General features: G+C 48.0%; 51 protein-coding genes and 1 riboswitch (2 of these 52 cut by a window edge). Of the genes, 25 read left to right on the top strand and 26 right to left on the bottom strand.

The features are described 5' to 3' along the window. The 4 genes from BLV62_RS19140 to BLV62_RS19125 form a co-directional block, all read right to left on the bottom strand. Nucleotides 1–508, bottom strand: the 5' portion of a protein-coding gene (locus BLV62_RS19140) for a tRNA1(Val) (adenine(37)-N6)-methyltransferase (protein ID WP_089763578.1). It extends 215 nt beyond the left edge of the window; the window shows 508 of its 723 coding nt (coding positions 1–508); its start codon is at nt 506–508; the stop codon falls past the left edge of the window. A 3-nt stretch (nt 509–511) separates the two neighbouring features. Beyond that, nucleotides 512–2,647, bottom strand: a complete 2,136-nt coding sequence (locus BLV62_RS19135) for an alpha-L-fucosidase (RefSeq protein ID WP_089763577.1) — start codon at nt 2,645–2,647, stop codon at nt 512–514. Nucleotides 2,648–2,756: 109 nt separating this feature from the next. Next, nucleotides 2,757–3,776, bottom strand: a complete 1,020-nt coding sequence (tsaD, locus tag BLV62_RS19130) for a tRNA (adenosine(37)-N6)-threonylcarbamoyltransferase complex transferase subunit TsaD (RefSeq protein ID WP_089763576.1) — start codon at nt 3,774–3,776, stop codon at nt 2,757–2,759. A 73-nt stretch (nt 3,777–3,849) separates the two neighbouring features. After that, complete coding sequence (locus BLV62_RS19125) at nt 3,850–5,103, bottom strand: ABC transporter permease (protein ID WP_089763575.1); 1,254 nt, start codon at nt 5,101–5,103, stop codon at nt 3,850–3,852. Between the two features lie 102 nt (nt 5,104–5,205). Between BLV62_RS19125 and BLV62_RS19120 the strand changes: the two genes are divergently transcribed. Next, nucleotides 5,206–6,789, top strand: a complete 1,584-nt coding sequence (locus BLV62_RS19120) for a peptide chain release factor 3 (protein ID WP_089763574.1) — start codon at nt 5,206–5,208, stop codon at nt 6,787–6,789. Between the two features lie 187 nt (nt 6,790–6,976). Here the strand turns inward: BLV62_RS19120 and BLV62_RS19115 are convergent, their stop codons facing one another. From BLV62_RS19115 to porG, 4 genes are all read right to left on the bottom strand, one after another. Then, entirely contained in the window at nt 6,977–7,465 is a 489-nt protein-coding gene (locus BLV62_RS19115) for a DUF6265 family protein (RefSeq protein ID WP_089763573.1), read from the bottom strand. Further along, nucleotides 7,437–9,356, bottom strand: a complete 1,920-nt coding sequence (locus BLV62_RS19110) for a menaquinone biosynthesis decarboxylase (protein ID WP_089763572.1) — start codon at nt 9,354–9,356, stop codon at nt 7,437–7,439. The genes BLV62_RS19115 and BLV62_RS19110 overlap by 29 nt, the downstream gene beginning before the upstream one ends. A gap of 137 nt (nt 9,357–9,493) precedes the next feature. Next, nucleotides 9,494–9,820 (bottom strand): hypothetical protein, encoded by a 327-nt coding sequence (locus BLV62_RS28155; protein WP_139170283.1) that lies wholly within the window; start codon nt 9,818–9,820, stop codon nt 9,494–9,496. A gap of 622 nt (nt 9,821–10,442) precedes the next feature. After that, nucleotides 10,443–11,312: a type IX secretion system protein PorG gene (gene porG, locus BLV62_RS19100; RefSeq protein WP_168927911.1), complete on the bottom strand. Its 870-nt coding sequence runs from the start codon at nt 11,310–11,312 to the stop codon at nt 10,443–10,445. A gap of 318 nt (nt 11,313–11,630) precedes the next feature. Between porG and BLV62_RS19090 the strand changes: the two genes are divergently transcribed. Then, nucleotides 11,631–12,761, top strand: a complete 1,131-nt coding sequence (locus tag BLV62_RS19090; RefSeq protein WP_168927910.1) for an AI-2E family transporter — start codon at nt 11,631–11,633, stop codon at nt 12,759–12,761. Between the two features lie 54 nt (nt 12,762–12,815). Here the strand turns inward: BLV62_RS19090 and BLV62_RS19085 are convergent, their stop codons facing one another. The 5 genes from BLV62_RS19085 to BLV62_RS19065 all read right to left on the bottom strand — a co-directional run bounded on the left by BLV62_RS19085 (nt 12,816) and on the right by BLV62_RS19065 (nt 20,483). Beyond that, on the bottom strand, nt 12,816–15,950 hold the full coding sequence (locus BLV62_RS19085; RefSeq protein ID WP_089763567.1) for an efflux RND transporter permease subunit: 3,135 nt from the start codon (nt 15,948–15,950) through the stop codon (nt 12,816–12,818). A gap of 16 nt (nt 15,951–15,966) precedes the next feature. Beyond that, nucleotides 15,967–17,067, bottom strand: coding sequence for an efflux RND transporter periplasmic adaptor subunit (locus BLV62_RS19080; RefSeq protein ID WP_089763566.1), 1,101 nt, complete (start codon nt 17,065–17,067; stop codon nt 15,967–15,969). 14 nt (nt 17,068–17,081) lie between these two features. Further along, complete coding sequence (locus tag BLV62_RS19075) at nt 17,082–18,362, bottom strand: TolC family protein (protein ID WP_089763565.1); 1,281 nt, start codon at nt 18,360–18,362, stop codon at nt 17,082–17,084. A 70-nt stretch (nt 18,363–18,432) separates the two neighbouring features. Further along, nucleotides 18,433–19,803: a sensor histidine kinase gene (locus tag BLV62_RS19070; protein ID WP_089763564.1), complete on the bottom strand. Its 1,371-nt coding sequence runs from the start codon at nt 19,801–19,803 to the stop codon at nt 18,433–18,435. Then, nucleotides 19,800–20,483, bottom strand: coding sequence for a response regulator transcription factor (locus BLV62_RS19065; RefSeq protein WP_089763563.1), 684 nt, complete (start codon nt 20,481–20,483; stop codon nt 19,800–19,802). The genes BLV62_RS19070 and BLV62_RS19065 overlap by 4 nt, the downstream gene beginning before the upstream one ends. A 134-nt stretch (nt 20,484–20,617) precedes the next feature. Here BLV62_RS19065 and BLV62_RS19060 point away from each other — a divergent pair, with 134 nt between their 5' ends. The 3 genes from BLV62_RS19060 to BLV62_RS19050 are packed head-to-tail and all read left to right on the top strand — an operon-like array spanning nt 20,618 to nt 22,096. Further along, a complete protein-coding gene (locus BLV62_RS19060) occupies nt 20,618–21,172 on the top strand; it encodes a GNAT family N-acetyltransferase (RefSeq protein WP_089763562.1) in 555 nt (184 codons plus the stop codon). 13 nt (nt 21,173–21,185) lie between these two features. Then, nucleotides 21,186–21,677 carry a GNAT family N-acetyltransferase gene (locus BLV62_RS19055; RefSeq protein ID WP_089763561.1) on the top strand — a complete coding sequence of 164 codons (492 nt, stop codon included), beginning with the start codon at nt 21,186–21,188 and terminating at the stop codon, nt 21,675–21,677. A gap of 2 nt (nt 21,678–21,679) precedes the next feature. Continuing rightward, nucleotides 21,680–22,096, top strand: a complete 417-nt coding sequence (locus tag BLV62_RS19050; protein ID WP_089763560.1) for an EamA family transporter — start codon at nt 21,680–21,682, stop codon at nt 22,094–22,096. A gap of 5 nt (nt 22,097–22,101) precedes the next feature. On the opposite strand, the gene BLV62_RS19045 is transcribed toward BLV62_RS19050, so the two are convergent. Next, nucleotides 22,102–22,743, bottom strand: a complete 642-nt coding sequence (locus BLV62_RS19045; RefSeq protein ID WP_089763559.1) for a helix-turn-helix transcriptional regulator — start codon at nt 22,741–22,743, stop codon at nt 22,102–22,104. A 141-nt stretch (nt 22,744–22,884) separates the two neighbouring features. On the opposite strand from BLV62_RS19045, the gene BLV62_RS19040 reads away from it, so the two are divergent. The 15 genes from BLV62_RS19040 to BLV62_RS18970 all read left to right on the top strand — a co-directional run bounded on the left by BLV62_RS19040 (nt 22,885) and on the right by BLV62_RS18970 (nt 41,482). Further along, nucleotides 22,885–23,460: an NADPH-dependent FMN reductase gene (locus BLV62_RS19040; RefSeq protein WP_089763558.1), complete on the top strand. Its 576-nt coding sequence runs from the start codon at nt 22,885–22,887 to the stop codon at nt 23,458–23,460. Between the two features lie 26 nt (nt 23,461–23,486). Continuing rightward, entirely contained in the window at nt 23,487–23,813 is a 327-nt protein-coding gene (locus BLV62_RS19035; RefSeq protein ID WP_089763557.1) for a HesB/IscA family protein, read from the top strand. 39 nt (nt 23,814–23,852) lie between these two features. Further along, on the top strand, nt 23,853–25,298 hold the full coding sequence (gene sufB, locus BLV62_RS19030; protein ID WP_089763556.1) for a Fe-S cluster assembly protein SufB: 1,446 nt from the start codon (nt 23,853–23,855) through the stop codon (nt 25,296–25,298). 42 nt (nt 25,299–25,340) lie between these two features. Continuing rightward, the gene (gene sufC, locus BLV62_RS19025) at nt 25,341–26,105 is read left to right on the top strand and encodes a Fe-S cluster assembly ATPase SufC (RefSeq protein WP_089763555.1); all 765 of its coding nucleotides are present in this window, start codon (nt 25,341–25,343) and stop codon (nt 26,103–26,105) included. A gap of 44 nt (nt 26,106–26,149) precedes the next feature. Next, nucleotides 26,150–27,466, top strand: a complete 1,317-nt coding sequence (gene sufD / locus BLV62_RS19020) for a Fe-S cluster assembly protein SufD (protein ID WP_089763554.1) — start codon at nt 26,150–26,152, stop codon at nt 27,464–27,466. A 6-nt stretch (nt 27,467–27,472) separates the two neighbouring features. Beyond that, a complete protein-coding gene (locus BLV62_RS19015) occupies nt 27,473–28,717 on the top strand; it encodes an aminotransferase class V-fold PLP-dependent enzyme (RefSeq protein ID WP_089763553.1) in 1,245 nt (414 codons plus the stop codon). 11 nt (nt 28,718–28,728) lie between these two features. Beyond that, complete coding sequence (locus BLV62_RS19010) at nt 28,729–29,157, top strand: SufE family protein (protein WP_089763552.1); 429 nt, start codon at nt 28,729–28,731, stop codon at nt 29,155–29,157. Continuing rightward, entirely contained in the window at nt 29,154–29,465 is a 312-nt protein-coding gene (locus BLV62_RS19005) for a DUF59 domain-containing protein (RefSeq protein ID WP_089763551.1), read from the top strand. The genes BLV62_RS19010 and BLV62_RS19005 overlap by 4 nt, the downstream gene beginning before the upstream one ends. A gap of 217 nt (nt 29,466–29,682) precedes the next feature. After that, entirely contained in the window at nt 29,683–30,987 is a 1,305-nt protein-coding gene (locus BLV62_RS19000; protein WP_089763550.1) for an SWIM zinc finger family protein, read from the top strand. Then, a complete protein-coding gene (locus BLV62_RS18995; protein WP_089763549.1) occupies nt 30,987–32,444 on the top strand; it encodes a DUF5691 domain-containing protein in 1,458 nt (485 codons plus the stop codon). Before BLV62_RS19000 ends, BLV62_RS18995 begins: the two co-directional genes overlap by 1 nt. Before the next feature lie 16 nt (nt 32,445–32,460). Then, entirely contained in the window at nt 32,461–33,540 is a 1,080-nt protein-coding gene (locus tag BLV62_RS18990; protein ID WP_089763548.1) for an ATP-binding protein, read from the top strand. A 21-nt stretch (nt 33,541–33,561) separates the two neighbouring features. Then, nucleotides 33,562–35,862, top strand: coding sequence for a DUF5682 family protein (locus BLV62_RS18985; protein ID WP_089763547.1), 2,301 nt, complete (start codon nt 33,562–33,564; stop codon nt 35,860–35,862). A 1-nt stretch (nt 35,863) separates the two neighbouring features. Then, on the top strand, nt 35,864–37,003 hold the full coding sequence (locus BLV62_RS18980) for a VWA domain-containing protein (protein WP_089763546.1): 1,140 nt from the start codon (nt 35,864–35,866) through the stop codon (nt 37,001–37,003). 24 nt (nt 37,004–37,027) lie between these two features. Beyond that, nucleotides 37,028–39,862, top strand: a complete 2,835-nt coding sequence (locus BLV62_RS18975) for a DUF4132 domain-containing protein (RefSeq protein ID WP_089763545.1) — start codon at nt 37,028–37,030, stop codon at nt 39,860–39,862. 63 nt (nt 39,863–39,925) lie between these two features. Next, complete coding sequence (locus BLV62_RS18970; RefSeq protein ID WP_089763544.1) at nt 39,926–41,482, top strand: beta-N-acetylhexosaminidase; 1,557 nt, start codon at nt 39,926–39,928, stop codon at nt 41,480–41,482. Between the two features lie 156 nt (nt 41,483–41,638). On the opposite strand, the gene BLV62_RS18965 is transcribed toward BLV62_RS18970, so the two are convergent. Next, nucleotides 41,639–41,899 carry a hypothetical protein gene (locus tag BLV62_RS18965; protein WP_139170282.1) on the bottom strand — a complete coding sequence of 87 codons (261 nt, stop codon included), beginning with the start codon at nt 41,897–41,899 and terminating at the stop codon, nt 41,639–41,641. A 291-nt stretch (nt 41,900–42,190) separates the two neighbouring features. Between BLV62_RS18965 and BLV62_RS28375 the strand changes: the two genes are divergently transcribed. Then, nucleotides 42,191–42,361: a hypothetical protein gene (locus tag BLV62_RS28375; RefSeq protein ID WP_168927909.1), complete on the top strand. Its 171-nt coding sequence runs from the start codon at nt 42,191–42,193 to the stop codon at nt 42,359–42,361. Nucleotides 42,362–42,643: 282 nt separating this feature from the next. Here the strand turns inward: BLV62_RS28375 and BLV62_RS18960 are convergent, their stop codons facing one another. Then, on the bottom strand, nt 42,644–43,507 hold the full coding sequence (locus tag BLV62_RS18960) for a pirin family protein (protein WP_089763542.1): 864 nt from the start codon (nt 43,505–43,507) through the stop codon (nt 42,644–42,646). A gap of 6 nt (nt 43,508–43,513) precedes the next feature. After that, the gene (locus BLV62_RS18955; RefSeq protein ID WP_089763541.1) at nt 43,514–44,800 is read right to left on the bottom strand and encodes a hemolysin family protein; all 1,287 of its coding nucleotides are present in this window, start codon (nt 44,798–44,800) and stop codon (nt 43,514–43,516) included. 188 nt (nt 44,801–44,988) lie between these two features. Here BLV62_RS18955 and BLV62_RS18950 point away from each other — a divergent pair, with 188 nt between their 5' ends. Continuing rightward, nucleotides 44,989–45,966, top strand: a complete 978-nt coding sequence (locus BLV62_RS18950) for a sulfite exporter TauE/SafE family protein (protein WP_089763540.1) — start codon at nt 44,989–44,991, stop codon at nt 45,964–45,966. A 12-nt stretch (nt 45,967–45,978) separates the two neighbouring features. On the opposite strand, the gene BLV62_RS18945 is transcribed toward BLV62_RS18950, so the two are convergent. Then, entirely contained in the window at nt 45,979–46,302 is a 324-nt protein-coding gene (locus BLV62_RS18945) for a NirD/YgiW/YdeI family stress tolerance protein (protein WP_089763539.1), read from the bottom strand. Between the two features lie 115 nt (nt 46,303–46,417). Between BLV62_RS18945 and BLV62_RS18940 the strand changes: the two genes are divergently transcribed. After that, complete coding sequence (locus BLV62_RS18940) at nt 46,418–47,656, top strand: dicarboxylate/amino acid:cation symporter (RefSeq protein ID WP_089763538.1); 1,239 nt, start codon at nt 46,418–46,420, stop codon at nt 47,654–47,656. 31 nt (nt 47,657–47,687) lie between these two features. Here the strand turns inward: BLV62_RS18940 and BLV62_RS18935 are convergent, their stop codons facing one another. The 3 genes from BLV62_RS18935 to BLV62_RS18925 form a co-directional block, all read right to left on the bottom strand. Continuing rightward, on the bottom strand, nt 47,688–48,881 hold the full coding sequence (locus BLV62_RS18935) for a trans-sulfuration enzyme family protein (RefSeq protein ID WP_089763590.1): 1,194 nt from the start codon (nt 48,879–48,881) through the stop codon (nt 47,688–47,690). Nucleotides 48,882–49,033: 152 nt separating this feature from the next. Further along, nucleotides 49,034–49,140: riboswitch (SAM riboswitch) on the bottom strand. 74 nt (nt 49,141–49,214) lie between these two features. Next, nucleotides 49,215–50,153, bottom strand: coding sequence for an NAD-dependent epimerase/dehydratase family protein (locus BLV62_RS18930; RefSeq protein WP_089763537.1), 939 nt, complete (start codon nt 50,151–50,153; stop codon nt 49,215–49,217). Between the two features lie 51 nt (nt 50,154–50,204). After that, a complete protein-coding gene (locus tag BLV62_RS18925) occupies nt 50,205–51,398 on the bottom strand; it encodes a YdcF family protein (protein ID WP_168927908.1) in 1,194 nt (397 codons plus the stop codon). 228 nt (nt 51,399–51,626) lie between these two features. Between BLV62_RS18925 and BLV62_RS18920 the strand changes: the two genes are divergently transcribed. Beyond that, a complete protein-coding gene (locus tag BLV62_RS18920) occupies nt 51,627–53,735 on the top strand; it encodes an ATP-binding protein (protein WP_089763535.1) in 2,109 nt (702 codons plus the stop codon). Then, nucleotides 53,735–54,436: a uracil-DNA glycosylase family protein gene (locus BLV62_RS18915; RefSeq protein WP_225889637.1), complete on the top strand. Its 702-nt coding sequence runs from the start codon at nt 53,735–53,737 to the stop codon at nt 54,434–54,436. Before BLV62_RS18920 ends, BLV62_RS18915 begins: the two co-directional genes overlap by 1 nt. Nucleotides 54,437–54,438: 2 nt before the next feature. Here BLV62_RS18915 and BLV62_RS18910 read toward each other — a convergent pair whose 3' ends face one another. The 5 genes from BLV62_RS18910 to BLV62_RS18890 form a co-directional block, all read right to left on the bottom strand. Further along, nucleotides 54,439–54,669: a hypothetical protein gene (locus BLV62_RS18910; RefSeq protein WP_089763533.1), complete on the bottom strand. Its 231-nt coding sequence runs from the start codon at nt 54,667–54,669 to the stop codon at nt 54,439–54,441. Between the two features lie 48 nt (nt 54,670–54,717). Next, nucleotides 54,718–55,020: a hypothetical protein gene (locus BLV62_RS18905; RefSeq protein WP_139170280.1), complete on the bottom strand. Its 303-nt coding sequence runs from the start codon at nt 55,018–55,020 to the stop codon at nt 54,718–54,720. A gap of 128 nt (nt 55,021–55,148) precedes the next feature. Then, nucleotides 55,149–55,949, bottom strand: coding sequence for a Rossmann-fold NAD(P)-binding domain-containing protein (locus tag BLV62_RS18900; protein ID WP_089763531.1), 801 nt, complete (start codon nt 55,947–55,949; stop codon nt 55,149–55,151). Nucleotides 55,950–55,958: 9 nt separating this feature from the next. Continuing rightward, entirely contained in the window at nt 55,959–56,894 is a 936-nt protein-coding gene (gene cbiB, locus BLV62_RS18895) for an adenosylcobinamide-phosphate synthase CbiB (protein WP_225889636.1), read from the bottom strand. Beyond that, nucleotides 56,891–57,671, bottom strand: partial view of a pyridoxal phosphate-dependent aminotransferase gene (locus tag BLV62_RS18890; RefSeq protein WP_089763529.1) — the 3' portion only. The gene runs 242 nt beyond the window's last position; 781 of the gene's 1,023 nt are visible here — the last part of the coding sequence; its start codon lies off the right edge, out of view; the stop codon is at nt 56,891–56,893. Before BLV62_RS18890 ends, cbiB begins: the two co-directional genes overlap by 4 nt.

Raw genomic sequence — 57,671 nt, 5'->3', positions numbered from 1 at the left:
TAAATGACGGGTAAGGCAACAACACAGAAACCTCTCCACTGGCCGATAGCAGCCTGTCTATCGCTTTAAGCAGATCCGCATACCCCAGGTTTGTGGCATGCATTGCCTGGTCTTTCTGCGCATGCCCACTCCGGAGCGCCGATTCGTAAAAAGGGGGATTGGTAATGATAAAATCGAAAGGCGGGTTAACTGACCACGTTCGTATATCCGTCTGTATTAGTTGCAAACGCCCGGCCCAGAGAGACGCGTTGAAATTCTGCTTTGCCTGCAAAGCCGCCTTGGCGTCCAGTTCCACAGCGGTGATCGCAGAAGCCGTTTGCTGGGCCAGCATCAGGCTCAGCAACCCCGTACCGGCGCCAATATCCAGTATAGCCGGCGCCGTTAGTTGGTTATCTTTGAAGTAACGACCGGTATATGCGCCCTGTACACAGGCATCTGTGCAAACCTTCATGGCGCACAGATCCTGGTGTACGGTAAACTGTTTAAACTTGAAAAAGGTATTAGCCATTGTCTATTTCGAATCTATCAACACTGCCAGGTTAGGCATTCTCAAGTTCCGGTGAGGCGAAACCGGCCTGGCTTCCCTCAACTCGGCCTTCACCGGCTGTGCCGGCAAATTTACTGATAATGGCTGTGTATACATCACTTGCGGTATATTACGGTTAATACCTACTACAGGCGCTTTTGCAAAACGGTTATAGTACTTGACCACCAACTGGTTTTTGCCGGCCTTCAGGGGCAATAACAGCACTTCCCGCTGTGTTTCGCCTCTTTCAGGATTATTATGTACGATCTGCTCTTCGCCGTTTAAAAATACCGCGATCCCATCTCCGCTGGTAAAGCCTACCAGGTAGTCGCCTGCCTCAGGGGCGGTGATTTCCTGGAGGATATAGAGGGCGCTTGTTCTGTCGTCGCTTAATGGAATAAGCGCGTCATTTTTCCAGTCATCGTGCCGGGTCCATGTACTGCCGCCGGCATCGGGCCAGGGGCGTGAAGGATCTATATTATGCAGATCGCCGTGCGCGCCGTCGATACCCGACCAATAAGGACCGGAACTATACATAGGCCCCCAGGCCAGGGACTCGGGATGATTGTCGAGGGTGCTGACCTTCCCGTTATTCAACGCAATTTCATGGGATTGCCCATTCAGCGAAAGACGTATTGTTTTCCCCTTCTCTTCTTCACTATATCTTAACTGCAAATCAGCAGAACCGGCAGCTGTAAAAGTCCAGGAATTGCCTACCTGGCTGCGGTAATAGCTTTCATAATCAGACCCCGAGAAGCTATAGAGCGGCACTGCATTAAAGCGGTTCAATACAGCGGCGTTCCTGATCAGGTGCAATGGAGTGATCTGCACTCCCTGGTTGAACGATAACGCCACTACAGGGATCTCCTTATCTGCCGGGTTAAAATCAACCGGCAACTGGACGATGGTGTTATTACCCTGTTTGCTGGTTTTTATTTTGATAGCCTTACTGCCGCCCAACACAGCGGCCTTAGACACAGTGCTTGTTAAACCGGGCAGTATTATCCGGTTATTTCCTGGTTTGGATAATAAATGAAGATATAATTTGCCGGGCTTCGCGGTCACTTCTCCCCAGCTGAAGGTAGTATCAAATGGATTGGCGGTAGTACCGTAAATAGCTTCACCATTCTGTTGCAGCCATTGCCCGTTCGCCAGCAGCACATCTCTTTCAAAATCCACTACCGAACCATCGCCACGCGGCCCTATATTCAGCAGGTAGTTCCCCCCGCGGCTCACTACTTTTATCAGTCCTATTAGTTTTTCATGCGCTTTGTCTGCTACCGGTCCATGTTTCTGCCAGCTCCTGTATCCCCAGGTTTCGTCGTAGACCGATGCAGGCGTTTGCCATGGCGATGCGATTTTATAATCAGGATACTGGTTATCTCCCATTACGCAAAAATCACCGGCATCATTACCTAACCTGCCGCTTACCATACAACCCGGTTGCAGGCGATGCACAATGTCTGCCAGGTCGCGGCTTTGTTGTTCCGTTAATGAACCCATATCAAACCAGATCTCTGAAACCGGGCCATAGTTCGTCATCAGCTCTGTTACCTGTTTTTTATTGAATTCGTGGTGTTCGGGCGTAATAGGATCGCTGTTGCTGCTGCTGATAGGATAGGCTTGCGGAAAGTGCCAGTCGATCAGGGAAAAGTACATCCCGAATTTAAGACCATGGCGGCGACAAGCCTCCGATAACTCTTTCAATACATCTCTTTTAAATGGAGTAGCATCTACGACGTTGTAGTCGGTATAGGCAGAATGGAACATGCAGAATCCATCGTGATGCTTTGAAGTCATGACAACAGACTTCATACCTGCCGCTTTCGCCAGTAATACAATTGAATCGGCATTCCAGTTGGCCGGGTTGAAACGTTTGGCAACCGCCGCGTAAACATCGCTGTAAATACCGGCATGCGACTGTATCTGTTCACTATAACCTCTTGTCACCGGTTTTCCTTCCCAGACTCCACCCAGGGTAGAATAAATTGCGCCCCAGTGAATAAACATGGAATACTTCTGGTCCTGCCATTCTGTTTTGGCCGTTGGCGCCTGCGCCAGCGCGCCATTCAGCAGTAAAACCAACGATAATAATATAACAATTGTCCTTTTCCTGTTCACTGAGCGACTGTTTTATTTTTAAAAAGAAGAGATTAAAAAATAAAAGAAACAAAAAAAGAAGATATCAGCAACTAATATCTTCTCCCTCTCTTGTAGTATCTTATCTTCTTTACCCTCTCTGCAAGCCAAATTCGGCCCGGGCTGTAGGCACTGCATCCAAAGATGCAAAATCGCCGGCCAGGTACTTATAATAGGCGGTAATAGCGATCATGCCTGCATTGTCTGTACAATATTCAAATTTCGGGATGAAAGTACGCCAGCCGTGTTGCTGACCGTATTCCTGCAAGGCCGCCCTGAGACCACTGTTGGCGCTTACCCCACCGGCAATGGCAACGTCTTTAACCCCTGTTTCCCGGGTTGCTTTCACAACTTTATTAAGGAGGATGCTGATAATGCGTTGTTGAATAGAGGCGCAGATATCTGCCAGGTTATGTTGAATGAACTCAGGATCCTGCTGTTGATTTTCCTGGAGGAAATAAAGAATAGCTGTTTTCAGGCCACTGAAGCTGAAATCCAGCCCGGGGATCTTAGGTTCGGGGAATTTGAACCTGTCCGGATCTCCTGTCTGTGCATATTTATCGATCAGCGGACCTCCGGGATAAGGCAGGCCAAGGATCTTCGCCGTTTTATCGAACGCTTCTCCCGCCGCATCATCCAGGGTTTCGCCTATCACCCGCATCGACAGGGGGCTTTCGCATAATACTATCTGCGTATGCCCGCCCGATACTGTCAGGCATAAGAAGGGGAAATCAGGTTTTGGATCGTCGATGAAATTGGCCAGTACATGCGCCTGCATGTGATGTACCCCGATCAATGGTATGTCTAAAGCCAGGGCCATAGATTTGGCGAAACAGCTGCCTACCAGCAAAGAGCCTATTAAACCGGGCGATTGGGTAAATGCAATGGCACTTAGTTCTTCGGGCTTCACTCCCGCCGTTTTCAGCGCGATGTCCACTACCGGCACTATATTTTCCTGGTGAGCGCGGGAAGCCAGCTCCGGCACTACCCCCCCGTATTGTTCATGTACTTTCTGGTTCGCGATCTTGTTGGATAAGATCTTACCATCTACCAGCACTGCGGCGCCGGTATCATCACAAGACGATTCGATTGCAAGTATTTTAACAGACATAATCCGCAAAAATAATCAAAAAAGGCGTCCCTGCATCAGCGGAGACGCCTTTCAGCTTTATAATGACTATTGATCAATTGCTTCGGATAGCCACCACAGGGTCTAACCTGCTGGCCAGGTAGGCAGGAATAAAGCCGGCCAGCATTCCTACGCCAATGGATACCGACAAACCAAAAAGGATAGTGCCCGGCGACAGCACCATTTCAAAGGTACTGACAGCCCCGATCACGATGGTAAGGATATAGATCAGCAACATCCCGATAATTCCGCCAAAGAGGGAAAGACTGACAGATTCCAGGAGAAATTCCATCAATATTACCTGTCGTTTCGCTCCTATGGCCTTTTTCAGCCCGATGATATTTGTTCGCTCCTTCACTGTTACGAACATGATATTGGCAATCCCGAAAGAACCTACCAGCAGGGAAAAGAACGCAATAAAACCTCCTGTGAGGTTAATGGTAGCGAACATGGTGTTCAGGCTGTCGTTGGCCGAACTGATCTCGTTCAGGGCGAAGTCGTCTTCCTCTGTCGGTTTTAACCGGTGCTGCGCCCTCATCACCGCCCTGAGCTCATCTTTCAGTTGCTCCAAAGAGGCTTTGGAATTGGCTTTTACCAAAATATACGGATCCCCGTTCTTTCGTTCATCCACGATAGTACGGGCAAATTTATAAGGCATTATGATGGCGTTATCGTAACCGATCCCTCCTATCATACTCTCTCCTTTCTTTTTAAGTACGCCAATCACTTTTACATCTCTTCCCAATACTTTTACAATCTTACCGAGTGCGGCTTCCGGCGAGGAGAAGAGACCATCCCAGATCGAATACCCGAGAATTGCCACGTTTGCGCCGTTATTGCTTTCGCTGGCGGCAAAGTAGCGGCCATCGGCAATCTGGAGGGTCTGGATCTGGCTGAAGTCGTGCGTTACGGCCATCATATTCACTCCATCCATATAATCGTTTCCATACTCCACTTTTTTACCGCCCGATTCGAAATTGAAAGAGGCAAAACTGGCGCTATGTACTTTATCCTGGATAATTTTAAGCTCTTTATATTCAGGTTCCGGACGGTTCATGTATTTCCACCAGGGATATTCGCCTCCCCCGCCCCAGGGCCATTTCTGAACGTAGATCACATCGTCGCCGAGGTCGGCAAGGTCTTTACGGATATTATACTCGAGGCTGCCGGTAAGGGTTAATACACCAATGATACAGAATATACCTATCGTGATGCCAAACAGGGAAAGGAATGTTCGCAGCTTATTAACCCGCAGTTCCTGCATGGCCATTTTGAAGCTATTCCATAAAATCTTGAGAGTGGAGATCATATTTCAAATTTAACGGATTTATGCACACTGGCAACACCGGCAAACACTAAATTAAGCCTCACAAAAAAATTAGTTACCTTTGCAGCCATTTTTTGGATATATATGAAGTACGCTAACGAAATCAATAAGAGAAAATCCTTTGCTATTATCGCCCACCCGGATGCCGGTAAAACCACGCTGACGGAGAAATTCCTCCTGTTCGGAGGCGCTATTCAGACTGCCGGCGCCGTAAAATCCAACAAGATCAAGAAGCACACCACTTCCGACTTCATGGAAATAGAAAGGCAAAGAGGTATCTCCGTAGCCACTTCCGTGATGACCTTCGAATATCGCGATATCCTTGTTAACCTCCTGGATACCCCGGGCCACAAAGACTTTGCGGAAGATACCTACCGCACCCTCACGGCTGTTGACAGCGTGGTACTGGTGATCGACTGTGTGAAAGGGGTAGAAGAACAAACGGAAAGATTGATGGAAGTATGCCGCATGCGCGATACCCCGGTGATCATCTTCGTTAATAAAATGGACCGGGATGGTAAAAATCCGTTCGACCTGCTGGATGAGCTGGAAGAAAAACTGAATATCAGGGTACGCCCGCTTAGCTGGCCTATCAATATGGGGAGCGATTTTAAAGGCGTATACAACCTGTATGATAAAAGCCTGGTAGCATTCCAGCCCAATAAGAAAGCGACAGATGAAGACGTTGTGCCGTTGGAAGATCTCAGTAGCAGCTATATAGATGAACATTTCAACGAAAAGGATGCAGCCCAGCTGCGTGGCGACGTGGAACTGATAGAAGGCGTTTATGATACTTTCGACAAGGAAGAATACCTGCAGGGCAAACTGGCGCCGGTTTTCTTCGGCAGCGCCGTCAACAACTTCGGGGTAAAAGACCTGTTGGATACCTTCGTGGAAATTGCGCCTAACCCGCGCAACCGCACCGCTTCCACCAGAGAGATCGATGTGCATGAAGACAAATTCAGCGGCTTCATCTTCAAGATACACGCAAACCTGGATCCACGGCACCGCGACCGTATTGCATTCCTTCGCGTTTGCTCAGGAAAATTCGAACGTAATAAATTCTATCACCACGTAAGGCTGGATAAGGACGTGCGTTTCAGCAATCCTTACAGCTTCCTTGCCCGTGAAAAGAACGTGGTTGACGACGCCTTCCCTGGCGACGTAGTCGGCCTGTTCGATACCGGCAACTTCAAAATCGGCGACACCCTTACAGAGGGCGAAAACTTCTACTTCACAGGGATTCCAAGCTTCTCTCCTGAACTGTTCAAGGAGCTGGTGAACAAAGACCCGATGAAAACCAAGCAGCTTGAAAAAGGAATCCGCCAGCTCACAGATGAAGGCGTTGCGCAGTTGTTCACGCAACACGGCGGCAACAGGAAGATCATTGGTTGTGTGGGAGATCTCCAGTTCGAGGTAATTCAATACCGCCTTTTACAGGAATACGGGGCTGCCTGCCAGTTCAATACCCTTCCATTCTATAAAGCCTGCTGGTTAACAGGGCCGAAGAATAAGATAGAAGACTTTATCCGTTTCAAATCATCCAACATCGTAGAAGATAAGGACGGACACCTGGTTTACCTCGCCCAATCAGAATGGTACCTGAACACCGAGCGCACCAACAACCCGGACATCCAATTTAACTTCTCGTCCGAGATCCATAAATAGTTCCACGGGGAGTTTCACGCAAAGGGGCAAAGGAGCAAAGAAGCAAAGGAATTTTGACTGAAGCGAATTTTAAGAAAGCAAAGGGAGCGGAGATTGTATGATAACATAATCTCCGCTCCCTTTGCTTTCTTTTTATTCTTAAAAAAATATCTTATGCTTCTTTGCTCCTTTGCCCCTTTGCGTGAAACTACTGTTTTTGGTAGTTGAAGATGTACTCCTGGATAGTGCCGTCCCGCGCGCCTTCCACCCTGGCGTCCAGGTGGCGGTCGTCTTTGAACCGGTAAGTGATCTTCTTGGGGAAGTCGTTGGCCAGGTCTTCAGCCACGAAGCCGATCGGCTTCAGTACGCGCAGTTTAAGCCTGGCGGGATGACCGGGATCTCCTTCGTATTCAGGTATAAAAAAGAGTTCTTCACCTCTTTTAACCAGCATTACGGATTGTTGTAGGGTACTGTCATTTTTTACTACCCGCCAGGTTTTGCCTGTCCAGGTAGAGTCGTTTTGCTGCGTCCAGGTTTCGATGATAGTGCTGCGGCGGGTAGACATCACCCATGTGCCGTTAAGCTTATTCAGCATATAGGCGTCGGCAGCCCTGGCCTGGCTATAGGCGGGCAGGCTGTAACTTAATGAAAGTAACAATAGCACCAGGCTACTGTTGAACCACCGCTTCTTCTCCATAGATCTGGTGTTTGTATTTCAGTGAAGGTGAAGGTAAGAATTCACCCAGGCCTAAAGCAGACCATTTTTCATCTACCTTTTTAATTGTATCGTCGGCTGCGACGATGATATTAGGCCAGTCCCTTTCGAAGTTATCCAATACCTTGTTCTTCAGGGTACCGTCCATTCCAATTCCGCCGAGGTATTTCCCTTCGCTGGTGGGCTGGCGAACGACAAAGCTGTCGCGTTTCGGATCAAGGTTATTGCAGAAACGCCAAAGCGCAGATGCCAGGTCGTTTACGTCTACGGTATGCTCTACATACAGGATCATTTTCACTCCTGCCACTGCCGGCAGCGTGTATAGCTGTTCGTTCAGTTCCCTGATATGAAAAGGCCTGTTCTTCTCTACTGCTACCAGGATGCAGGAAATATCCTGCTGCAGCAGTCTGGCGTTTATTCCTTTAATTTCCGGGAACTGCTGCATGATAGCTGCGGTATCCAGGGTTGCAGGAGAAGGAACGGATTGGAACACTGTATCCAGTTCCTCTTCATATTTGCGGGTACCATCTATGCACATCTTCCCTCCGAAGCCCATTTTGGAACAGGAGTGATCCAGCACGTCCATAGGCCCCTGGCTCAGGTAAATATCTGTTGCCGGGTTGAGGTTTTTGAATACGTATTGGGCGAGCTGCAGGTAGTTGTTGATCTTCACTCCATCGTCTGTCACTACCAGTATCTTATTGAACATCATCTGGCCGGCGCCCCACATGGCGTTCATTACCTTCTGCGCCTGGCCGGGATAATCTTTCCTGATCTGCGAAATCACCAGGTTATGGAATACGCCTTCCACCGGCATTTCCATATCCACTATTTCAGGCACCAGGGTCATTTTTATTGGCGCCAGGAAGATCCTTTCTGTAGCTTTTCCGATCCACGCATCTTCCTGCGGCGGGATACCCACGATAGTAGACGGGTAAACGGCGTCTTTACGGTGGGTGATAGCAGTTACGTGGAAGCGCGGGTACCAGTCGGCCAGGCTGTAATACCCTGTATGATCACCGAATGGTCCTTCCCAGATAAGGTCTTCCACCGGGTCTACATATCCTTCTATAACAAAATCTGCATCTGCCGGCACTTCAATTTCCGGTTGGGTGATACATTTCACCAGTTCAACTTTCTTTTTGCGCAGGAAGCCTGCGAGCATGTATTCGTCCACGTTTTCAGGAAGCGGGGCGGTTGCGGAGTAAGTGTAAACCGGGTCGCCGCCTAAAACAACGGCTACCGGCATTTTTTTATTCAGCTTTTTGTATTCAGAAAAATGCTTGGCAGAAACTTTATGTTTATGCCAGTGCATCCCGGTCATATCTTTTTCGAATACCTGCATCCGGTACATGCCTACGTTCCTTGTGCCGGTGAGGGGATCTTTGGTATGGATGACAGGGAGCGTAATGAACGGACCTCCGTCTTTAGGCCAGCAGGTGAGTACCGGCAGCTTTGTGAGATCGGGATTGGTCATCACCACTTCCTGGCAGGCTCCTTTGCCGCCTGTTACTTTAGGCATCCAGGAAGCAAACTGGCCTAATTTAGGCAGCATCGACAGTTTATCGAGGATGCTCTCTTTGGGTTTAGAGAGCATTTTAAAGAGCGCTTCAATTTCACCGGCAATATCGTCCAGTTCCCGGACGCCCAGGGCCAGGCACATACGGCGGTAACTGCCCATGGAGTTGATCAGAACAGGAAAATCGGTTCCTGTGTTCTCAAAAAGCAATGCTTTACCTCCGTCGGGCGATTTGCTTATCCTATCTGTAATTTCAGCGATTTCCAGTTTCGGGTCCACGTATGTTTTGATGCGAACCAGTTCTCCTGCCTGTTCCAGCGTTTCTATGAAATGCCTGAGATTTTTATATGCCATGTTTGAATCTTGTTACCAGTCAACAAAAGTAATAGAATTTACAGAGAGGAGAAAAGATATAGGTTGGAACGGCAGGAAATACAATAAAAAAGGAGGTTTTGCAACCTCCTGGTGTTTTAATAAAGTTTCGTGGATGTTTAGTTGGCGATAGTAACCCCTGCATTGAACACCACTCTGGGCCTGGACGGGTAGTAATGTACCGGAACTGGCGGTGGTGGCGGAACAGGAACTGGTACGGCTACAACTGCCGGAGCAGGGTAATAATATCTCGGACGTGGGTAGTAAACCACTCTTGCAGGCGGGCGGCAATCCCGGTATCCTCTTTCATAATAAACTACACGTCTGCCGCGATCATCGTCGCATCTGTCGTGTCCGCGGCCCCAGCCACGTCCATGACCTCTCTGTGCGGAAGCTGTGAGAGCTAAACCGCCCATTAGCAGCATCATTAAGAACCCCTTTTTCATGTTAATTTGGTTTTTTAGTTCAAGATTGGTTGGCAATAAAAGTTGTGGTGTGTGAAGTTATGCGACTTTGTATAATACGTTGGCAGCATAATTCGTGTATTCGGCTCCTGGCAATCCAACATAAGTATATCTATGCTGGTAACGAGGACGATGTTTTTTGTAATGAGTTCTCCGATGATGTGGCCTGGCCGGATGTGGTGGTAGAGCAGGTCGCGATAAATGCGGAGGTTTTGGTGGGCGAGGCGCCCTTGGTGGCCGCGGCGGCAGCGGAGGTTTCGGAAAATGACCCGGCGCCGGAGGCGGTGGCGGTAAAGGAGGTGCAGGCGGCCTTTGTTGGGCGTGCAGGCTGCAACTTCCCGCTATGATGATTGCTGATGCCAATAATATCGCTTTCATGGCACAAAATTTAAGTCTGAGATTACAGGTTTTACGCACACCAACTTTTTGAATGCGGCTGTTGTTTCATTACTCTCTCCGCGATTTGTGATACTTATCCGCCCTAAGTTGGTGGCGGTTTGTATTACCTGTTTAACCATATAAATTCAACAACTATGCCAATAAAAAAATCCTGGTTCCGCAACCAGGATTTCATATAGTATAAGATGTTATTGTAAATGAATTGTTAAGGCCGGAACACAGGACAGCGGAGGTTTTTCTGCTTGCCCCATCCACTTCCGCCACCCAGGCGGTAAGTGATCGTAAAGCCGGAGAAAACATACCAGTCTTTGTTTTTAGCGGTACCGCGACTGGTTCCATCAGCCGGGTAAGTGCCAGGAGGAACCAATTTGCTGTTCACTTCATCTCCCCTGTAAGCCATATCCACGGCCTTTTGTCCCCTGTAAGCCAGCAAAGTGTTCTGGTCTACATACGTGGTGCTTACATCATCCAGGTAATCGGTAAGCGTAGGACGGGCGCCAATTTCAAAGCCCAGGGTCCATACGTCGCTTAAAATAGCCTTTACACCTGCTCCCAGGGGGAAAGAGAACGAAAAGAGATCATAAGGCAAACGGGTAGGATACTGCGGCAATCCCTGTCCTTCCGTTCCCAACGGACGTAAACGTACCCAGTTTCCCGACTGGTCTTTAGCCATAGGGTCAAAACCAAAACCGGCAACACCGGCGAAAATGTATGGCGTAAATCCTTTTTCGTCTATATCCAGGAAATTGAACTCTCCTATCAGCGCGCCTTCGAAAACATTAGACCTGAAACTCAGGTTTCTTGCTATCAGTTCTTTCGATGAATTGGTACTATCTGCACCCGCTACTATTCCCCAGGTAAAAGACCCTCTTACCGTCAGGTACCGGTTTATATCACGTCTTACCAATATTCCAAGCGCCGGGCGTGTATACTTAAAGTCAACCCTTTTCTCGGTGAGATCTCCACTGTAATTACTGATACCAGCAAATGCCCCGACATGCCAGTCCTGGGCAAATGTGAGAATGGGTACTGCTATCAAAAGGAAAAGGATTCCGGTTGATTTTGCGAATTTCAAAGTAGTTAATTTTAAGAGGTTAGTCCTGAATCGTGTATACATTAAACGTTACATTGCAATTTTTATTTGGTGACAGGCGATCAATTTTTTCCAAAACGATGCCGGCCCCGAGAGTTAATGAGATGTAAAAATAAACTAATAAATCAATTAACTTATAAACAATTAAATTAACGTTGGGTTTCCTCGCGGCTTTCCCGTTGCCTCCCCCTTGCCCGGGAACAGAAAACAGCATCTTTTCATGCTTTTTATTCTCATACATTACCAATGGGAAACATGATCCAAATTGATTTAATATCTTTGACAAAAGTGCTAATCACTATGAATGAGCTTAAACTCCCCTTTAACGCAAGACTCACGTTCACCCTCTTCTCCATTATCCTTGTTATTTATATTGCCCACACCGGTAGCGGTATCATTGTTCCCATGACCTTTGCGACCCTGATAGCCATCATGTTGTTGCCGGTAGTATCCAGGCTGGAAAAATGGAAACTTCCCAGGGGAATAGCCGCTTTCCTGGCCGTATTGCTCTTTATCATAGGGATCAGCCTTGTAGCCCTGTTGCTGGGCCGCCAAATGGCCGCATTCATTTCGGATTTCCCCCAACTCGAACAAAAGCTTCTGGCATTTCTCAGCTCTACCCAGGAATGGGTGAACCTGAACTTTCATGTGGACTCCAGCACCCAGCTAAGCTACATTGAAAAAGCGCTGATGGGCACTTTGGGAACCGCCACCAGCTTCATCAGCCAGACATTCGTATCTGTATCTTCCCTGCTGATCTTTATCGTATTCATGTTCCTGTACGCTTTCTTCATCCTCTACTACCGCCGCCTGCTGGTCGCTTTCCTGGTGGCTATTTTTAAAGAGAAGCACAGGGAGAAACTCCTGAACGTAATTGCCAGCACCCGGAGTGTGATCAAAAGTTATCTGGGAGGATTGGTCATTGAAATGGTGATCGTAGCGGTACTTAACACGGTTACCTTCCTGATCCTGGGAATTAAATACGCTATTTTGCTGGGCGTAATGTCTGCTATCTTCAATATCATTCCATATGTAGGCATATTAACAGCCGCCATACTCAGCATCCTCGTAACCCTCGCTACAGGCGCGCCTATACAGGCTTTGCAGGCAGGCATCACCTTATTTCTTGTTCACCTGCTCGACAGCAACATCTTATTCCCAAGCATAGTTGGTTCCAAAGTACGCATCAACGCTCTTGTCACCATTATCGGCGTGGTATTGGGAAATATGCTGTGGGGCATTCCAGGCATGTTCCTCGCTATTCCTATCATCGCCATTATCAAGATAATATGCGTGAATATCCCTGAAGTACAGCCATGGGCGCTGTTGCTGGGCGATGAGGATTCGCATCACCGCGTTTATTCCAAAAAAGAAGTAGTGGCCGCACCACCGCCACCGCCGATCGATGAAAACCAGGAAAAAAAGATCTGACATAACAAAGGGCGGCTCCGCCATGCAGAACCGCCCTTTGTTATTCAACCCGTCTTATGCCTTCGCCGGGTCGCCGTTATCTCTTCTTGTGACGCTATGATAAGCCCAATAAAAAACAATAGGAAAAATAAACAGGTTAAAGAAGGTATCCGTAATTAACCCGCCTATCACCACCCTGGCTAAAGGCCGGGCGGTTTCTGAACCAATTCCTACGCTGGTTGCCGCCGGCAGCAACCCGATCGCCGCCATCATAGCCGTCATGATCACCGGGCGGATACGCGCCCCTACTCCATCCAATATAGCATGCGACAAACTGAAATTGGAATTATGCGTCATCGTTCGCATATTCGTCTTGAACTTCGATAACAGGATCACTCCATTCTGCACACAGATCCCAAACAGCGCAATAAACCCTATCCCTGCAGAAATACTGAAGTTCGTATGCGTCAACATCAGTGAGAAAATGCCTCCTATGATGGCGAACGGCACATTGTTCAGCACAAGCAGCGCATCTTTCACTTTGCCGAAAAGGATGAACAGGATAAGGAATATCAACAACAAGCTGATAGGCACTACCTGCATCAATCGTTTGGTTGCCCGCTCTTGGTTCTCGAAATCGCCCGCCCATTCAAGGTTATAGCCTTTGGGTAAAGTGATGGCCTTACCCACTTTATGCTGCGCCTCTGCAATGGTACTACCCAGATCCCTTCCCCGCACAGAGAATTTAATAGCTCCATACCGCATATGCTTGTCGCGGTAGATCATGCTGGGACCAACGATATACTGGATATCAGCAATCTCTTTCAACGGGATCTTATTGCCCCGCAATGTGGGAATAGACAGGTTGCCGATAGCGCTCTCGTTTTCCCTGAAGTTTTCAGGATACCTGATCCGCAGGTCAAAACTCTTCTCTCCTTCGTATATCCTTGTCACCGCCTTTCCTCCTATCGCCATTTCCACTACCGAGTTGGCATCTTCTGTCGTCACCCCATACAAGGCCATCTTCTGCTGATCCAGGTTAATGCGCAGCTCCGGCTGGCCCAGGTTGCGCAGGATACCCAGGTCTTCTATCCCATGCACTGTTTTCAATATCTTCTCTATCTCTTCTTCCTTCTCTTCTATCAGTTTAAAATCATCTCCAAACAACTTCACGACTATAGATCCTTTTACCCCCGATACCGCTTCTTCCACGTTATCCATAATAGGTTGGGAAAAGTTAAGCGTGATGCCCGGGATGCCTTCCAGCTTCTCATTCATTTTCTCGATCAGCCGGGCCTTCGACAACCGGCTTTTCCATTGCTTCTCGGGGTAAATATCTACATGGAATTCTACATTATAAAAGCCTGTAGCATCCGTACCGTCGTTAGGCCGGCCGGTTTGCGACAACACCTGTTTCACCTCGGGAAAGGTGAGCAGCTTCTTCCTGATATCATTGGCTATTTTCACCGATTCTTCCAGCGAAGTACTTAACGGGCCCGTAGCACGGATATAGATAGCCCCTTCGTTCAGCTGGGGAAGGAATTCTGTTCCCAGGAACTTAAAGCAGTAAAGACCTATCGCCAGCGCCACCATAGAAAGACTGAACACCAGCCTCCTGTGCCTGAAACAGTAATTGAAAATGCGCAACGTGGTACGCTGTATAAATTCCAGGAATGGATTGTGTTTTTCCCTGACATTCTTTCTCAACATTACGCTGGCCAGCGCCGGCACCAGTGTGAAGGTCAGTATCAGGGCCCCCAGGAGCGCAAATCCTAATGTCCAGGCCAGCGGCGAGAACATCTTTCCTTCTACCTTTTCAAAAGTGAAGATGGGTAATAAACCGGTGATGATGATCAATTTTGCAAAGAAGATGCCTTTGCCGTTTTCCATGCAGGCTTTGCGGATCATGCCCAGTTTACTGAGCTTATTGAACCGCTCCATCCCCACCTGGTGCGCCTTCCGGTCGAGCACCACGAAGATGCCCTCCATCATCACTACCGCTCCGTCTATGATGATCCCGAAATCGATCGCCCCCATCGACAGCAGGTTAGCGCTCATTCCTTTAAGCCGCAAACAGATAAAGGCAAACAATAATGCCAGCGGGATAACGATAGAAACAATAATGGTAGTACGCCAGTCGGCCATAAAGAGGAACACGATCACCGTTACAAAGATGATCCCCTCTATCATATTGTGCAATACCGTATGGGTACTGTATTCTATGAGGTCTTCGCGGTTATAGAAAGGTTTGATCTTCACATCCTCAGGCAACACCCGGCTGTTCAGTTCTGCTATTTTTTCCTTCAGCGCATCAATTACCACGGCAGGATTTTCTCCTTTCCGCATTACCACGATGCCTTCCACGGCGTCGTAGTCCGCGTCTCTGCCCACCTGGCCCAAACGCGGAAGCGAGGAGACCGTTACTTCCGCCACATCCCGCACCAGGATAGGCGATCCGTTGATGTGATCAACAATGATGTTTTTGATCTCATCTACATTGTTCAGGATACCTATACCTCTTACCACGTAGGCCTGCTCATTTTTAACGATCACGTCTCCGCCCACGTTGATATTGCTTTTAGAAAGCGCCTGGAACATTTCCTGGGCCGTAATATCGTATTGAATGGCTTTATCTGGATTGATGGTCACCTGGTAGATCTTCACTTCTCCCCCGAAGCTCACGATATCGGCTACGCCCGGAACTGCCAGCAGGTTGCGTTCTATCACCCAGTCCTGCAAGGTTTTCAGTTCCTGAACGGATAGTTGATTACTCTGCAGGGTATACCTGTAAATCTCCCCGGTGGGGCCATAAGGAGGTTCGATCTCGGGGTCTATTCCATCCGGGAGGTTGGCAGATGCGATGTTGTTATTGATCTGCTGCCTGGCGAAGGTATCGTTTACATCATCGTCGAAGATCACTTTTACAACGGAGAGTCCAAACAAGGAGGAAGACCGGATATGCGTTTTCTTTTGGGCCCTGTTCATGGCTATTTCTATAGGGCGGGTAACAAACTTCTCCACTTCTTCTGCGCTTCGCCCCGGCCATTGCGTGATGATGGTGACGGAGGTATTGGTTACATCCGGGAACGCATCTACGCCGATCTGCTTAAAACTGATGTATCCCGCAACTGCCAGCACCCCTGCCGCAAAAAATATAAAATACTTATGGATCAGCGAAAAGGCCAGCACCTTCTTAATAAACTTATTCATATAGTTGGGCTTTAGGTTATTGCTGATCTTTCAGCGTTTCGTAAATAAATACCTGGCGGGAAGCAATAACTTTGTCGCCCTCTTTAAGTCCTGAATAGATATAGGCCCTTCCTTCCACGGTTTTATCAATTTTCACTTCCTGGATCCTCACTCCCCTGGCGGTATCTGTTTTTACCAGTACATAATATTTGTCGTGGTCGAAGATGATGCCCCGCGAAGGGATGCTTACCACGTTGCTGTCTGTATGTCTTTTTGCTTTTACCCTCACAAACATTTCCGGCTTCAGCAGGTAATCGGGGTTATCAATGATCACTCTTGCTTTCATTACTTTATTGTCGGGATCCAGCACATTATAGATCTTGTTGATGGTGCCTGTAAAAGTTTTGTCGGGGTACGACAGGGTGCTCATTTGCACCTGGTCGCCTTCCCGGATGCTGGAAATATCCGATTCAAATACGTTGATCATTGCCCAGACATTGTGCAGGTCGGCCACTACAAAAATAGGATCGCTGTTATCCGGCCTCCATTGCATACTTTCAGCGGCTTTTTTGCTGATGATGAAACCTGGCACGGGGGCCGTCACCGCATACTTACCATAATGGTTGCCGCCATTAATATCCAGGATAGCTTTGGAACGTTTGAAATTCGCTTCCGCCTTATCATAGTTCCGCTTCGCCTCTTCATAGTCGCGTTGCGAGTTCAGACCGCTTTTATAGAACGATTCCGCAACTTCCAGGTCCCGTTTCGCCATTCTCATATCGTTGTCCGAAATCCTTTCGTCTGCTGTATAATTGGCCATTTCAGGGCTTTTGATAATTGCCAGCACCTGTCCCTTCTGCACGTAGTCGCCCGAGTGTACTTTTACCTCCGTCACAATGCCGCTCACCATAGGGAAGATACGCGCCGTCTTATCCTCGTTGGCGGAGATCTTGCCGGTAAGCAGGATTTCTGATTCCACCGACCTCGTTGTAGCCGTATCTACAACGAGCGTACGGAGCAGGGAATCGGTCAGCTTCCATTCAAAGGGTTGCTGGTCCGCATTCCTGCTGCCGCAGCCGTAACTAAACAGTAAAACAACAATTGTAGATATATAGTAGTATTGATTTTTGATCTGCATGCTAGAATATTTAATCAGGGATGAAATAGTTGTGAACCGGTGCTGTAGTTGATATTTTCCAGTGCGTGAAGCCTGTTGTATTTCAGCTCGTTCATTTTAAGCACATTGGAGCGGTAAGCGTCGTAGAGGTCCAGGAACTCCAGCAATCCCAGGTTCCTTGACTTGAAATTCTTTTCTACCTCCGTCATCATTTTCGTATAATCGTTTCCGAAATCCGGATCAAAATCTTCCAGCAGCTTTTCCGTACGGAGCGCCGATTCCAGGCTTAGCGCCACTTCGTGCGAGAGCTGATCTTCCTGCCCCTGCAGCTGCGCCTTGCTGCTTTCTGCCAGCGCTTTTGCGGTTTTTATGTTACCCTGGTTCCTGTTGAAGAAAGGTAAAGGCATGGATATATTCAAGCCGTTGTAATTCCTTTCGAAGTTGCCCTGCTTATCATAAGCAAAACCAACCTGCAGGTCGGGAACTGCCATTGCTTTTTGCAGGCGCAGGTTCAACTGGCTGTAGTTCACTGATTCCCGGGCTATTTTCAGGTCGTACCTGTTATGCCGGGCGGTATCCAGCAGCGCTTCGTAGCTGTATTGCAGTACGGGCGGTTTCCCTGTTTGTGCAGGCAACTCAGGTACGATATAAACAGTTGCGGGAATGCGGATCAACAGGGCCAGGTCGGAAACTGTTTGCCGGATATCTTCCTGCAGTTGCAACTGGTCATGTTGCAGGTCATAAAGCAATGACTTGATCCTGATCACTTCTTTGGGTGCGATGTTCCCGGATTCTTTCTGTTCTGTAAACGCTTTTACTACTTTTTGCAGGAAGGCGACCTGGTTTTGATAGGTAGATAGAGACTGTTGTTTATAATAGAGATCGTAGAAGTTATCGCGGAGCGAAAACCTGAGCGTACGCAGCAGGTCATAGAATTCGTATTCGCTCAGCTTTACCCCGCTCTGCGCCAGTTTCACGGCTTTATTGCGTTTACCCGCCAGTTTGATGAGTTGTTGTACCTGCAGGGTATTCTGCCCGGTATAACCGAGGTCGAACCACTTTTTCTCCGTATGGCTGTACAGCACATTTTCGAAGGTTACCTGCGGATTATCGTATAGCCGTGCGGTGATGATCCCCGCTTTTGCAGAGTCGATGCTATACTTCTGAACCAATAAGGGAATGTTCTTTTGCAACAGTTGTTGCTCGGCATCCGGAAGTGTAAGGTGCAGTGTGTCTGTTGTTTGCGCCCGGGCCTCAGACCTGAAGAGCACAGCAAACAGTACAAGGTAGGTACTTAATGCTAGTCTGGTGAACATACAATCGTTTTACGGTTGCAAAGATGACACCAGGCTATTAGCTGCCTATTAGAACCAGGTTAAAACAAAATTAGAATTTGAGATGCCTGGAGAAGAAGATATTAAAGGTGGTTCCCTGGTTTAATACGCTGCTGGCAGCGATGGTTGCGCGGTGTATCTGGAAGATCTTGCGCGACATGGAAAGCCCGATGCCATGCCCTTCAAACGAATGCGCGTTTTCGGCCCTGTAAAGGGGGAGGAAAATATTTTCCAGGTCTTCCGGTGCAATGCCTATACCACGGTCGCTGATCGACAATACAATCCCATCTTCCGTACAGGTTAACAAGGCAGTTACTTCCTGGTTGAAAGAAAACTTAAAGCCATTCCTGATGATATTCTGTAAAGCCACTACCAGCAAACGCCGGTTGCCGTAGATGCACAGCCGGTCTTCGTCTGCCGGCATGCCTGCCAGTTTTACGGTCAGCCTGGAAGGGGGATTAGCCGTCTTCCATTGGGCCTGTAGTTCCCAGAGCAATTCATCCAACCTGATCTTCTCAGCGTTTCCGCCGGTCAGGATAGAATCTATAGTGGTAAGCTGAAGCAGGCTATCGGTGATCACTTTTAGCTTTTCCGATTCTCCCAGTAAAGTATGCAGGGTTTCTTTATAGTATTCAATTTTCCGTTCATGCTGCAGCGTTACCTCAATTTCGCCGATAATGGTAGTAAGCGGAGTACGAAGTTCGTGCGAGGCATTGGATACAAAGGTGCGTTGCAGGTCAAAGGCCTGCTCGAGGTGTTGCAGCAGTCCGTTGAAGTTGGTAGCCAGTTCGGCGATCTCGTCTTTATTCTGACCGGCTTCCACACGCAGATGCAGGTTATTGCTCCTGATCTTCCTTACCTGCCTGTTGATCCCGTTGATAGGCGCCAGCGCTTTGGTAGCGTACCACTGGCCCATGAAGTAGGTGATCAGCAACGCTGCCAGCAACATAACGATCAGCATCCAGCGCAGGTACGCCAGTTGCTGAACGCCCATGCTGTTGCGGGCCGTGACGATCACTACAAAATCGCCCTGGTTGTCGGGGTAATAGATACCCAGGCCCAGTGTTTCTCCCTGTCTGAAGCGGTAGATCTCTTTTTTCCTGATGGTTTCGAGCAATGAAACAGGCCAGTTAAACCTGGATTGTTCTATGAATACGGGGTTGTTGTCCTGGTCATAAATGCTCCCGGATTCGTCAGGGATCTTTTCACGGTAGCTTTTCTCGATTTCCAGGAATTTCTTTTTCGTCAGTTCATCCTTTTCCAGGTAAACCTGGGCGGTAACAAGAGCCCGCATCTGCAACAGTTTATAAAAGCTGTTCTGTACAGAGTTGGCCGACAACAGGTATATCAGCAAAAACGCAATGCTCAGGATAATACCTGAAATCCAGGTAAACTGTAAGGATAAACGATGTTTTATTTTCATTTTTTCTCCTTCATGACATATCCCATACCCACTACGGTATGGATCAGTTTATCGCCGCTGAAACCTTTTTCAATTTTGTTCCGCAGGTAGTTAACATATACATCAATGGTATTGGTGCCGGTGTCGAATTCGAGTCCCCATACGGATTCGGCTATCAGGGCGCGGGACAGCACTTTGCCTGTATTTTTAAGGAATAGTTCCAGCAGGGAGTATTCTTTGGCTGTGAGTACGATCTCCTTCCCTTCCCTTGTTGCCAGTTTGGTTTGGGTATTCAACTGCAGGTCGGCTAACGACAGCACCGGTTCTTCCTTAAAATAAGGCGCCTGCCGGCGGGATAGCGCCTTTACTCTTGCTACCAGTTCAGAAAAATGAAACGGTTTGCCGAGATAATCATCAGCCCCGGCATTCAATCCGTCTACCACATCCTGCGTGGTGTTCAGCGCAGTGAGCATGAGGATAGGAGTACTTACATCCAGGGCCCGGAGGTTACGGCAGAGGGTGATGCCATTGATCCCGGCCATCATGATGTCCAGGATAATGAGGTCATGATCGTTTTCCAGGGCGGCCTGCTGGCCTGCAATAGCCGTATTGTACACGAACACCTGGTGATGATGCTCTTCCAGCCCCCGTTTGATAAAGGCGCCTACTTTTACTTCATCTTCAATTACCAGTATTTTCATATTCGATCCGATTGCCGCAAAAATAGGATAGTTTGAACCGGCATTGATTAAAGCGGGATTAAAATCGGCGGGGGCATGGACAATTTATTTATATCAGTTAGCTTTGCTGCTATCTAACCCGAAGAGATATTATCATGGATTTACCTGTTATCCGGACCGGAGAATTAATACTCAGACCTATTGAAGAGAAAGACACAGCGGCTATTTTCAAGTTGTTTTCAGATGAATCAGTGACCAGGTATATGGATATTGACGCCTTTTCAAATATTACCGAAGCCACTCATATTATCCAGTTTTTCAGGGAAAACCTGGAAAAGGGAGAAGGAATGCGTTGGGGGATAACATTGGAAGGCAGGGATGAAGTGATAGGCACCTGCGGTTATCACCGGATCAGCAAAACGCATTACAAAGCGGAAATGGGTTACGACCTGATGCCGGTTTACTGGGGTAAGGGGATTATGACAACGGCTATACAAGGCTTGTTGCAATATGGCTTTGAAGAGATGGAACTGAACAGGATAGAAGCCTTTGTAGATCCGGCTAATTCGGCATCTTCGCGGTTGTTGAAGCGATTGGGGTTTGAATATGAAGGATATTTGAGAGATGCATTTTTTGAGAAGGGGAAGTTTGTAGACGCGGAGCTATACAGCCGTTTGCGCCGCGACCATGCAAGAGAAGAGATTTTTTAACACGATACAGCATATGAGTTTACAGTTCAGGACGGCCACATTAGCGGATCTGCCGCGCATCGTCGAGATTTACAACAGTACGGTGCCGGGTAGAATGGTAACAGCAGATACCAGCCCGGTGAGCGTAGAAAGCCGTATCCCCTGGTTTGAAGCGCATGACGCCAGGAGGCCATTATGGATGATAGATAATGGAGAAGAAAATGTAGGCTGGATGAGTTTCCAGTCTTTTTACGGAAGACCAGCCTATAACGGAACTGTGGAACTGAGTATTTACCTGGCCGAATCTGCGAGGGGAAAAGGTTGGGGGAAAGAGATCCTGCGATATGCGATTGAAGTAGCGCCGAAATATGAAGTGCATACGTTGCTGGGGTTTATTTTCGCCCATAATGAACCCAGTATTAAATTGTTTGAGAGAACGGGGTTCAGGGAGTGGGCGAACCTGCCTGACGTAGCGGTGCTGGATGGCGTACCCAGAAGTTTAAAGATCCTTGGATATAAAATTTAGTTATGTGGTGGATATACGCATTGTTATCGGCCTTTTTCGCGGCCCTTACGGCGATCTTTGCCAAGATCGGGGTGGCCGATATTCCTTCTAACCTGGCAACGGCTATCAGGACCATCATTATCCTGGTTATGGCCTGGGCGATTGTACTGGCCAGGGGAGAATTGAAATCTGCCGGTGCGCTGACCAGGCATAGTATCCTGTTCCTCGTGTTATCAGGACTGGCAACGGGATGTTCCTGGATCTTTTATTTTAAGGCCCTGCAGGTAGGAGAAGTATCGAAAGTGGCGCCGGTAGACAAACTGAGCGTAGCTCTTACGATCATACTGGCGGCTGTTTTCCTGCAGGAGCATATAACGCTGAAAACGGCGGTAGGGGCCGGATTGATTATTGCCGGTACCCTGGTGTTGATATTAAAATAACGGGATCAGGGAGCCTGGATCTTGTATACGCATCTCCTGGCGCCGTTGATGATGTGCTCCATCCGGGAAACATTCAGCTCTTCACCGAGGATGTTCACGAATGTTCTCATTTCTGAGGTACAGATATTATCACATTCTGTGGCGGCGCAGCAGATCGGGCAGTGATTTTCTATAAAGTAGTAGGTATCTCCTTCTTTTCTCCATTCGGCCAGGTATCCTTCCGTAGAACGGATGGCCGCAAAGGAGGTAAGCCTGTTTTCCAGGCCGGTTACTCCGTCCAGGGCTTTACTGTATTTTTCGAACTGATTTTTTTCCCTGGCGTTCACTACATGTTCCAGGGCTTCTTTACCCAGTACATTTTTTATTGTTTGTATAAACTGGAGGGTGAGTTCGGTATGTGCGTCCGGGAAGCGGGCGTTACCGGCGGCGGTAAGGCTCCATTTCTGGACAGGGCGGCCTACGCCTTTAGAGATACTCTCGGCTTGCAGCAGACCTTCTTCTGCCAGTTTTAACAGTTGTAATCGGGCACCTTCGCTTGTAATACCCAATTCACTGGCCAGTTCGGCGGCAGACAGCGGTCCTTTGGTTTTGATCAGCGTCAAAAACCGGTCGGCAGCATTTCTGAGTCGTGATGGATAATTTTCCAAGTTCTTACTTGTTTTATTACACACGAATGTCGTAATTTTGTACCAGCTAAAAAAAAGATTTTGAGATTTTGGTGATTTTTGAGAGGGTTTTCATCAACATATAATCTCACAATCATTTTAATCTTAAAATATTAAATATTAATGAATGTTCTAATATTTAATGGTGCAATAGATGACAGGCCCTATGCGACCTCTAACAGGTTAGCCACTTACCTGGAAGAACAGTTCAGGGAAAGGGGATTTGACCCCACGGTTTTCAACCTGGGTTCGTCTCATATACCGATCTTTTCTTTAGAGGAATTGGCAAAGAAGCCGGAATCTGTAACAGAAATGTGTAATATATTCCGCCAGGCGGAATTGCACGTCTGGATGACGCCATTATACCACGGAGGCATGACAGGCGCCATGAAAAACTGTCTGGACTGGCTGGAGCTCACGAGTAAGTACGACCGTCCTTATTTAACCGGAAAGGTTGTAGCTTTGCTCTCTTGGGCAGACGGCACCCAGGCCATGCAGGGAATCAATGCGATGGATGCAGTGGCCAAGGCTTTGCGGGCATGGGTACTCCCCTACTCGCTGCCGATATTGAAAAACAATTTGTACGACCCGCAGACAAGCGAGTTTACAACGTTCTATAAAAGCAAGCTGGATACGATGGTGGATCTGCTTTGTGCAGCTAAATCGCATGTTACTGCAGGGATGATCACCAAACCGTAGCCATAGACAATATAAAAATTCTGAGTATGATAACCGTTTCAGAAAAAGCAGCATCATATATTAACGACCTGATGGTAAAAGAACATCATGAACCGGGCACTTTTGTTCGTGTTGGCGTAAAAGGTGGCGGATGTTCCGGGTTGGAATATGTGCTGAAATTTGAAAAAACTGAGGAAGAAGGCGACCAGGTATTTGAAGACAAGGGTATTAAGATCGTTGTTCAAATGAAAAGCCTGTTATACCTGTATGGTACAGAGCTGGATTATTCCGACGGATTGAATGGCAAAGGCCTTTTCTTCAATAACCCTAACGCAACCAGAACTTGTAGCTGCGGTGAAAGTTTTGCTGTCTGAGCAGGACGATGACCGGAGCGATCAAAACTTAAAACTTGTATGATCAACAGTAACGAAATAATAGATGATATAGCCAATAAGGAATATGAGTTTGGCTTTAGCACCGATATTGAAATGGAAATTGCGCCTCCCGGTTTAAACGAGGACATCATCCGTTTCATCTCGGCTAAAAAGAATGAGCCGGAGTGGCTTTTGGAATGGCGTCTGAAAGGGTTTGCTGCATTCAAGAAAATGGAGTTCCCCAAATGGCAGCACTTCAAAATGCCCGAACTTAATCTTCAGGCTGTATCCTATTATGCAGCGCCTCGCAAGAAGAAACAACTGAACAGCCTGGATGAAGTAGATCCTGAGCTGCTGGCTACATTCGAAAAACTGGGTATCCCGCTGAACGAACAGAAAGCATTGGCCGGTGTGGCAGTAGACGCAGTATTTGACAGCGTTTCCGTAGCTACTACCTTCAAAACAAAACTGAAAGAAATGGGCGTGATCTTCTGCTCTTTCGGTGAAGCCGTGCAGGAATATCCTGACCTGGTAAAAAAATACCTGGGCAGCGTGGTACCGCATACAGATAACATCTTTGCAGCCCTGAATTCGGCTGTTTTCTCTGACGGGTCATTCGTTTACATTCCAAAAGGCGTACGCTGCCCGATGGAACTGAGCACTTACTTCCGTATCAATGCCCAGAACACCGGACAATTCGAACGTACCCTGATCATTGCAGACGACAACAGCTATGTTAGCTACCTGGAAGGTTGTACTGCCCCGATGCGCGATGAAAATCAACTGCATGCGGCGGTAGTGGAACTGGTAGCGCTGGAACAGGCTGAGATCAAATACTCTACTGTACAGAACTGGTACCCTGGCGATAAAGACGGTAAAGGAGGTATTTACAACTTCGTTACCAAACGCGGTATCTGTAAAGGCGCCGGCAGCAAGATCTCCTGGACCCAGGTAGAAACAGGTTCTGCTATCACCTGGAAATATCCAAGCGTGATCCTCCAGGGAGATTATTCCGAAGGCGAATTTTACTCTGTTGCCGTAGTACGCAACAGGCAGATCGCAGATACCGGTACCAAGATCCATCATATTGGTAAAGGCACTAAAAGCCGTATCATTTCCAAAGGTATTTCTGCCGGCCATGGCGACAACAGTTACCGCGGACTGGTAGCAGTTGGACCCCGCGCAGAAAATGCCCGCAACTTCACCCAGTGCGATTCGCTGCTGATAGGCAATCAATGCGGTTCTCACACCTTCCCGTATATCGAGTCAAGGAACAAAACCGCTATGATCGAGCACGAAGCCACTACCTCCAAGATCGGGGAAGACCAGATCTTCTACCTGAACCAAAGAGGTATTGATACCGAGAAAGCAGTTGCGCTGATCGTAAACGGATACGTGAAGGAAGTGCTCAATCAATTACCAATGGAATTTGCGGTAGAAGCACAAAAATTATTATCAATCACATTAGAAGGAAGCGTTGGATAATTCATTATCCAATTACAAATACAGAACGAAATAAAAACAATCATGCTGACGATTAAAAATCTGCACGCAGAAGTAGAAGGAAAAAAGATTCTGAAAGGCATTAATCTCGAGATCAACAAAGGAGAAACACATGCCATCATGGGACCGAACGGCTCTGGTAAAAGCTCCCTGGCCTCTGTGCTGGCGGGCCGCGACAACTACACCGTAACAGAAGGTGAAGTTTGGTTCAATGGTAAAAACCTGTTGGAGTTATCCCCGGAAGACCGTGCCCGTGAAGGCGTATTCCTGGCGTTTCAATATCCTGTTGAAATCCCGGGCGTATCAAATCTTAACTTCCTTAAGACTGCGCTGAACGAGATCAGAACTTATAAAGGTCTTCCTCCCCTCGAAGCAAAAGAGTTCCTGAAACTCACCAAAGAAAAACAACAACTGGTTGACTTTCACTCAAACCTGATGAACCGTTCCCTGAACGAAGGATTCAGCGGCGGTGAAAAGAAACGTAACGAAATATTCCAGTTAGCGATGCTGGACCCTCAGCTCGCAATCCTGGATGAAACAGATTCCGGTCTGGACATCGATGCCCTCCGTATCGTTTCCAATGGCGTTAACAAACTGCGCGACGCCGAAAAATCATTTGTAGTAATTACTCACTACCAACGTTTGCTGGAATACATCATTCCTGACTTCGTACACGTACTTTACAATGGCCGTATCATTAAAACCGGTACCAAAGAACTGGCACTGGAGCTGGAAGAAAGGGGCTACGATTGGCTGAAAGAGGAATTACATTTGAAAGAATCTGTTTAAGAGTAATCAACGATTACTTTAACAAAAACTAGTTAGGAAGAATTATGACAAGCGATATGACATTGCCGTTTTACCAGGCGCTTACAGCAGATGTAACTGCACTCTCGGCCCAGCTTCCGCTGGCCGCAGACAACCTGCAAGACATCCGCCGCTCTGCCCTGGAGCGTTTTAAAGCCATCGGGCTGCCTACGCTGAAAACGGAAGAATGGCGTTTTACCAATATTCAGCGTTACCTGAAAGAATTCCCGTACGAACTCCAGCAAACACCGGTTGCCGTATCTGCGGACACCGTTGCCGCTGCTGCGATCCCGGGCCTGGACTGCTACCGCGCCGTATTGGTGAACGGTCATCTGCAAACCGAATTATCCGAATTGCCTGCCGGTAAAGGTATTATCATCGGTGCGCTGAGCGCTCATACAACCGCTCCGGGTTTCACCACCTGGTTCAACGAACAGCCTCACCTGGCCGAAGCCGTGCTGGCGCAGTTAAATACAGCCCTCTTTGCAGACGGCCTGTATATTGAACTGGCAGCCAACACCGTACTGGATAAACCGCTTCACCTGGTGAACGTATATACCAGCAACTCCCCTGCTTTCGTTCAGCCACGCCATTTATGGATCCTGAACAGAAGCGCCGCCGCTACCATTATCGAATCCACTGTGCATCCCGACAGCCAGGCTGTTACCTTTGCCAACAGTGTACTGGAAACAGTAGTAATGGATAACGCAGAACTCTGGCATTACAATGTTCAACTGGGGGCCGCCAACTTCCGCGAAGTGCATACAACCGCTACCCATCAACATAAAGATAGCCGTTATCATCACTTCAACTTTACATTACCGTCCACTCCTTTTACCCGCAACAACCTCAGCGTTGCTTTAAAAGGCAGTCATACGGAAACAAACCTGAAAGGATTCTACCTGGCTAACCAACACCAGCATGTAGACAATCATACTTTCATGGATCATATCATGCCTGACTGTTACAGCAACGAGCTGTATAAAGGAGTACTGCTGGATAATGCCAACGCAGTGTTCACAGGCAAGATCCTGGTACACCAGGAAGCTCAGAAAACAAACGCTTTCCAGCAGAATAACAACCTGCTGCTGGGCGATAAGGCAGATATCAACTCCCAGCCTCAGCTGGAGATCTATGCCGACGACGTAAAATGCAGTCACGGGTTCACCGCTGGCCAGTTCAGTGAAGAATCCATGTTCTACCTGCGTTCAAGAGGTATAGGAGAAGATGCTGCAAAAGCACTGATGGTAAATGCATTCTCTCATGATATCACCAGTGAAGTAAATGTGCCTGAACTGCAACAACAATTGCAGGCTCAGATTGCGGGAATCATGAATAACTAAACGACAATGGAACAAATTGCTAACATAGTGGCCGGACTTGATGTAGAAAAGGTAAGAAAAGATTTTCCTATCCTTGGTACACAGGTTCATGGCAAGCCTTTGGTATACTTCGATAATGGTGCTACCACCCAGAAGCCTCAGGTAGTAATAGATGCGGAAGCTCGTTATTATGAAAACTATAATAGCAATGTTCACCGTGGGGTTCACCATCTGAGCCAGGTAGCTACCAATGCTTATGAACAGGCCAGGCAAACAGTGGCCAGCTTCATCAATGCAGCTCATTCTCATGAGATCATCTTCACCAAAGGAACAACAGACGGTATCAACCTCGTTGCCAACGCCATGAGCCGCCGCTTCCTGAAAGCCGGCGATACCGTGATCATTTCCGCTATGGAACACCATAGCAATATTGTTCCCTGGCAGATTGCCTGCGAAGATAACGGAGCTACCCTGAAAGTGATCCCTATCAACGAAAAAGGAGAACTGCAAATGGAGGCTTTCAAAGCCATGCTGGACGAAACCGTGAAGATCGTTGCGGTTACCTACGTTTCCAACACCATGGGCACTATCAATCGCGTTGAAGAGATCATTGAATTAGCGCATGCAAAAAATATCCCTGTACTGATAGATGCAGCACAGGCTATTCAGCATATCAGCATTGATGTTCAGGCCCTGAAGCCCGACTTCCTTGCCTTCTCCGGCCATAAGATCTACGGTCCTACCGGTACCGGGGTTTTATACGGAACTACCGAATGGCTGAATAAACTGCCCCCTTACCAGGGTGGCGGGGATATGATCAAGACCGTAACTTTTGCAAAGACCACTTACAATGAACTGCCCTATAAATTTGAAGCAGGAACGCCTAATATAGCCGGCGCAATCGCTTTAGCGGCAGGCATTGAATACCTGCAGGGGTTAGGACTTGAAAAAGTACAGCAATACGAAGAAGAGTTAATGACCTACGCGTTGCAGGAACTCAGGAAAATTGACGGGCTCAGGTTGATAGGCGACGCCGCACACAGAAGTGGCGCTATCTCCTTCCTCGTTCATAATATCCACCCGTTTGATATGGGCGAGTTGCTGGATCAGCAGGGTATTGCTGTAAGAACAGGACATCACTGTACCGAACCCCTCATGGATCTGTTCAGGATCCCGGGAACTGTACGTGCTTCCCTTTCTTTTTATAATACCAAAGAAGAAGTAGACAAGCTGGTAGCAGGCGTTAAAAGAGCCGCTTCCATGCTTTTGTAAAAAAGGCGAATATGACGATTAAGGAAATACAGGAAGATATTATTTCAGACTTTTCGATGATGGGCAACTGGGAGGATAAATATGAATATATCATCCAACTGGGTAAGGAATTGCCGCTCATCCCCGAAGAATTCAAAACCCCCGATAATCTTATCAAGGGTTGCCAATCCAGGGTTTGGCTGCATACAGAACTGAAAGACGGCAAACTTTATTTTACCGCCGACAGCGATGCAGTGATCACCAAAGGATTAGTAAGCCTGATGATCCATGTACTTTCCGGTCATACGCCCCAGGATATTGCAACAGCGGATATTTTTTTCATCGACGCCATAGGACTGAGCAGCCATCTCTCTCCTACCCGCTCCAACGGGTTACTGAGCATGCTGAAACAAATGAAGCTCTATGCAATTGCCTATCAAGCTAAAATTAACCAGCAATGAGTGAAGCTGAATTAAGAGAAGAAATAATAGCGCAGTTAAAAACGGTTTATGATCCTGAGATCCCCGTGAATATCTGGGAACTGGGCCTCGTTTACGCTATTAAGATCAAAGAAGACAACCGCATTGGCATTGATATGACGCTCACTGCGCCGGGTTGCCCTGTAGCCGGGGATATTATCCGGGAAGTAGATGAAAAAATCCGGAACATTGAAAGCGTTTCGGAAGTTGATGTTCATCTGACCTTTGACCCGCCATGGACTAAAGAAATGATGAGCGAAGAAGCCCGCCTCGAACTGGGATTCCTTTGATTATTCACTGATTTTTTTCATAAAATAAAAGCCAAATACCAAATACACTGCGTAGTGAATTTGGATATTTGGCTTTTATTTTATGAAACATTTATTTTGTGATATCATTCATTAATAATAAAACAGTTCGATTTTTTTGTTTTGCTGCGAAAGGAGATCGCTATGCCAGTTCACCCATACTTTCTGCCTTACAAATTCAAAAGATCAACATTAAGTTATGTTAAACCTGTCTGATGACCAAGTGCTGGCATTAGCACCTGACGACTCATCCCGCAAATCAGGGAAAGACCTGGCCAACCCGGCCAAATGGGTCAGCAAAGGCGTCAATGAACTTGCCCTCTGGGGCGAATGCCAGGGAAGTGGAAGCAAGCCATATCAAACCCAGGTGGATACCATTAATATGGCCTTCAAATGCAGTTGCCCAAGCCGCAAATTCCCCTGTAAACATAGTCTGGGACTGATGCTGTTGTATGCGCGCCAGCCCGGAACCTTCACCGATAATACTCCACCTGCCTGGGTAAGCGAATGGCTTTCCAAAAGGGCGGTGAAAGAAGAGAAAAAAACAGCCCCCGACAAAGCCCCTGATGCTGAAGCCCAGGCCAAACGCCAGCAGGCCCGTATCCGGAAAGTACAGGACGGGATAGAAGAACTTACCCAATGGCTGAAAGACATTGTCAGGAACGGGATCATCGATCTCCCCGAGAAAGACTATTCGTTCTTCGACAATATCAGCAAACGAATGATAGACGCCCAGGCGCCGGGACTTTCCAATATGGTGAAAGAACTCTCCGAAGCAGGCTTCTACCAGGAAGGCTGGCAATCTCCCTTCCTGGAAAAACTGGCCCGCCTGTACCTGACCATCCAGGGCTTTAAACGGCTGGACCTCCTCCCCTCCGCACTGCAACAGGATATCCGTACATTGATCGGCTTCCCCGTGTCGCAGGACGAACTGAAAGAACAAACCGGCATCACCGACTCCTGGCTGATACTGGGCAAACAAAGCACGGAAGAAGACCGGCTGATCTCCGAACGGTATTGGCTATACGGACAAAGGTCGTCGCGCCCCGCACTGGTATTGCAGTTCTATATGCGCAACCAGGGCTTGCCGCCACTGACGCTGCTGCCCGGCGCCACTATCAATGCAGAACTGGTGTTCTACCCTTCTGCTTCCCCGTTAAGAGCATTGATCAAACAATACACTACCGTTCCCGCCGCTACCCCATTCAAAGGACATAGCAACTGGGAAGAGCTGATGAACGCGCAAACCGCCATCAGCGAGGTACTTCCCGTTTATAACGAGCAGGTATATACGATAGACCACCTGTCGCCGGTCTGGCACCAGTCGCAATGGTGGCTGCAAGACAAACAGGAAATGCTGATGCCCGTAAAGAAAGACTTTGCGGATATCTGGAAACTGCTGGCTATCGGCGGAGGACAACCCTTACCAATGGCAGTAGTAGGAAAAGGAATGGAATACCAACCCATCGGGGTATGGATTAACGAGGAATACAACTTACTATAATGGACCAGTGGAATAATATAGTGAATATAGGATTGCTGGGCACCGGGCGGAAAACGCCCGCCCCGCAGGACTTCCAGGAGCCGCTGCAGGCGCCTGCCCAACAGATCCTGGATAACGCGGGAACCGACAGGGAAGAACAATTCCTTCAACTGGCCGCCCTTAGCTTTGGTTACCGGCAAAGCGGCATGCAGGCGGTAAAAGCTGCCGTTACGCCCTTGCCCGCGTGCAAACCGGAAGTGAAACCATACTGCTCCCCTGCCGCTATTGCCGCGTTGAAACAGGTAATGGACATAGAAAGCATTCCTTTATTGCAAAAATGGCTGGAATACTGCGTTGCACAACAGGTGCTTATTCCTCCCGCCATCTTGCCAACGTTGCTGGATAAAGCATGGAAATATAAATCGCTCCGCACCCTGGTAGCCGCAGCAGGCGGACACCGGGCCGAATGGTTAGGGCAGCTGAACAACGACTGGAACTTCTCCAGGGTAGTGGAAACACCGCAGGACAAATGGGAGAACGGCGCAACCGCTCAACGGGTGGAAGTATTAAAAGAAATGCGTTTAACCGATCCCGTTACCGCCCTTAGCTGGTTGCAGGAAACCTGGTCGAAAGAAAGCGCCGGTGTTAAAACAGAATTCCTGAACGCTATTGAACCAACCATCCGGGAAACAGATACAGACTGGCTGGAAACGTTGGTGAACGAAAGAAGCAAACAGGTAAAAGACCAGGCGCTTAAACTGTTGAAAAAGCTCCCTTCCTCTTCCTGGCATGCGAAGTATTGGGATATTGTTTCAACTGCCATCCGGGTAGATGGAAATAACGTAACCATTTCATTGCCGCCTATCGACGACAGCATTTTCCAAAGCGGGATAGATAAGCTCAGCAACGACAGGAAAATAAGCGACGAAACGTATATCCTGTACCAGCTGATAGAGTTGATACACCCCTCTTATTGGGAAAAATTCCTGGACAGAACAGCTGCGGAAGCGATCAGCTTTTTCAGCGAACACCCGGCCTTACAGGCTTTTATTCCGGCCCTGATACAGGCTACCGCCTGGTTTAAATACCAGCCATGGGCACAGGCGCTCATGCAGAACAGTGAAGTATGTCATATCGAGATACTGCCGCTGTTGCCGGCAGCACAACAACAGGCGGTATGCGAGCAGTTCTTTGATCAGCAGCAGGAGGCGATCACCCGGTGCGCCGGCGATTTCACTACTCAGTGGAGTTTTACACTGGCGAAGCAGATACTCAGCTTTGCCGCTACCCAACCTTATGTATACAACCAAACTTACATGAATAATGTCATCCATCTTATACCGGTGAAGATCGCCGACACGCTGGACGACATACAAGCTCCCGATAACTGGCAAACCGGCTACTGGAGCAATATTAAAACTCACCTGCGTAAACTGCTGCAAGTAAAAAAACAGGTAGAATCACTTTCATCAATTTGATTAATCTATTTCAATTATGTCAGAAATCTTACGTTACCACGCCGAACAACTTTTCGCGGAAGAATTAGAAGAGCTCAGGAAACAGGACACAGGGAAAAAGCCGCATAACTGGCTGCTTTCGCCGCAGTCGGTGGTTACCTACCTGGTTGGCGGAACATTGAAGAACGGTTTTGAAGTAAGCGCTAAATATATAGGAAGCCGCAGGCTTATGGAAATTGCAGTAGCTACCCTGGCTACCGACAGGGCGCTGCTCCTGTACGGGCTTCCGGGTACAGCAAAAAGCTGGGTGAGCGAACACCTGGCGGCTGCCATCAGCGGCGATTCTACCCTGATCATCCAGGGTACTGCCGGCACCAGTGAAGAAAGCATCCGTTATGGCTGGAACTATGCCCGTTTGCTGGCCGAAGGCCCAAGCCCGAATGCACTGGTTGAAACGCCTGTGATGCGGGCGATGAAAGACGGAAAAATTGCAAGGATAGAAGAACTGACCCGCATAGGCGCCGACGTTCAGGATACCCTCATCACCATCCTTTCCGAAAAAACAATGCCCATCCCTGAACTGAACACAGAAGTTCAGGCCAGCAAAGGGTTTAACGTAATCGCTACCGCCAATAACCGGGATAAAGGAGTGAACGAACTATCCAGCGCCCTGAAACGTAGGTTCAATACCGTTATACTGCCTGTCCCGGAATCCATGGAAGAAGAAATTGATATCGTAAGAAGAAGAGTGGAAGGATTTGAGAAAGTGATGGAACTGCCGGCAGAGAAACCGGCACTGGAAGAGATACGCCGGATCGTGACCATTTTCAGGGAACTGAGGAATGGCGTGACCCTCGACGGGAAAACGAAGATCAAATCGCCCGGCGGTACCTTAAGTACTGCAGAAGCTATTTCTGTAGTGAACAACGGCCTGACGCTGGCTGCTTACTTCGGCGACGGCCAGTTGAAAGCCGCCGACCTGGCCGCCGGTATTATCGGCGCCGTAGTAAAAGACCCGGTACAGGATAAACTGGTATGGCAGGAATACCTGGAAACAGTGGTAAAGACCAGGGACGACTGGAAAGATGTTTACCGTGCCTGCAGGGACCTGGCCTAATGTTAACCTTAATCTGAAAACATGTCTGTACATCTATTAGGCATCCGGCACCATGGTCCGGGCTCCGCCAGGAATGTGAAAGCATTCCTGGAAGAACTGGAACCGGATATTGTGCTCATAGAAGGCCCCCCGGAAGCTGACAGCCTGCTGGAATGGGTAGCGCATGAACAATTGCAGCCGCCGGTGGCCATATTGGCTTACCAGCCGGACCAGCCGCAACGCGCCTGTTTTTACCCGTTTGCCACTTTTTCGCCCGAGTGGCAGGCGATGTTATACGCCAAACAAAAGAACATCCATGTGCGATTCATGGACCTGCCGCTGGCCCATGTTTTTGGTTTGGAAAATGAGGCAAAGGAAAAAGCGGAACAGGAGCTGGAACAAGAGGAAGCAACGCAGCCCGACAGCCTGAATAACAATACTGATGCTGTTGTTACGGAAGAAGAAGTAACAGCAGACCTCATACCGGAACAGAGAAGAGATCCTATCAGCATGCTGGCGGAAGCTGCCGGGCATGATGACGGAGAAAAGTGGTGGGAACATATGTTTGAATACCGCCAGGACCAATCGGAAGTTTTTGAAGCGATCCATGATGCAATGGCGGCTTTAAGACAGGAACTGCCCCGGGCCAACGACCGCATGGAAAAGCTGAGAGAGGCTTACATGCGTAAATGTATCCGCCAGGCAGAACGTGAAATGTTCCAGAAGATAGCAGTGATCTGCGGCGCATGGCATGCCCCTGCCCTGCGGGAAATGCCTTCACAGAAGAACGACAACGATCTGCTGAAAGGCTTACCTAAAGCGAAAGTAGCCTGTACATGGATACCATGGACGTATAGCCGCCTCAGTTATGAGAGCGGGTATGGCGCCGGTATACCTTCGCCCGGCTGGTATGAGCATATCTGGGAATATCCCAAAGATGACGGCACCCGCTGGATGGCGCTTGTGGCCAAACTATTCCGCGAACGGCAACATGATACTTCCGTTGCTCATGTAATGGAGGCCGTACGGCTGGCCAATGCGCTGGCATCGCTCAGGCAATATTCAAGACCTGGGCTGGAAGAACTGAATGAGGCTACCCTCAGCGTTCTTTGCAATGGCGAACCTATAGGCATGCAACTGATCCGCGATGAACTGATCGTCAGGAACCGTATAGGCGCTGTACCAACAGAAATCCCCGCGCCTCCCCTGCACGCAGATATCCTGCGGTTGCAGAAGAAACTCCGCCTGCCGGCAACAGCCGATTTCAAGGATTATTCGTTAGACCTGAGGAAAGAAACAGACCTGGAAAGAAGTATTTTCCTGCACCGGTTATTGTTGCTGGGCATCAACTGGGGAACTACCTACGAAACAGGTGGTAAAGGCACTTTTAAAGAGCAATGGCGTTTGCAATGGAGCCCGGAACTGTCAATAGATATCATCGAAAAAGGCAACTGGGGAAATACAGTGGAAGAAGCGACAGCCAACTATGTTACGGATAAAACCAGACAGGCCGCCTCGCTCAATGAAGTTTGCCGCCTGCTGGAAGCGGCCATCCCTGCTGAGCTGCCGGCGGTGATAGATATGATCATCCACGCCATCAATAACCTGGCTGCCGCCTCGGGAGACGTATTGCAACTGATGGAAGTGATCCCTTCGCTGGTAAGGATCAGCCGATACGGCAACGTAAGAAAAACGGATGCAGCGTTGGTCGACGGTATCACCTATAGTATGGTAGACCGCATCTGTGTAAGTTTGCCCGCTGCCTGCACATCGGTTGCAGAAGATGCGGCACAGTCGCTGCTCGACCTTTTTTACTCCATGAACGACGCAGTAGGCCTGTTGCAACAGGAAGCATTATCGGCCTCGTGGCAGCAAACGCTCAGGAGTATTTCAGGCAACCAGGCTACAGCCCCGGTGATCGGCGGCTATGCTACCCGGCTGCTGTTCGACGCCAAACAACTGGACGAGGAAACGCTGGGCAAGCTTTTCAGCGTATCTATGTCGCTGGCCCAGCCGGCGGCGGTTTCGGCCTCCTGGCTGGAAGGATTCCTGAAAGGCAGCGGTACATTATTATTGCTGGACGACACGCTGTGGGGAATGATCTACCAGTGGATAGAACACCTGGAAAATGATATTTTCACACAGGTATTGCCGTTATTACGCCGTACCTTTTCTAACTTTACCTCCCCGGAAAGAAGGAAACTGGGTGAGAAAGTAAGGACCGGGCAGGTAGGGTCCGTTCATAACCAGGCGGTTCCCGGAACGATCAACACCGACAGGGCAGCCAGAGGAATACCGGTTATCATGCAGATACTGGGATTTACAGACCCTAAATTAGTTTGAGATGGGGAATGAAGAACAACTACGCAGATGGCGGCTGATACTGGGAGGAGACCAGAACGACGGAACCTCCTGTTCGCTGGATAAAACTGATCTGCAGATCGATAAAACATTGGAAGCGCTATACGACAGCAACCGGAAAGGCGGTTTAGGAGCCAGCTCTCCTAATGTAAGCCGCTGGCTGGGCGATATAAGGACTTATTTTCCATCATCTGTGGTGCAGGTAATGCAGAAAGATGCCTTAAAAAGGCTTAATTTAACCCAGATGTTGCTGGAAAAGGAGATGTTGCAGAATGTAGCGCCGGATGTACACCTGGTAGCTACTTTAATGACACTGAGCCAGGTGATCCCTGAAAAAACCAAGGATACAGCCAGGCAGGTTGTTAGAACAGTGGTAGATGAATTGATGAGGAAACTGGCGCAGCCTACCCAGCAGGCCATCACCGGGAGCCTGAACAGGAGTGCAAGGAACCGGCGCCCGCGCAAGAACGAAATTGACTGGAAACAGACCATACAACAGAACCTGAAACACTACCAGGAAGAGTATAAAACAATTATTCCTGAAACGCTTATCGGGTACGGAAGGAAGCGTTCAGCACTAAAAGAAGTTGTACTTTGCCTGGATCAAAGCGGGTCAATGGGTACATCTGTTGTTTATTCTGGTATATTTGGGGCTGTAATGGCATCTATCCCGGCCCTGAAAACCCAGATGGTGGTTTTTGATACAGCAGTGGCAGATCTGACAGAAGAGCTGCAAGACCCGGTAGAACTGCTGTTTGGCGTTCAGCTGGGAGGAGGTACCGATATTAACGCAGCTTTGCAATATTGCGAACAAATTATCACCCGGCCTTCAGACACCGTGCTGGTACTGATCACAGACCTGTATGAAGGAGGGAATGAGAACGAAATGCGTAAACGTTTTGTACAATTAAGTGCAGCAGGTATACAAGTAATTGTGTTACTTGCATTAAATAACGATGGAGCGCCGTCATACGACCATGAGAATGCCCAGTTCCTGGCCAACCTGGGTATTCCTGTCTTTGCCTGCACTCCTGATAAATTCCCTGATATGATGGCTATGGCCCTGAGCAAACAGGATACTGCCCAATGGGCCGCCAAAGAAGAAATAATGCTGAAAAAATAAAAAACAGAATCCATTTATTACCTTATGCCGTATACAAAGGAAACTTTACTACCTCTAGTTGAAGAACTGAAACAACGGAACAACTATGAAAACATCGCTGCAACTATACAAGCCGGGGTAGATTTCCTTACAGGGCAATCCTTTGAAATTCCTATTTTTACTGAAGTTGCTGCTGCACAGCCCCTGGGCCGGTTCACAGCTTTACTTCAGGCGCCTGACCTATGGAATGAAAACGACCGATTAGTACTTCAGCTTATTTCATCACCCGTTACATGGGAAGCCTGCAAAGACGCTTTCCTCAAAACGCTGATCCCCACATTGGACCTTCCTGGTACCTCCAGCTCCATTGTGCAACGATTCAGTAATTTCACCAACTTCCTCCAGCAACAAGGATGCACGCCGGAAGAAATAGGATCGGCTATGATCGATCACTCAGGGCACGGGAATAACTACGACCTGTCGCCGCTGAAATTCTCCCCGCTCCGCAAATTCCTGCAGGACCTTATTAAAAGCGCAGATCACCAGACCGTTTCCGCCTATCTTCAAAGATGGAAAGCAAAGGGCTGGAACTCCCTGTTCTACCGCCTCCTGGCCAAGGGGCACCCCGACAAGGAAGCTGAATATCTGGATAGCATCTTCCGGTCAACAGCCCATGCCGCACCTTTAATGAAGGTTATGTTGCAACAGAACTTTACCAGGTTCGAGCCGCTGATCGAAAATGCAGTAGCGCAATGGTCGTCCGCCGCCGCATTTAACAATGCGTTATCGGGTTACTACCTGCTGGCAGGTCATCTCCCGGAAAAATACCTGCAAAAAATGATAGCCGCCGCTTATTCGTTCCTCGACAGCGACGCTAACGATGCAGATAATAAAGAGAATGAACTGGCCGTAAAAGAACTGCTGAAACACGACCTGCAAAACGTTGTTCCTTACCTGCAACAACATGTTGCCGGCAAACGCTCCCTGCATAGCGGAGCTTTCCAGGCAATTGCAGACGCCCTGCAAAACGAGGCCGTCCCCTTGCTGCTGCAGGCATTGCAAAATGACTACGATGCCCGCACTGTGTTGCCGGTATTGGTACAGTTGGATCCTAAGCTCTACGTGGATGAGCTCTGGCCATTTACGCTGCACAGCCTGAAATCTGTCAGGTCGCTGGTTGCGCCGGTACTTGCCACGCATCCGCAAGCCCTGGAAAAAGCAGGCGAATTGCTGCAGCATAAAAAAGCAGATCAACGGCTCACCGCCGTTCAGATCCTCTGCCGGATCAACACGCCGGAAGCTCACCAGATCCTGCAGGCAACCCTGCATAAAGAAGTGAACGACGATGCAAGGGACCTGATGATAGAAACACTGGGCGCCGGTCAATCCGGTTCCGTAGAAGAACTGGTAGCGGCAGCCAGAAAACGAAATAAACTTTCAAAACCACTGGACAGATCCATAGATGAAACCTTCTTCCCTCCTCTTTACCTCCTGGATGGGACAGTTGCATCCGCGGATACCGTACGCTTCCTCCTTTACCGCATGTCGCGGGCCCAGGGCATTAAACCAGACCTGGAAGCCAAACAGCTTTTACAACAGGTAGACAGGGCCAGGAGCAGCACTTTCGGCCAGTACCTCTTCCAACTGTTCCTGGATAGCGGTTCCGATACCAAGCTCAAATACCTGCTGATGATCGCAGCCGCCACATCGGACGACAGCCTGGTAGTGCCATTGCAGACAACTGTTCAACATTGGATCGATACCAAGAAGTTCAAGTTGATGGAAATAGGCGTTGGCGCACTGGCCATGCATGGCAGCCATGCCGCCCTGAGAGCGGTAGAATTTTTCACCCGCCGCTACAGGACCAAAAAGGCCAACGTAGGACTGGCTGCTATGGCCGCATTACAGGCAGCCGCAGAAGAACAGGGCGTAAACGTTCATGAGTTGTGCGACAACATTGTTCCAACCTTTGATTTTGAGAACAGGTACAAAACGTTTATGATCAAAGACGAAGTGTATTATGCCTCGCTGGATCAAAACTTCAAACCTATCTTCTTCAATAAAAAATACAAACTGCTTAAATCTTTGCCGGCAGCAGTGGCGCCGGCAACCAAAGAGTCGTTTAAATCGCTGGCCAAAGCGATAGCAGAGGTAGTGAAGATCCAGGCCGAACGTTTCGAGCAGTTCCTCGTGATGCAGCGAAAATGGAAAGTGAATCAATGGAAACAGATGGTTCAACAGTCTGTTATCCTTCATCTCCTGGCAACGAAGATACTTTGGGCGGTATTTGATGAAAACGGCCAATTGATCAACTGTTTTTCTTATAAAGAAGATGGCAGTATGACGGATATCGCCGATGCACCGGTATTTTTACCGGCCAACGCCAAAATAAGCATCGCTCACCCGGTTTATCTTGAAAGCGGTGTGCTTCAATGCTGGAAGCAAAAATTTATTGCAGAAAACATTACCCCGGTCTTTCCTCAATTGGAAAGACCGGTAGCCGCTTTGGTGCCGGAAGCGGCACTCAATACGCTGGTACTGGATTTTGAAGACCTGGTGATGCAGACAGAATCTTTCGCCCGTCATATGGAGCAAAAAGGCTGGAAGCTCAGTGAAGGAATGGAAGGCGAATATCTTTACTCCTGGTATAAGACGAATGAAGAACAGCAGCTGGAAGCAATAATTGAAATGAGCAGCATATACCAGGACGATAGTTTTCACTACAGGCTGGGATCTATGTACTTTGTTGATAAAACCAAAACCTCGCTGCGCTGGTTCAATAACGTGGACAAAGAAGCGCTGGATTGCCTGCTGCCGTTGAAGAATGTGCCGCCCGTGTTCTATTCGGAAGCGATCATGGACCTGGCGAGCAATAGTTAGAAATAATGGGATTTTTATTGTATTTTATCGCGTATTATCACGTGAACAATAAAAAAAGCCCGTATGCAAAAACTAAGAACAGCGCTGGCTGGCGTCTTTGTATTTTTACTGAGCGTCAGCACTGTTTCCGCCAATGTGATCCATGTTATTCCGCAGCCCTCGGAAATGACCGCGCAAGATGGCAGCTTCTCATTTACCGGCGCCACGGCCATTATACCCAATGGCAATACTACTGAGGCCAAATTTCTCCAGACTTATTTATTGCAGCAGTTCCACCTGGATGTTCCGCTGAAGAACAAAGCCGATAACGGCGCCATTCAACTTATTTTGAACAAGCAGCTCCGGCAGGCATTGGGAGAAGAAGGTTACAAGCTCGATGCGAACAGCAACCGGATACAGATAACCGCAGCTACCAGCACCGGTATCTTTTATGGCATCCAAACCCTTCGCCAGCTGGTAGAGAAAAACGGCGGGCAGGTTACTGTTGCCGGCGTTAAAATCACGGATAAGCCCCGCTTCGGATGGAGGGCTTTTATGCTGGATGAAGGCCGCTATTTTAAAGGAGAACAAGTGGTAAAGAAGCTGCTCGACGAAATGGCAAGATTGAAGATGAATGTTTTTCACTGGCATTTAACAGATGACCAGGGCTGGCGTATAGAGATCAAAAAATATCCCCTGCTTACCAAAGTAGGCGGACGCAGGGACTCTACCCAGATCGGCGGCTGGAATAGCCCGAAATACGACGGTAAGGTGCATGAAGGCTATTATACCCAGGACCAGATAAAAAACATCATTCAGTACGCCGCACAAAGGCATATTACCATTGTACCGGAAATTGAGATGCCGGGCCACTCCAGCGCCGCTATTGCAGCCTATCCCTGGTTAGGCGCCTCTCCCACTCCAATCAAAGTTCCCGGCAAGTTCGGCGTACATTACGATGTATTCAACGTTGCCAACCCGAAAGTGGTAAGTTTCCTGGAGGATGTACTCACAGAAGTGATTGCACTTTTCCCTTCAAAAGTGATACACATCGGGGGCGATGAAGTAAAATACGATCAATGGAAAGCCGATGCTAACGTGCAGGCATATATGAAGTCGCATAACCTGGCTACTCCTGCTGATCTGCAGATTAGTTTCACCAATGCCATTTCCAATTTCCTGGCTGGTAAAAACCGCAGGATGATGGGCTGGAACGAGATCATGGGCAGCAAACTCCATGAATTCACCAACGCATCAGACGCCAATGCTACGCAAAAACTGGCGCAGGGCACTATCGTACAATTCTGGAAAGGAGAGCTGAACCTGATCACTGACGCGGTTTCCAAAGGATACGACGTAGTCAACTCGTACCATGCAATGACTTACCTGGACTACGATTACAAATCTATTTCCCTGGAAAAAGCATATAGTTTTGATCCGATCCCTGCAGGACTGGACCCTAAGTATCATTCGAAGATCCTGGGATGCGGATGCCAGATGTGGGGAGAATGGATACCTGATGAAGCTTCTATGAATGCGAAGGTATTTCCGCGCCTGGCCGCCTATGCAGAAGACGGCTGGACTTTACCTGCAAACAAAAACTTTGAAACTTTCTCGAAAGCGGCGGCAGCCCTCTGGTAAGGGGGGGCACGCAAAGCAAAAAAGGGAGGCAAAGAAACGTAAGGTATTTTTAAGCGGAGAGTATGTTGTGGTACCTAACCTGGTTATTGCACAATATATTTTTCGCTTTATACCTTATGCCCTTTGCTCCCTTTTCATCTTCACGCATCAGAGACTTTAAATTCTTGTTGTTGTGTCTCGCCTGGTTGAGTCTCTTCTCTGCTTGTTCTCCTTTTTCTCTTTCTTCTCCTTTTTCCTGTTTTCTTTGTGTTGTCTTACAGTATCAGAAGGAGGTCGCATGGTGTCCTGCGGTGTGTAAATTCCTTCATAATAAGTAGTATTTGGCGCGGCCTGCACTGCACGATCCGGATCACCCTTAAAGAAAACGAAGAGGGTGAGTATCGCCAAAAATCCAATAGTGGCAGGTAAATGTTTCATAAGATTAAAATTTATCGTTCCCTTGAGGTAACGCATATTTCATGCATAAATATCCCGGCAGTTTCGTTCCGTACAACCCATTGAGGCATCAAGAGTTATAAAACCCGTTTTCCGCGGCGTTTTCTTACCGGTTTCAGCTAATTGTAGAGAATTTGGACAATTTAGGGGAACCGTGGTTACAAGCGTTTTGGAAATCATAAAGTACGCTCAGCAGGGCCATTGAGGCATCGGTTTTGTGACAACAGGGTAATATTAACTACTTAATATCATCTCACTTAAAAACTTATGATTATGAAAGGAACAAGAAATGAGAACACCCACCAAAGCAAGCAGCAGACTTTCTCCAATCTGCCTAAACCCGAAATCCGGGACAACCTCGACAGCCGTAAAAACCTGGAACAGGACTACAAGGGAGGGAATACTACGCATCATGCTAAAGCTACCAAATCCAAAAAACGGTAGTTGCACGCAAAGGGGCTAAGGAGGCAGAGAGCGCAAAGGATTTTTTTTAAGGGAATTAAGGGACAAAGAAATTTGATCGGAGCGGAATTTAAGAGGCAAAGAGCTGGATTGAAGCGAGATTAAAAAAACAAAGGATTGAAGAAGGTGTTACGTAACACAATTTTCAATCCTTTGCTTTTTTTCGCTCTCATTGTCTTTTATTCTCCTAAAAACCTTTGCCCCTTAATTCCCTTAAAAAAAAATCCTTTGCGCTCTCTGCCTCCTTAGCCCCTTTGCGTGAAACTAACCAGCGAGGGTACCGAAACGCCCGTCTTTATAGTCCTGGATGGCCTGGTCGATCTCTTCGGGAGTGTTCATCACGAAGTTGTCTCTCACAGCGAGCGGTTCGGTGATGGGTTCTGCGTCCAGGAATAAGAGGCGGGTATCAGCGGTTGCGGTGATATTAATGTCGGTAGCTGTATCTTCTTTATCAAATACCAGCAAATGGTAACCGTTCACGGGGGCGCCATTTACGGTAACATGGCCATCTGCAACGTATAGCAGGGTCCAGTAACCGGGTGTTGAATGCAGTTTGGCGGTGCTTCCTGCCTCTAATTTGCCCCAGATAGCGGTGATGGGCGTATAGTTCTTTAACGGGCCTGTTTTGCCTTCGTATTGGCCTCCTACCAGTTTCAGGTGCACGCCCGGGCCTTCTGCTACCGGCGGCATATCATCGCCTTTAATATACTGGTACCAGGGATCTTCTTTTTTGTGCGCCTGCGGTACATTAAACCAGAGTTGCAGCAGCTCATAATTCCCTCCTTTTTCCAGGAAGGCGGCGGATGGGCCTTCACTGTGCAGGATACCTTTTCCGGCGAACATCCATTGTACATCGCCGGCCGAAACGGTCATTTCGTTGCCCGCATTATCGCGGTGATACCCCTGCCCCTGCAACATAAAGGTAACGGGCGCAAAACCGCGGTGCGGATGGGGATGCAGCCTGTCTTCGGGCGATCCGGCCTCAAAGTATTTTGCAGGCATATGATGCAGTACGATAAATGGATTCGCAAACCTGAATTGCATAGTAGGGAGCGACTGCCGCACTACTTCCGTTTCAGTGATCTTTTTTTCACGTCCTTCCAGCACGTGCAGGATCTTCTTCTCCATAAAAAACTATTTTATGAGCCTTAGACGGGCTTTTTCCACGGAACTTCTGAACATCTTCAGGATCAGTACTTCATAGTCTTCGATCTGTATGACTTCACCTTCGCGCGGAATATTGCCATGAATGTAGTTGATGAGGCCGGAAAGCGTTTCGTAATGCTCGCTTTCAGGTAAAGGAGCGGGTAATTGCTCGTTGATATCATACAGATATCCGTGTGCATTTACGATATAGTAGTTATCTTTTTGTTCCACTAACGGAGCTTCCTGGTCGTGTTCGTCCTGGATATCGCCTACCAGCTCTTCCAGGATATCTTCCATTGTCACAATCCCTTCCGTATCCCCGAATTCGTTGGTCACTACCGCCATCTGTGTGCGTTGCAGCTGGAAGGTTCGGAGGAGGTCCTTGATCTTCATGCTGTCGGGTACGTAGAACACGGGCTTCATAATATCTTTAATATTATGAAGCGTTTTTTCGTGCATTCCTTTTACCACGTCTTTGGTGTAGATGACGCCTTTCAGTTCGTCCAGTGAGCCGCTGTACACCGGGTAACGGGAGTAACCGTCTTTTATGACCTGGTCTATCACCTGTTCCAAAGGCAGGTTGATGTCCAGTGCGGAAATATCTTTACGATGGGTGAGGATCTCTTTTACCCTGCTATCATCAAAATCAAATACGTTCTGAATAAGTTCCCTTTCTGTTTCTTCGATAGCGCCGCCTTCCTGGCTTTCGGAAATGATGAGTTTCAGTTCTTCTTCCGAATGGATCTCCGATTCGCCTGCCGGAGTGATGCCCATCAGTCGTAACACACTGTTTGCCAACCCATTAAGCATCCAAATAAAGGGACGGAAAATGACAAACAGAACCCTGAGGGGGATGGCAACCAGCAAGGTGGTTGGAAGCGGTTTGCGAATGGCAACTGATTTAGGCGCCAGCTCGCCGAATACGATATGCAAAACGGTAATGAGGGTAAAGGCAATAGCCACTGCAACAACGTGTACAGCGGTTTGAGAGAGTTCGATCCCCAGTTTTTCCATCCCCTGCAGCACTATGGTGGTCATCACCGACTCGCCAACCCAACCGAGGCCGAGCGACGCAAGGGTGATCCCCAACTGTGTGGCGGCCAGGTAACCGTCGAGGTTGGAAAGGATAGTTTTTGCCGCGCCTGTTGCCCGTTTGCCTGCGCCGTTATTACTGTTTATCTGAGAAGACCGCACTTTGACGATGGCAAATTCTGCCGCTACAAAAAAACCGTTTAAAAGCACTAAGATGATTGTCCAGAATAGTTGCCAAAGCATGAAGATGATAAAATTGGTTCGCAACCCCAAATATAGGTAAATCAATTGTTATACGTAGGATTCACGGAAAAATAACCTTATGCAACCTGCGAATAAACTACAGTCAGCTGAATTTTAAATAATTAGTCCACTAATTTCATAGAGTTTATGTATTTTGTGGAGAAATTAGGCTGGCACATATCAAGTATATGAACAAAGACATTACCACGATTTCCGCTCCAGTGGCGGAAAAACAACAATCCAAAGCTATTCCGGCCCCTGTAAACGGGGCCTCAGAAAGTGCTTCTTTTAAGAGATTAAGATGGATATACGGAGTTGGGGGGTTAATACTTTTAGCTGTTTTTTTAGGAATTTACTGGTGGCAATCGCCATCTTTCAGAGCGCATGTTGAAGATGTGCCTCCTACCTTTTATTATTTCCTGGTGGCGGGTTTTGTATTTGCGATGATCGACGGGGCAATAGGGATGTCGTACGGTATTACTTCTACCACATTTTCCCTGTCGATGGGCATTCCCCCCGCTTCAGCCAGTACCGCCGTGCATTTATCGGAGATCTTAAGCTGCGGTATTGCCGGGTGGATGCACCTGAAAATGGGCAACGTCAACAAAAAACTCTTTAAAATACTGATCATCCCGGGTATCCTGGGTGCGGTGATAGGCGCCTACCTGTTATCGTCGCTGGAGCATTATTCTGCCTATACGAAACCGGTGGTTTCCCTGTACACTTTAACCCTTGGTACGGTTATTCTTATGAGGGCAATCCGTGCGCAGCGCCAGAAGCACGTCGATAAAAAGATCAAAAGAATCGGGCTGCTGGGATTCGGCGGCGGGTTTATTGACGCCATTGGCGGCGGCGGATGGGGTTCCATTGTACTGTCTTCATTGATTGCCGGCGGAAGGCATCCCCGTTTTTCGTTAGGTACCGTAAAAGCGACCAGGTTCTTTATCGCGATGCTGAGTTCACTGACCTTTGTGACGGTACTAAGCCATGTACACTGGGATGCAGTGCTTGGACTGGTAATTGGCAGCGCGATCGCCTCTCCTATTGCTGCGAAGGTATCCAATAAGATCTCTGCCAAGACCATCATGGTGGCCGTTGCGGTGATCGTGATCATTGTCAGCATGAAAAGCCTTTACACGTTCGTTTCCACACATCTTCACTTCTAAGGCTAAACGATATTACTCATTAACAACAGGCTGATTTACCTTTAGGGTGATCGGCTTGTTGACTTCATATTGAACCAGGGCTTTGATCACTACCGCTTCCTTGTCGCTCACCGGGTGTTGAAGATACTGGGGATCAATATCGATGCGTATTTCAGCTGTTCTGTCTTCGAACAGGTATTTGTTATTGTCTAGTTTTTTTGTGATGTAACCGGTGATTTTGACTGTGGTACTGTCACTGCTCAACTGCCGGGCTTTTCTCATTACCTCTCCTATAGTGTAGGCCGGTTGTTGATAGTGCAGTAAAGAAAACAACAAACAAAACGCTAAACTCTTCATATGACAGGTATTGGTTTGATAAGCTAATAAACAATATCTATTGTTGATTGTTCACGGATCATGTACCTTGGCTACAGATCATTAAAATTCTACCTTTTCAACAATTCTGCCGCTCATGGGATTTTTCAGAACATATAGCAGTTTATTCTGGCTGCTGGCTGGTATCATTGCCGGGAGTATTGCCGGGATGATCTTTGGGGAACATATTGCAGTTATCAAGCCGGTTGGAGATATTTTTCTAAACCTGCTTTTCACTGCTGTTATTCCATTGGTATTTTTCGCCGTTGCCAGTGCTATCGCGAATATAGACGCGGGTAAAAAGCTGGGCGCCATTCTTGGCATCATGTCGCTGGTTTTCCTTGCCACCATCCTGATCTCCGGCTTTTTAACCATTGTCGCCGTCTGGATCTTTCCCATACACCAGGAAATTACCCTCTCTCACGATACAAATATAACACAACCCGGCAATTGGGGAGAGCAAATCACCAAATTACTTACGGTAAACGAGTTCTATGAATTGCTTTCGCGCCATAATATGCTTCCATTCCTGATTTTTTCCGGCCTCGTCGGTTTTGCCAGTATGCGTGCGGGCCAGGCTGGACAGGCATTCAGGAATTTCCTGCACGCGGGAAATGAAGTAATGAAAGACCTGCTCACCCTGATAATGAAAGCAGGACCAATTGGCCTGGGCGCTTACTTTGCTTATCAAGTGGGAACCGTAGGTCCGCAACTGTTTGGTACTTATGCCCATTCGTTGGGCCTCTATTACGGCTTCGGCATCGTTTATTTTTTTGCAGGATTTACTTTCTACGCCTTTGTTGCAGGCGGTATCAATGGCGTTAAAATCTTCTGGAAAAACAATATTATACCCTCTCTCACCGCAGTAGGAACAGGCAGCAGCATTGCTACCATTCCCGCTAACCTGGAAGCCGTAAAAAAGATGGGAGTTCCGCCTGAAATAGGGAATGTAGTGATCCCCCTGGGCGCATCCCTGCATAAAGACGGTTCAAGCATTTCTTCCATCATCAAGATGACGGTGGTTTTTGGCATGTTTGGCAGGGGCTTCGACAGTCCGTCCGTCATCCTGCTTGCCTTGGCCATCACTGTACTGGTAAGCATTGTAGAAGGCGGCATACCCAATGGCGGCTATATAGGAGAAATGCTGGTGATGAGCGTATATGGCTTGCCGGTAGAAGCGCTGCCGCCGCTGATGATCATCGGCACCCTGGTAGATCCGCTGGCCACTATCCTCAACGCAACAGGCGACAACGTAGCTTCCATGCTGGTAGCGAGGTTCGCGCAAAGAAGCAGAGATGCAGAGACGCAAAGGAATTTTATTAAAAGCGGAGAATAGGCTGACTGCTTATTCCCCGCCTTCAATAATGCTAATTAAGCGACTCAATACAATATTCTTTACTTCTTTGCTCCTTTGCTGCTTTGCGGGCAACAAAAGCCTGCTCCAGGTCTGCGAGCAGGTCGTCGCTCTCTTCCAACCCAACAGACAAACGGATAAGGCTGTCTTTCACTCCTGCGGCTATACGTTTTTCGGCAGGAATGGATTTGTGGGTCATGCTGGCCGGATGGGACACCAAACTCTTGATGCCACCCAGGCTTTCGGCCAGTTTAAAGTATTTGGTAGAAGTCACGAATGTTGTTGCCGCTTCAATACTATCGTCTTTCAGGGTGAAAGAAATAATACCTCCAAAACCTTTACTCTGGCGCTTTGCCAGTTCATGCCCCGGGTGTGAGGTTAAGCCTGGATAAAAGACCTGGTCTACCGCCGGATGTTTCGACAGGTACCCGGCTACGATCTGTGCATTGGCATTATGCTGCCGGATACGCAGGGGCAATGTTTCTATGCCCCTGATGAGCAGGAAACTATCGAATGGTGATAAAATGGCGCCTGTGGCGTTCTGGTAAAATTTGATCTCCTCTCCCAGCTGTTGCGTTTTCGCGATCACCACGCCTGCAATGAGGTCGCTGTGGCCGCCCAGGTACTTGGTAGCGCTGTGCACAACCAGGTCGGCCCCCAGGGTAATGGGTTGTTGGGAAACCGGTGAAGCGAAAGTATTGTCGACGCACAGCAGGCAATGATGCGCTTTGGCGATTTCACTGATAGCGGCAATATCGGAGATCTTTAAAGTGGGGTTAGTGGGAGTTTCAAGCCATATCAGGCGCGTGGCGGGGGTAATAGCTTTCAGTACGGCATTGGTATCGGTAGTATCTACATAGGTCACTTTAATACCGAATTTCTCGTATACTTTATGAAATAAACGAAACGCACCTCCGTAAATATCATCTACCGCAATAATTTCATCTCCGGATTTCAGCAGTTTAATAACGGCGTCAATCGCGGCAAGCCCGCTCGAGAAGGCAGCGGCTACAGCGCCTTTCTCAAGTTTTGCGATAATATGTTCTGCCGCTTCGCGGGTTGGATTATTTGATCTTGCATAGTCGTAACCTTTGTTCACTCCAGGCGCCTCCTGCACAAAAGTAGAGGTCTGGTAAATAGGTACTGCAATGGCCCCGGTTTGAGGATCAACCGGAATAGAGTGGATTAATTCAGTAAGATTGCTCATCTTGATTTGATTTAAAATTTGATGAAAAAATTGATTAAACAGTGTTCCTGCGGAGCTGATCAGAAATAAAGGGGCATAAAAAAAACTCACCTGAAGCCAGATGAGTTTTAAAACGATATACTTGGGTAAAGTAGTTGCAAAACCAGTGATCTGACTTATCTTCCCGGTATCCCGGATGGATGCAGCACCTTTCTCTACCAGGTAGAGATGGTTGCTAAGGTATCGTAGGGCCATGTCCCTCCTCCTTTCTTGATAAGCTATCTAAAGAACTGGTGCAAAGATAAGCAGGAAAATTAAATCACCAAATTTATTTCCTACAAAATTTGTAGACTATTATTTAACACTCGCCCTAATGCCCTCCTGGTAAGGAGTTGGGCGTACATTAAAATGTTTCTCGAACTTGGAGGAATCAAAGATGTAATCATAATTATTCTGGTACAGCATCTCTTTCATTTCGCGGATGGTGGTGTCAAATAATCCTGATAAGCCCAGCATGAATCCGCCCAGCTTCATATACTTTGGTTTTACATTCATCTCTTTGGCGATCAGGTCAATATACCCTTTGCCATCGGGAGCCGGGTTGGCTGTTGGTAAATGCCATACCTGGTTCCAGGCAGCATCGTCCTGCGAGAGGAGATACAGCCCTTTTCCTGCATCGGGGGTGTAGGTATAGCTATGCACCTTATCATCCCGTCCCAGCCACATGGCGGAACTGTTCTTTTTAAACTTGTCGATGATGAGGATATTGAGAAAGCCGGTCTTGTCGGCGCCGGGACCATAAAAGTCCGCCGACCGGGCGATAATGGCGGTAATATTTCCTGCTTTTACTTCGTTCATCAGTTGAGTGGCGATGGCGGCCCTTACTTCTCCCTTTTTGCTGGAGGGCCTGTAAGGCGTTTCTTCCGTCATAGGTCCTTCAACTAACCCATACGAATACACGTTATCGAAGAAGATCAGTTTAGCGCCGGCGTTTTTACAGGCATTGATCACGTTGGTCATGATCACCGGCCAGTCGCGCTTCCAAACTTTAATATCATATTTCAACCCTGCTGTTAAAAACACCACGGAACTGCCTGCAACGGCGTTGTTTACGGAAGCGGCATCGGTAAGATCGGCAGCTACCAGGTCTGTTACTCCTGCCACTGATTTGGGAGAACGGCTAACCAACCGTACCTGTTTATTGTTTTCAATTAACGTTTTAGTCAATTCGTTAGCGATCACCCCGCCGGCTCCAAGTATTGTGTAAAGCGGTTGTGTTGAAGTTGTTCCCATAAGTGTTTTTAGGTTTTAATAAGAAGACGGTTTAGGATTCAAAATATTGTATCACGGATCCAGCGGCTCATGCGGATCTGCATGCAAAGAGGTCAGGTCGGGCAGGAAGGTGAGGTAACTGGTATCTTCCTGCTTGATCTTGTTCATGGGCGTATATCCCAGTTCGGTCTGGCAACGTTGTATGAACAAAGGGCTGTTCACGTATAAGAGGTGCCAGGTATCGGAAACGCACATCATCCGTTTATCGACCGGCATGCCGGAACGCCACATGATGCGTACGGCGTTTCTTATATTGGTGGTAGTGTGCCGGGCATACGGATCAACGAGTATTGCGTTGGCAGGTACTTTCAGTTCTGTTGTCAGGTACCGCTTCATTTCAATTCCTTCTGCATAGCGGGTACCGGGAGGCCTTACATGTCCGCCACTTACAATAATATACGGCGCCAGCTTTTGCTCGTATAATTTAGCGGCTATGGCGCAGCGGCTTTTGGCCATATCGCTGATGGCTTCCGTACCGGAGGGACTTGCACCCAAAACCAGCATAACAGGATAAGGGTATTTATCCCAATCCGTTGCGGGGAATGTGGCAATCGTTTGCTTATTTAAAGTCTGCTCCAGCGGTTCATAGCTGATAGCTTCCGTTCTTTTGGCTAACCGGAGCAATCCCAGCGCTGTTTTCATCGCAGGTTGGAAAAAGAGTTTATGTTTCTCCTTCTTAATTTTACCTGCCAAGGTTTGCACGGTTGTTTTGTAGGCGGGCGATAATACATACGCTGAAGCCGAATCTATTGCAGGGTAACGCATACCGAGGTTATTTGCATAGCCGTTGACGATGTAATTGATAGCGTCTGCCGTGTTCTCCCAACTCTTTCGGAGAAAAGTTTTATCCTCTTCCTTTTCATACAATTGAAACAGCCCGCTTTTGCGCATTTCATCGATCAGTTGAGCAGCCGGCGAGGGATATTGCTGCATCACTCTTTCCAGGGCATCGCCTGCCTGTTTTATTTCTTCAGAGGTCAGCAGCCGCACCTGTTCGTATGCCTTTCCCAACCTGGCCAGGCCGGTATCGGTTTCCAGCTGCCTGGAGATAGGGAGCGTCTGCAATAAAGTAAAGAAATAGAAGTTCCTGTCCTGGAGCTTATCACCGCTTGATCTGAATTGGTAATGAGGATCGGGGTAGGTCGACTGACAATGGACAGAAAGGGAAATAACGAGAAATCCAATAAAGAAAAAACAGCGCAACATGCCGGATAATTTAAATACAAAGTACAACATAGAACGGTCATCCTCTTAAAAAATTCACCACATATAAAAAATATTAATATCATTAAAATAACTATAATACGTATATATCTCTATCCAAAAAACATATCCATACGCATTGTTCATGATTGATAATCTTTTAGTTGCGTCAGAAAAATCTGTTATTTTTGGCGCCTTAACAAACAAGGAAATTCCAAGTTATTTGACGTCATGCACACCTCACAGGAAAAGGCTTATGTGCGCTACGCCATGTTGACGATAATGGTGATCGTTCTCCTGACATTTTTTATGATCATCTCGGTACGCCGACAGGAATCGCAACAATTAGGATTAGTAGTACAAAATTTAGGCAATAACAGCCAGGAAGCCGAACATATAGATAAATCCATACAGTTGTTATACTCGGCCGATAATAGCTTTCGTTTGTATACCATTACGTACGACCGAACTTACCTCAACGACTATACGCAGAAATTACAACGGGTAGCCCGGCATATAGACAGCGCTATGGAGCAATCCAACAAGCACACGGTTAACCGGCTGTTGTCGAACAAACAGAAGGCGGCTACTTTGTTCCTGGAATCCAAACGTTATGTAGATTCCCTGCTCTCTATGTCGGAAAACTGGGATACCACTGCTCCTATCCCTCCTCCTTTGAGGCAGCTGGGCAGCATTGCCCCGAAGATCAGCACCCCCGTGAAGGCGGACACCCTGGTTACGGCCATCACAAAGCAAAGCAAGAGTAAAAAGGCGTTGCTGGGCCGTATAAGAGATGCGATCAGCAATAAACCGAAGGAAGATACCAACAAACAGGTGCAGATCATCACCTACCAGGACCCGGGCAGCAACAAAACATTTACTGCCGCCCAGCTGAAAGATATTCAACGAGCTTATAACAAGTTCCTGAAAGATGCAGTGACCAGTCACCAGCAGTTGAGGGAGAAAGAATACCTTCTCGTCACTTCCAACGAAAAACTGTTCAGCAACCTCCTCTCCTTCCTGTCGGATCTGCAGCAGGAAATAAGGGTAGCTGCAGCAGAGCGGAGAACACAGCTCACTGCCGAAGCACAAACTTCTTTATACCAGCTTAACAAACATAATTACTGGGAGATCCCTCTGATCCTCCTGCTGGCGGGTATTATCATTTTCGGAATCGTACGCCTCTACAGGTATGACATGGCGTTGCTGAAAGCGAAACGCCAGGCGGAACAACTGGCCCGGCAGAAAAGTGATTTCGCTGCTACTATCAGCCACGAGATCAGGACGCCTGTACAGTCGCTGATCGGGTTTGCCAGGCTGCTGGCGCCGGATCAACCTTATATCAAAGCTATCCAGCACTCGGCCGAAATGTTGTTGCAGGTGGTGAACAACGTGTTGGACTACTCCCGCATCGAGGCGAACGAGCCTATCCTGAAAAAGGAGAAATTTTCGCCCCGTACAGCCATTGAAGAAGTGACCAATACCCTCTCTATCCAGGCCGCGGAAAAAGGGCTGAACTTTGAGGTGAACATTTATTTTCCGAGTTCTAAACTGGTGGTAGGAGATTCTTTCCGGTTAAAGCAGGTTGTTACCAACCTGTTGGCAAACGCCATCAAGTATACGGATAAAGGCGAGGTGAAACTGACCGCCTACCTGAGAGACGACAGCCTGTTGCAGGTTAGTATTAAAGATACAGGACCCGGTATTTCCCACAAAGAGTTACCTTTGATGTTTAACGCTTATACCCAGGGGAAGGACCATTACCAGAAAGGGAGCGGATTAGGATTAAATATTACCCAAAAGATCATCGAATTGCATAAGGGTAAAATTCATGCTGATAGTTTTCCGGGTAAAGGCACCACCTTTAGTTTTGAAATTACTTATTTGCCGGCTAACCAGGTTCCGGCAACCAAAAAAATAATTATCCCCGTGTCAAAAACTCCCAGTACTACCGTAATACCTTCCCATGTAAGGCTATTAGTAGTAGAAGACAGTATACTTAACCAGAAGCTTCTGAACCTGATGCTGACCAAGCTGCAGGCGTCCTTTAAGATCGTGTCCAGCGCCGAGGAAGCCTTTGCCGTTTACCAGGCGGAAGAATTCGATTTTGTGCTTACAGATATTGATCTTCCGGGTATTGACGGGCTTACATTAGCTCAACTTATCAGGAAACTTCCAGACCCGGGGAAGGCAGGCGTGACTATCATTGCCATCACCGGTAATGTTTTGGAAGAAGATATTGAACTGTACCTGAGATCCGGCCTGAATGATTATATCACGAAACCATACCGGGAGGAAGAAATCCTGGAAAAGATCAATAAACATTCCCAAACCGCCTGATGAACCCTATAACGATAGATCAGCAGATCATTAGCTTCAATAGTCATTTGCATTTCCCGGGAAAACTGCCCGCAGGGATCCGGGTAATGAACCCGTTTAAAGAGCCGGGGCAGATATTGGAAGTCATGAGCACTTTTTACAGGAAATTCTATCACGATACGCACGAACGCAGGCTGATACTGGGTATTAATCCCGGCAGGTTTGGTTCCGGCACTACCGGCGTTCCGTTTTCCGATACCACGCGGTTAAAAGAAAAATGCGGGATAGAAGTTAAAGGAGTGAAAACCTATGAGCCTTCCTCCGTTTTTGTTTATGATGTGATAGAGGCTTATGGAGGAGTAAAAAAATTCTATAAAGATTTTTACATCAGCTCCGTATGCCCGCTGGGGTTTACGTCCCTGAAACCAGGTGGTAAAGAAGTAAATTATAATTATTACGACAGCTCCGCGCTTACCAAAGCGGCATATGGCTTTATCGTGGATAGTTTGCGCGAGCAGCTGACCTGGAATATTAACAAAGACGTCTGTTTTTGTATGGGCACAGGTAAAAATGCGGGGTTCCTGAAGGCATTAAATGACAAGGAGCGTTTCTTCAAAGAAATTGTGCCGCTGGAGCATCCCCGCTTCGTTATGCAATATAAATCCAGGAGCAAATCTGAATACGTCTCCAGGTATATAGATGCATTTAACGCCTACAGGTAGCCTCAAAATGGGGAATTTTTGCGTCGCCAGTTGTCAATTGCCGCCGCAATATTATTTAATAGCCCCATGCTGAACCGCCCTCCTTTCCAGGTAGCTCCGGGAGCGCGTACATACCCGTCTTCATCGGTTTCCAATACAACTTCCTCGCCGTCAACATTTACGGCAAACCGGTCTAATGACCAGGGATGCACGTAAAACCGGCCCCCTGGAATTTTAATCATAAAAGCGTCCATAAGATCTGAGTTTTTTCACACAATTATGCAAACCTCAGACCAGCTGTCTTAAACTTTAACGAGCCGGCAGTCCCAGGTTCCGGTAAGCTGTGCAGACTGATCAGGAGCAACCACTCCTGTGATCTGGTAAATGCTTCCCTGTTCGCACAGGCGGTCGCCGACCTTTGGCGCTTTTTCATCTTTGAACCGGATAGTGGCAAGGATACCAAAAGATTTGTAGCTGCGGATCCTGATAATGCTGGCGGATCTTACCGGCAGGAACATATCCGCTTTCCTGCGGCGGTAACTCCGGTAAATGGAGAACATCAGCCAAATAGCCATAACAGAAAGGCTAAGTAACAGCAGATTCACGGTTTTACTAGGTTTAGATTTGAGATAAACAGTATCTTTTAATGGTTCGCTAAAGCGAGATCATCTAATATAGGCATTTTAGTATTTGTGAACAATTATTTCTACCTAAGAAAAAGCTAAAAGCAGTATTACACCAACTCCATGGGATCATCATACCTGAAGCGGTAGTTTAGCATTCGTAAAAGTTTGGCGGAGACGACGATCTTACCTTCCGCACGCCCGTTACCCGGCAACGGCGGCAACGCAATACCCAGTTTGGCGGCGGCTTTTTCGTAATAGGCGTACCTGATAGGATGCCTGCCGGCGCAGACGTTGAATATTTCGCCGGGTTGGGGCGTTTCCACCAGGCGTTCAATAACCGCAACCAGGTCGTCGCGGTGTACAACGTTCATGGGTTGGGCAACAGTATCAGGCAGGGATTGCAGGCGCGACGCCCTTGGCAGGCGGTCGTACCCTACCAGTCCTCCCGGCCTCAGCACCGTTGCATTAAAGTTATCGAGCAACCAGGTTTCGACGGTTCTTAATGCCTGTCCATTAGGGGTAGCAGGCCAGTCTGTATCTTCTTCCGTTACCACTCCTGCCGTTGCAGCATAAACCGCCGTTGAGCTGATGAAGATCAACTGCGGGATACCCGCGCTTTTCAACCTGTTCACCAGCAACTCCATTTCCCGGGTATGTGCATCGTTTCCGCGTTGCATACGTGGAGGAACGGCGATGACCAGGCAGTCTGTTTCCAGGAAATCTTCCGGCATCTGCAATTCACCGGGCGAAAGCCATACGCGGTACCCTTCCAATCCTGTTTGCGTTAATGCAGCCGCTCCTTCTTCCGTTGTCCTGGCGCCTTTAACCAGGTACCCCGCATCTCTTAACCTGTTAGCCAGCGCCAACCCTACCCATCCGCAGCTCAATATGCTGATCCGTTTATACATGCACGTTATTTAAATTCCCAACCATATAAAATATGCGCCTACCGACGCTATCATTATCACTACCACAAAGGTAACGGAGTGATTGATCCATTTCACTTTTTTGAAATCGCGGTCGTTTACCATCCTGTCGTTCTCCCCTATGTATGGCTTTACCACCAGCCTTCCCTGGTATACATTAGCTCCTCCGAACCGGCAATCCAGTATTCCTGCCAGCGCTGCTTCGGGGTAGCCGGAATTAGGGCTGGCATGTGCGCTGCCATATTTCAGCACAAAATGGCCTGCCCTGCTGCTGCCGTATAACATGATCATCAGGAAGGCGGTAATGCGTGCAGGGATAAAATTGGCGATATCGTCCAACCTGGCGGCCACGCGGCCAAACAGGTAATAGGTTTCATTCCTGTACCCGATCATCGAATCCAAGGTATTGATCATTTTGTAGAGCATCATGCCGGGCACCCCGAGGAAAGCATAGAATATCAAGGGGGCTACTACCCCGTCGCTCAGGTTCTCGGACATGGATTCCAATACTGCTATCCGCACCTGCTGGGAAGAAAGCACCCGCGTATCGCGGCCCACGATATTAGACAGCTGTTTGCGGCCAGCCTCCAGCCCTTCTTTATCCAGTGCCTTGAACACCCGCTCGCCTTCCTGCAGCAGGCTTTTGTTAGCCAGTCCAAAGAATACGAAGAGCGTGGCAAAACAATACTCCGCTACCGGCCACCTGGCCAGGAGATGTTGTGCATACCAGAAGAAACAATAAGTGGCCGCACATAAGAACAGGGCCAGGAATGCGCCTTTCAGCAGCCTGTGTTTCCCTTTGTTTAAAAGCTGTGTTCCTTTTTGGATCAGTCGCCCAAAATACTGAACAGGATGAGGCCAGGTTTTTGGATCGCCGATGCAGAGGTCCAACAGGTAACCTAACAGTAACGGCAATACGAATTTCAAGATAAGGTCCATTTGCGTAATGCAGCTATCAATAGTTTATTATGTTCGGGCTTTTGGCAGGCAACCCGGCAATGACCGGGGCCCAGCCCGTAAAAATTGGAGGCGTCGCGGATGAGAAGCCCATGTTGTTCCAGCAACCACATTTTTAATGCTTCTGCGGTTCCTGTTAATGTTTCGAATAAGAAGTAGTGTGTATGCGTTGGCATCACTTTAAATTCAGGCATTTTGCGGATGCCTTCCCATAGTTGATAGGTTTCTTCCAATAAAGTTTCCCGTTTCACTTCAAATGCTGTCGGATGCGCTAAGATATAGTCACCCGCTGCAAGTGCCAGGGTATTAACAGACCATGGCATCCTGAACGCCCGTACTCTTTCCAGCAGTTGTTTCCGGCCCGCTATATAACCCAGCCTCAGGCCCGGTATACAGCAGGATTTCGTCAATGAACGCAGGACCAGCACATTTGGCAACCGCTTCAGCAAAGGTATTAATGAAGTGGTATGATGCGTAAATTGGATATAAGCCTCATCTACAATAAAGACGGTATGTTTATTATGGTTGATCAACCGTTCAAGCGAATGCTCGTCGATGGCCTGCCCGGTTGGATTGTTGGGATTGCAGATAAATACCATATCTGTGCTGAAAGCTGTTTCGCTGTTCAGCTTCTCCCAGGATAAATACTGGATCTGGTGTTTATAAAGTTTACAGGCATCCTCGTATTCTGCAAACGTTGGCTCTACTATGGTTACCGTGGCGCCGGCAAATGCCTGCGCAACGAGA

The sequence above is a fragment of the Chitinophaga terrae (ex Kim and Jung 2007) genome, assembly GCF_900107795.1.
GTDB lineage: Bacteria > Bacteroidota > Bacteroidia > Chitinophagales > Chitinophagaceae > Chitinophaga > Chitinophaga terrae.
This window is presented reverse-complemented; position numbering and strand designations above follow the sequence as displayed.

Bases quoted from the DNA above. Each gene is read 5' to 3' on its own strand.
- tsaD (WP_089763576.1), bottom strand. From the start codon at position 3,776: ATGTCTGTTAAAATACTTGCAATCGAATCGTCTTGTGATGATACCGGC.
- BLV62_RS19125 (WP_089763575.1), bottom strand. From the start codon at position 5,103: ATGATCTCCACTCTCAAGATTTTATGGAATAGCTTCAAAATGGCCATG.
- BLV62_RS19120 (WP_089763574.1), top strand. From the start codon at position 5,206: ATGAAGTACGCTAACGAAATCAATAAGAGAAAATCCTTTGCTATTATC.
- BLV62_RS19115 (WP_089763573.1), bottom strand. From the start codon at position 7,465: ATGGAGAAGAAGCGGTGGTTCAACAGTAGCCTGGTGCTATTGTTACTT.
- BLV62_RS19110 (WP_089763572.1), bottom strand. From the start codon at position 9,356: ATGGCATATAAAAATCTCAGGCATTTCATAGAAACGCTGGAACAGGCA.
- BLV62_RS28155 (WP_139170283.1), bottom strand. From the start codon at position 9,820: ATGAAAAAGGGGTTCTTAATGATGCTGCTAATGGGCGGTTTAGCTCTC.
- BLV62_RS19090 (WP_168927910.1), top strand. From the start codon at position 11,631: ATGAATGAGCTTAAACTCCCCTTTAACGCAAGACTCACGTTCACCCTC.
- BLV62_RS19085 (WP_089763567.1), bottom strand. From the start codon at position 15,950: ATGAATAAGTTTATTAAGAAGGTGCTGGCCTTTTCGCTGATCCATAAG.
- BLV62_RS19080 (WP_089763566.1), bottom strand. From the start codon at position 17,067: ATGCAGATCAAAAATCAATACTACTATATATCTACAATTGTTGTTTTA.
- BLV62_RS19075 (WP_089763565.1), bottom strand. From the start codon at position 18,362: ATGTTCACCAGACTAGCATTAAGTACCTACCTTGTACTGTTTGCTGTG.
- BLV62_RS19070 (WP_089763564.1), bottom strand. From the start codon at position 19,803: ATGAAAATAAAACATCGTTTATCCTTACAGTTTACCTGGATTTCAGGT.
- BLV62_RS19065 (WP_089763563.1), bottom strand. From the start codon at position 20,483: ATGAAAATACTGGTAATTGAAGATGAAGTAAAAGTAGGCGCCTTTATC.
- BLV62_RS19060 (WP_089763562.1), top strand. From the start codon at position 20,618: ATGGATTTACCTGTTATCCGGACCGGAGAATTAATACTCAGACCTATT.
- BLV62_RS19055 (WP_089763561.1), top strand. From the start codon at position 21,186: ATGAGTTTACAGTTCAGGACGGCCACATTAGCGGATCTGCCGCGCATC.
- BLV62_RS19050 (WP_089763560.1), top strand. From the start codon at position 21,680: ATGTGGTGGATATACGCATTGTTATCGGCCTTTTTCGCGGCCCTTACG.
- BLV62_RS19040 (WP_089763558.1), top strand. From the start codon at position 22,885: ATGAATGTTCTAATATTTAATGGTGCAATAGATGACAGGCCCTATGCG.
- BLV62_RS19035 (WP_089763557.1), top strand. From the start codon at position 23,487: ATGATAACCGTTTCAGAAAAAGCAGCATCATATATTAACGACCTGATG.
- sufB (WP_089763556.1), top strand. From the start codon at position 23,853: ATGATCAACAGTAACGAAATAATAGATGATATAGCCAATAAGGAATAT.
- sufC (WP_089763555.1), top strand. From the start codon at position 25,341: ATGCTGACGATTAAAAATCTGCACGCAGAAGTAGAAGGAAAAAAGATT.
- sufD (WP_089763554.1), top strand. From the start codon at position 26,150: ATGACAAGCGATATGACATTGCCGTTTTACCAGGCGCTTACAGCAGAT.
- BLV62_RS19015 (WP_089763553.1), top strand. From the start codon at position 27,473: ATGGAACAAATTGCTAACATAGTGGCCGGACTTGATGTAGAAAAGGTA.
- BLV62_RS19010 (WP_089763552.1), top strand. From the start codon at position 28,729: ATGACGATTAAGGAAATACAGGAAGATATTATTTCAGACTTTTCGATG.
- BLV62_RS19005 (WP_089763551.1), top strand. From the start codon at position 29,154: ATGAGTGAAGCTGAATTAAGAGAAGAAATAATAGCGCAGTTAAAAACG.
- BLV62_RS19000 (WP_089763550.1), top strand. From the start codon at position 29,683: ATGTTAAACCTGTCTGATGACCAAGTGCTGGCATTAGCACCTGACGAC.
- BLV62_RS18995 (WP_089763549.1), top strand. From the start codon at position 30,987: ATGGACCAGTGGAATAATATAGTGAATATAGGATTGCTGGGCACCGGG.
- BLV62_RS18990 (WP_089763548.1), top strand. From the start codon at position 32,461: ATGTCAGAAATCTTACGTTACCACGCCGAACAACTTTTCGCGGAAGAA.
- BLV62_RS18985 (WP_089763547.1), top strand. From the start codon at position 33,562: ATGTCTGTACATCTATTAGGCATCCGGCACCATGGTCCGGGCTCCGCC.
- BLV62_RS18980 (WP_089763546.1), top strand. From the start codon at position 35,864: ATGGGGAATGAAGAACAACTACGCAGATGGCGGCTGATACTGGGAGGA.
- BLV62_RS18975 (WP_089763545.1), top strand. From the start codon at position 37,028: ATGCCGTATACAAAGGAAACTTTACTACCTCTAGTTGAAGAACTGAAA.
- BLV62_RS18970 (WP_089763544.1), top strand. From the start codon at position 39,926: ATGCAAAAACTAAGAACAGCGCTGGCTGGCGTCTTTGTATTTTTACTG.
- BLV62_RS18965 (WP_139170282.1), bottom strand. From the start codon at position 41,899: ATGAAACATTTACCTGCCACTATTGGATTTTTGGCGATACTCACCCTC.
- BLV62_RS28375 (WP_168927909.1), top strand. From the start codon at position 42,191: ATGAAAGGAACAAGAAATGAGAACACCCACCAAAGCAAGCAGCAGACT.
- BLV62_RS18960 (WP_089763542.1), bottom strand. From the start codon at position 43,507: ATGGAGAAGAAGATCCTGCACGTGCTGGAAGGACGTGAAAAAAAGATC.
- BLV62_RS18955 (WP_089763541.1), bottom strand. From the start codon at position 44,800: ATGCTTTGGCAACTATTCTGGACAATCATCTTAGTGCTTTTAAACGGT.
- BLV62_RS18950 (WP_089763540.1), top strand. From the start codon at position 44,989: ATGAACAAAGACATTACCACGATTTCCGCTCCAGTGGCGGAAAAACAA.
- BLV62_RS18945 (WP_089763539.1), bottom strand. From the start codon at position 46,302: ATGAAGAGTTTAGCGTTTTGTTTGTTGTTTTCTTTACTGCACTATCAA.
- BLV62_RS18940 (WP_089763538.1), top strand. From the start codon at position 46,418: ATGGGATTTTTCAGAACATATAGCAGTTTATTCTGGCTGCTGGCTGGT.
- BLV62_RS18935 (WP_089763590.1), bottom strand. From the start codon at position 48,881: ATGAGCAATCTTACTGAATTAATCCACTCTATTCCGGTTGATCCTCAA.
- BLV62_RS18930 (WP_089763537.1), bottom strand. From the start codon at position 50,153: ATGGGAACAACTTCAACACAACCGCTTTACACAATACTTGGAGCCGGC.
- BLV62_RS18925 (WP_168927908.1), bottom strand. From the start codon at position 51,398: ATGTTGCGCTGTTTTTTCTTTATTGGATTTCTCGTTATTTCCCTTTCT.
- BLV62_RS18920 (WP_089763535.1), top strand. From the start codon at position 51,627: ATGCACACCTCACAGGAAAAGGCTTATGTGCGCTACGCCATGTTGACG.
- BLV62_RS18915 (WP_225889637.1), top strand. From the start codon at position 53,735: ATGAACCCTATAACGATAGATCAGCAGATCATTAGCTTCAATAGTCAT.
- BLV62_RS18910 (WP_089763533.1), bottom strand. From the start codon at position 54,669: ATGGACGCTTTTATGATTAAAATTCCAGGGGGCCGGTTTTACGTGCAT.
- BLV62_RS18900 (WP_089763531.1), bottom strand. From the start codon at position 55,949: ATGTATAAACGGATCAGCATATTGAGCTGCGGATGGGTAGGGTTGGCG.